Raw genomic sequence first — 55,359 nt, forward strand, 5'->3', positions numbered from 1 at the left:
GAAACCAAGTCTTCGGCTATACTGACCACAGCAGCATAGCTAGCCCCCGATGTGTCCACTTTCCGGGGGTCAGGCCCCTCAGTTAGAAAATTGTGAATTGGAACCTTAAGTTGATCTTCCGCACTGGTGCGCTTGTCGAGGTTAAGTTCTGATTCGATCTTGTGCAGGTTGGAAACAAGTTCTGTAGAGGCCTGAGAAAAGTTCTGCATGACTAGGCTCATTTCAAGGTCAGTGGAGGGATACGGCAGGTGTATGGGTAGTTCGTCCAAGAACACAATCCATGGACTGTTTACGTAGCTAGAGTCATCGCCCTTCATGCTAAGCGGCTATTGCCGCTAGGACTTGGTTCTCGCATGAGAGACTTGATTTGCGCATAAAGGCTGGGTCGAAGACCTTGATGCGGGCGATGCGGTTGAGAAGCTTATCTAACTTGTTGGTGCTGTCGTAGGCTTTGTCGAACTCCTCTTTGAGATCATCCATAAATAGCGGCTCGATGGTCTTGAGGATGTTGGGCACTGAAGTGTAGTGCTGGCCCAAGTTGGAGCGCTTGCCTGGTGCAACGACTGCCTGGAACATGGAGCCGAAGATGTCTGGGTTGATGTTGAGCCAAATCTGGCGGCCGAGCTCGATGAGCATCTCACGGGCTTTGGGGGAAAGCGCGGCACCGTCAGGTGGGCGTCGGCGCGGAAGAGACGGCCGTTGACATAAGGGAAGTCCGCCAAGTGGCTGGGCTTTTTCGTCGGGTCTGGTTCATCCAAGGCGGCAAACATGTCGCGGATGAAATCGGCGGTGTCGGAGCCATCTTCCAGCGTGTGCGAGCCTACCGCGTTGGTGAACTGATTCTCACCAAAGATTCCGGTGTCTTCGGCGAAGTAACAAAACAGCAGACGGGTGAAAAATACGTTCAGACCGTGCCGCTGTTCGGGGTCTTTCATGATGCTGGGGTTGGCGGAAGCGAGCTCATCGAATAGCGTGCCCATCTTCTCCGCAGCTTTGACATCCGCGTGGGATTCGGCGGTGTACTGGGCCTTTTCCATGCCGGCCCAAGGTAAGAAGAAGGTGAAATGCTGGTCAATTTCGCGCAGAGGGAACGTACGGTTCTCCCTAGTCTTCAGGTCGTACGCGATCATCTCCGTGTAATCGGTGACGATGACAAAGCGGGTGGCAAACTTCACCACCGTGGGGGACACACGCAGGCATTCAAGTTCTTCAAGAAGATCGCCGGTGGTCTCACGGAAGTAGACGATGTTTTTCTGGGCTACCTCGTGCTCGGGATCCTCAGCAATGTTGAGCGAGCCATTGCGCAGACGCGTGATATTTCCCTTGGAGCGGCCGTATGCGAGCATGAGATCAAAGATGAACTCGCGGTCATAGTCATCTTGCCCGGCAAGGGGCTTGATGCGTTCTTCGATTGCTTTGAGGTTGAGTCGTGCCACCTGAATCGTCCTTCGTCGATCTACGCCACTGGGAAGTGCATTTCAGTGGTTTGAAAAGCTAAAGATCGATTTTAGCCAAGCCAGCTACCTTGCGTCCCCGCAATGCCCACTAGTGTTATAGACCGAAGCTCGAATGCACCTTCACAATCCCCAAGGAGAACACATGACGCACCGCTCGGACGCAGGGCTCGATACGGCGAGGGAGCCGGCATCGTCAGGCACCGGTGTGCCGCAGGCCGGCAACCAGGAGGCGCGCCGGGCGGACCTGCGGCGGTGGAAGGCAATTGCGCTGTCGCTGCTTTTGCTGGCGGCGGTGATCTTTTTGGGGTGCTCGTGGTGGCAGGCATCGGAAAGCGGGGCCCCGGTGTGGGTCGGCTACGTGCGTGCGGCGGCGGAGGCAGGCATGGTCGGTGGTCTGGCGGACTGGTTCGCGGTGACTGCGCTATTCCGCCGGCCGATGGGCCTGCCCATCCCGCACACGGCGTTGATTCCGAATAATAAGGACCGCGTGGGCGATGCGCTGAAGGACTTCGTAGAGGAGAATTTCCTGACCGCGGATGCACTGAGCGCCAAGGTGCGGGATGCGGAGCTGCCGCTGTGGCTGGCGCGCCAGGGGGCAGAACCCGGCAAGGCAGAGGAAGTCTCCGAATGGATTGGCCAGCGCGCCGCCAGCGTGGTGGAGGACCTCGACCCTGCTGAGGCAGAGCAGTTCATCCGCACCCAGGTCATGGACCGCCTGGCGGAGCCGGAGTGGGGCCCGCCGTTGGGCCGGTTGCTGGAGGGCTATATCGCGGACGGCAAGGCGCGCCCGCTGGAGGATGACCTCATTGACTGGGCGCACAAGAAGATTCTCGGCATGGAATCGACGGTGGTCACGGCCATCGATGAGCGCATGCCCGGGTGGGCGCCGCGTTTTGCCCGCGAGATGGTGGGGGACAAGGTCTATAGCGAGCTCGTTAATTTCGCCGAGGAAGTCCGCCGCGATGGCAACCACGAGGCCCGCCTGGCCATTCGCCGCAACCTGTCCAAGCTGGCTGCGGACTTGCAATGGGATGCCGATATGCGCGAGCGCATCGAGAACATCAAGCAAGAGATGCTCGCCTCTGATCAGGTGCAGCAGGCGCCGGCGGCGATGTGGCGCACGATTTCCACCACGCTGATTGATCAGTTCAATGACCCGGAGTCTTTCCTGCGGCAGAAGATGACGGCCAAGGTGAAGGAATTGGCGCACCGTTTGCTCGAGGATTCCGAGTTCTTGGCCCAAGCCAATGACCTTGTGGACAAGGCCGCGCGCTACGCGGTGGAGAAATTCGCCCCGGAGATCATCGCGATCATCCCGGAGACCATCAAGCGCTGGGATGCGCAGGAGGCCTCGCAGAATATCGAGCTGATGGTGGGTAAGGATCTGCAATTTATTCGCCTTAACGGCACGATCGTCGGCTCTCTGGCAGGCTTGGCCATATATGCTGTTAATCATCTCATTTTCGGCGCCTAATGCGCCGGAATAATTCATCACACGGAGGTTTTCATGACTGAGAAGAAGAAGCTTTTTGATTCCCTGAAGGAAGCTGGCGCGTCCGCGCTGAATACCGCCAAGGATTTCGGTGGCCGCCTGCAGGAAGAGCGCGAGAATCAGGGTGCGCAGGGCGCAGGTGCGCAGGGCCCACAGGGCGAGAACGACGGCATGCTGGATAAGGCCACCACTACCGCCAAGCAGTGGGGCGCGTCCATTAAGAAGGCTGCGGAAGAAACCCGCGACTCGGAGGCTTTCTCTGAGGCCAAGGACAAGTTCGCGGATGCGTACCAGGAAACCCGCGAGGGCGTGAAGGACGCGTATGACTATGCCCAGGAGCGCGTGAACGAGAAGAAGAACGTGCCCAAGAACGGCAATTCCGCTGCTGCGGACAAGGACGATAATATTATCGATGGCGAAGTTATCGATACCGACGAACCCACGAATTAATTTGCATGTACCTCTTACTTGACATTGCCTATAATTTTCCCATCTACTTCTTCCAGGTCCTGACCATTACCGCCATCATCGGGGCAGTACTCGCGGCATCGACGCGCGAGGATGCGTTTCGGGCCGGCGACCGCAAAGGTAAATGGGTATGGGTAGGCCTGCTTGCGGGCTCGGCGGTAGCGATGGCTACCGGCCTGCAAATTTTGGCGTGGATTGGCACGGTCATCACCGGCATCTACTGGTTTGACGTGCGCCCGCAGCTCAAGGCCATCATCAACGGCGACTACAGTTACTAAGCATGAAAAATCTCCTGCACGCTTCCGCCGCCGAGGTCAGGGAGCAGGCCGCTGGGCAGCATGTGCTGGTCTCGCCGCACCACGTGACGGTGGCGGCGGCGGCAGAGCCGGCGGGCATTACCGCCGTGGCGGGCTATCCCACTGGCCGGCACCACACGCTCATCAAGGCCTCTGAGGCCCGCCTAGCCATCCAGTCCGGCGCGGACGAGGTGTGGGTCAGCGTTGATGCCACGCTTGCCGATGCCACCCCTATCCTCGCCGAGCTCGTCGCCATCCGCGAGGCCTGCCCAGACCCGGCCCGCGTGGGCCTCATCCTGCCGGAGACAGAACCGGCGCGGTCCCTCGCGGAAACCGCTGCCGCCCAGGCCGGTTTTCACAAGATCGTCATAGAAAAAGGCAGCGAGCTGTCCAGCTCGCTGCCCGTCGTAGAATTTCCCGCTCCCTAGGTCGGGCGCTTCTGCGGCGACGGTGTTAGGCGGCCTTCTTCTGTTCGCCGCTTTCGCCGGAGAAGTGGTCCATATCGTTCATCGGGACATCGGTACCGGTGATGGTCAGCGTGAGCTTGCCATCCCCCACGTCCACGGATTCGACCTGCATGTCATTGGCAACGAGCTGCTCGGACATGCCGTCCTGCAGGGCATCAGAAATGGCGCTGGTGGCCTGCTCAGGCAGCGACAGCCCAAAGATTGCGGCCTCGGTGGCATTGATCTCCAGCTTGCCGTCGCGGGCGGTGGGCTTGAGCGAAAGGCTGGCCAAACCGCCGCCAAATTTCACCTCCAGCTCGTCGCTCTGGTCATTCGCGGTGATTTCAGTGACCACCATATTTCCAATGGTTTCGCTACCGGATTGGTCTGAGATTCCTTTTTGGAAGCTGGCCAGCAGATAGTCATCCGGAACGGTGGTGGTGGCGCGGAGGAAACCGGCTACTGGGTTATCGGTATCCGTCGACATGTCTTCCACGTGGATTTCAGAGGCGGGTTGCCCCTTGATCTGCGATCCTTCGATCTGCAGGGTCGACGGCGTGGTCATATCCATTTGGGAAATCGAGCCGCGCAGCAGGCCAAAGAGGAGGGGGCTGCCGCCAAAGCTTACAGAGGGATCTTCCGTGACCTCGATGCCTTCTTCCTTGGCGCTATTTTTAAACTCCTCGGTCATCTGATTACCAATGAACCAGCGTAGGCCAAACTCGGCGATGAGGATGATAACAAGGAGCGCTACGAGGACGCCTACGACAATTTTCCACGCGAGCGATCCGCCCGATTTCTTTGCAGCCATGACTACCAGTGTGGCGCATGAGGCGGCCGGTGGCAATGTGTGCTGGATATTAGCGGGGTGCGATGCTCTCCCAGCTCACAGTGAGCGTATTATCGCGCAGCCGGCGGCGGGGAGGCTGGAGGCTAAAGGGGGCATCGGCAAGCAGGGCGTGTGCCATGCGCCACCGCACCCGCGGGCCGTGCGGGGCCCACCCGGCGGCGCGATCCCAAGCCCTATCGGCGGCCTGCAGGAGCTCGTGGATGGGCTCGCCGGGCACGTTGCGGTGGATGAGCACCTTGGGCAGGCGCTCGGCCACATCGGAAGGCCGAGCAACGTCGAAGGGATCCCACGCGAGCGTCAACGTCTTTGGGCCATGCTGATCGAGCAGGATCCACGCCGCGCGCCGGCCCAGTTCATCGCAGGTACCCTCCACGAAGAACCCGCCGGGGGCCAAGCGTGAGCACACCGTCTGCCACGCCTCCGCAACCTGGTCTACGTCGTATTGGCGCAGCACATTAAAGGCGCGCACCACCTGCGGCCGGTAGTCAGCGAGCTCAAATCCGCCTAGCTCAAAGCGGACGCCATCGCGCGGCGGCAGTACCCTGTCCGGGTGGATTTCCAACCCGCGCACATCCACGCGGGGGTTGATGCGGCGCAGCCACCGCGCCCACTCCACGGTGGTGGTATGGGAGGCGCCGTAGCCCACGTCGAGCGCGAGCGGGGTGCGCACGTGGCGCAGCAGGGCCGAAATCTCCGGGTGGGCTACTATCCACCTATCGCAGCGCCGCAGCCGGTTGTAGTTGGTGGTGCCGCGGGTAATAACGCCAAAAGGCCGACCCGCTGCTGCGCTGGCGCGCAGGTTATGAGCGTGGTCGGCCATGGGCGTGAAGGAATTCTAAGGGGTGAGTGCCTTAGGAGTTGTCAGAAATCCACTGTTCGGTCAGCTTGCCCTCGTTATCAAAGAGCTCTGCCAGGGATTCGCCCACCTTTGGCTCGATGGCTGCGCCCATCATCGGGATCTTGACGGAGATCTCGTTGGTGTAGGTCAGCTTGGTCATCTCGCCCTCGCCGGCCAGGGAAATCTCGCCCTTGAAGTCCACCGGGGTGCCCTTGACGTCTGCGGTGTAGTTGACGTCAGCGGCCTGGCCGTTGAGCTCGCCCACGGTGACCACGCGCTTGACCTTGAGGTCCTGCGAGACCATGGCGCGCACTGCCTCTGGCAAGAGGTTGGTCGGCAGGACCTCGTAGAGAGTTGCTACGTTATCGGAGAAATCGTGAACCTGGCCTGCCTCAGGGGAAAGGTTTGCCACGATGTACTCCCAGTACCCCTGGGTGAGCAGCGCCTTGTGAACCATGTCGATAGGCTGATTGATGGTTACGGTGTTTTCACTACGAGTTGACATGCTTAACAGACTACCTTGGTATACGTGCTTGATAAATTTTTTACGCAACAACTCACAGCAATCGACGGCGTAGACGTGGATCCCACGGCGAGCTTTGCCGATCTCACCACCTTGCGCGTGGGGGGAAAGCCGCGGGTCACGTTGCGTTGTTCGCGGCCTGAAGCAGCGGTTGCAGCACTGCGGTACCTCGAGAAAGAAAAAGTTCCTTTCATCGTGGTCGGCGGCGGTTCCAACCTGTTGGTTTCTGATGGCGAGGTAGACGTGGTCGCCGTCGTCCTCGACTTTGCCGTGGTGGACATGGATACCGAGACTGGCCTCGTGCGCGCCCAAGCCGGTGCGGTATGGGACGAGGTCGTGGCGGAATCCGTGGCACAGTCCCTGGGCGGCATCGAGTGCCTTTCCGGCATTCCCGGCACGGTGGGCGCGGTGCCCGTGCAAAACGTGGGTGCCTATGGAGCCGAGATTTCTGAGGTCTTGACCCGCGTGCGCCTGTATAACCTGCGCACCGATGCCGATGAGTGGGTTCCCGTCTCCGATCTTGATCTGGCCTACCGCTACTCCAACCTGAAATTCACCGGCCGCGCGGTGGTGCTCGAGGTCGAATTGCAATTGACCACCGATGGGCTGTCGCGCCCACTGCGCTTTGGGCAGCTTACCGATGCCCCCGGCGAGCGCCGCCCCGTCGCCCAGGTCCGCGAAGAGGTCCTCGCGCTGCGCCGCGGCAAGGGCATGGTGCTTGATGCCGCCGACCACGACACCTGGTCTGCCGGCTCCTTTTTCACCAACCCCGTGGTCGAGTCCAGCGTCGCTGATGCCGTCCAGGACAAGGTGCGCGCCACGCTTGGCGATGCCCTCGCCGACCGCATGCCCCGCCATCCCGCCACCGCTTCAGCACAGGGCGAACCGTCCCCGCACGAAAAGCTTTCGGCAGCCTGGCTTATCGATAACGCAGGATTCACAAAGGGCTACCCCGGCTCCGGCCCAGCAACGCTGTCCACCAAGCACACCCTGGCGCTGACCAACCGCGGAAACGCGACCGCCGCAGACATCGTCGCGCTGGCCCGCACGATCCGCGACGGCGTGCGCGAAGCCTTCGGCGTCGAGCTCGTGCCCGAGCCGGTGTGGCTGGGCGTATCCATGGACGAAGACTAGGCCGCACGCATATAAAAACGTCCAAAACAACCGCGTTCTTCTAAAATTCGTCCTCATTTTTGACGAAACGCGGTTGTTTTGGACGTAATCGTTGCTTGTGGCCGGCACAGGCAGCACGGGCGGCGCAAAAGCCGCCCCGGCGCAGTCTTAGGCAGCCATGACCTCGAGCCACTCCGGCTTGGCGTCCAAGAACTTGCGGGCCGCATCCTGTGCGCCCTTCAAGCTGTGGTGTGCGCCCCAACCGCACTGCTCCTCGTTGGCGGCGGGAACCTCGGTGGCGGTAAGGATATCGTTCAGCGCACCCTCAACGGCGCGCAGCAATTCATCCTGCTCCATGCCATTGGTAATGGCGTAGAAGCCGGTGCGGCAGCCCATGGGAGCAAAGCCGATGAGCTTATCGGTGTAGTTGCGCATAAAGTTGGCCATCATGTGCTCCACGGAGTGCAGCGCCTCCGTGTCCAGGTGCTCCTTATTGGGCTGGCAAAAGCGCAGATCGTACTTGATAATTTCTACGCCGCCGCCCAAATCGGTGCGGTCAGCCACGCGGATATAAGGCGCGCTGACGAGGCGGTGGTCGAGCTCGAAGGACTTGACGTTAATCTTTTCTTGGTTCTGTTCAGTCATACTCCCCAGCCTAATCGCTGCGAGTGTCACTTCCCAGAATAGATTCTTAAGCCGCATACGCTTCGTAACTATGAGTGCCTTGGACGATGCCCCCGCAACCGGCAACAAGCTAGCCCGGAAGCAGACTGCCCAACAGCAAAAGATTGTGCCAAGCACCGTTACCAGCCTGGTCACCGTGGAAAGCCCGGCCGCCGATGTTGATCCGTGGGCGCGTGGCAATCGTCTGTGCAAGGACAGCTGGGGCTTGGTGATGCGGCGCGTGTGGGCAGATTTCTTCCACGATGCCCTCATGGACCGCGCCGCCGCGATGACCTACTTCACCCTCATGGCCTTTGCCCCCACCGTCCTGGCGGCATATTCCATTGCCACGCTGATCTTTTCTTCGCGCCGGGGCGAAGTGGAGGCACTGACTGCGCAGTTCATCGATACGTACGTGCCCCGTTCTATGGCGGAGGAAGCCGGCACCATTGTCAGCTCCATTATCGGATCCACAAGGGAGGGTACGTTTGCGCTGGTGGTCTCCGTAATGATTTCGCTATTCGCCGCCTCGGCGTATGTGCGGGCTTTTTCGCGTACCGCCAATACGGTCTACGGACGGGTGGAAGGCCGCGGAACCATCCGCACATGGGCATTGATGTGGGCCATTACCGTGATCCTAGTCATCGGCGCGGTGGTGGTACTGTGTGCCAATTTATTGCGCGATACCGTCGTGGACAGCGTCATCGAGCCCGTGGCACTCCGGCTGGGGTTGCACGGCACAGTGGACTTTATCGGCGGCATTTTTATGCCCGTGTGGAATTGGTTGCGCTTCCCTATAACGGTCGTGGTGGCGCTGGCACTCATTGCCGTGTGGTACCACTTTGCACCCAACGTTCGACCTAGCCGCTTCCGCTGGATTACCTTGGGCTCGGTGGTAGCGCTTCTGACTAACCTGGTGGTGTGGGGCGTATTCTCCCTCTACATCAAGTATCTGGCCGGGGTGAGCATTTACGGGGCATTCGGTACGGTCATGGCGGTATTTATGACTGTCTGGCTGTCCAATACGATGCTGATTTTGGGTATCAAGATCGATGCGGAGGTCCTGCGCGCCAAGGAGCTACAGCTGGGGCTGCACGCCGAGCGCTATATTCAGGCCCCACCGCGCTCCGAATTCGCGGCGCAGCAGCAGGTGCGCGCGAAGAGGAAACTGGAAGAGCGCTCGGGGCGCATCTTTGCTGGTGCTACCCGCAGCGAGCACCGCACCCGCGCCGGGGAGTAGTTTCTCCGGCGCGAATTAGCGGGAAGCAACCTCTGCCATCAAGATCTCCTGCACCTGGCGGCGGCGCAGCTTGCCTAGCTGATCGGTGGGCAATTCCTCGCGCACCACGAAATGGCGCGGGACCTTATAGCGGGCCAGGAGGCCGCGGCAGTGCTCGCGCAGCGCTTCCGCATCGAAGGTGGCGCCGGGGTGGAGCACCAGGCAGGCGGCAACGTCCTCGGAACCATCGGCGCGCGGGACGCCTGCCACCGCTGCTTGGCCCACCGCGGGGTGGCTCAACAGTGCATGTTCCACCTCGCTGGGAAAGACGTTAAACCCACCGGTGATGATGACCTCTTTAATCCGGCCCACCAGCCGGAAATGGCCATCGGCCTCGCGCACCCCCATATCGCCGGTGCGCAGCCACTCGCCGTGGAATGCCTCCCGCGTGGCGGTGGGATTATCGAGATAGCCCGCAAAAACTTGGGGCCCGCGGGCGAGGATCTCACCGGGCGTGCCATCGGGTTGGCTGCGGTCCAGGTCACCCGGATCCCCGATGCGCAGGTCGGTATCGGCAAGCGGCTTGCCGATGGTCCCCACGCGCCGCCCCTCACCAAGCGGGTTAATGGTCAGCACGGGTGAGGCCTCGGTGAGCCCGTAGCCTTCGACGAGCATGCCGCCGGTGCGGTCTTGCCAGGGCTCGATGATGCGCGCGGGCAGCGATGCAGCCCCGGAAATGGCGTAGCGTACTCCGCCCAGGTCCGCGGCTGGTTCAGCGGCCTGCTCGTTCATGGCGCGCTCATAAATGGTGGGAACACCCGGCATCCACGTCGGGCGGCGCTGTGCCAAGGCGCTGACCACGGCCGCGGGGCGCGGGGAAGGCAGCAGGACGATCTCGGCGGCGCAGCGCATCGCGAGCAAGACGCTCATGGTCAGTCCATAGGAGTGGAACATCGGCAGCGTGGCGAGGAAGCGCTCGTGGCCGGGGCGCAGATCGACCTGGGCCTCCAATTGGATGCAATTGGCGGCGAGGTTGTGGTGCGTGAGCACCACGCCCTTAGGCTGGCCGGTGGTGCCGGAGGTGTAGAGGATAAGTGCGGCATCGGCAAGCGCGGCCTGGCGGTGGGGAACTGGGGCGCCGGAGAGGGGAAGGTGCACCTCCAAAGACACGGGGATCACCGTGCTGGCCAGGCCATCGACCACGGCGGTGACCTGATCCCAGACCAGGGCGATGCTGGCGCCGTGGTGGGCAAAGAGCGGGGCCAGCTCGTGGGCGGTGTACTGAGGGTTATGTTCGACTACGACCGCGCCCAGGCGCAGCACCGCGAAAAAGGCAATGAGGTGCTGCGGGGAGTTGGGCAAGACCAGCGCTACCCGGTCGCCGGGGCGGATTCCCATCTCCCGCAGGGCGCCGGCGGCAGCGGCGATGCGGGTATCCAGCTCCGCGTAGCTCAAGGTCTCGCCGCCGAAAAATGTGGCGGGACGGTCGGGGAAGTTGGCTACTGCGGTGGCGAGGAAATCCGTCAGCGTGGCTTCGTACTCGAGGTCTGACATGGTGGTTAATACTAAGCCTTCTGTTTGAGGAGATCGAGGAGATCCTGCTGCACCATGCGGCGGCGGACCTTGCCCAGCTGGTCCGAAGCCAGCTCCTCAAAGTGGTAGAAGGTGCGCGGAACCTTGTAGCGGGTCAGGCGCTCGCGGCAGAAGGATTTGAGGCCTTCTGGGTCCAAAACGGCGCCATCGCGCAGGATGAGACAGGCGACGACGTCCTCGGAGCCATCCTTGCGCGGGCGGCCCACCACGGCGACCTCCTTGACATCTGGGTGCTTGCGCACCACCTCTTCGACTTCGGCCGGGTAGACGTTAAAGCCGCCGGTGATGATGATTTCCTTGATGCGGCTAACCAGCTTGACCCAGCCGTCCTCATCCATGGTGGCCATATCGCCGGTGCGGAACCAGCCGTTGTGGAAGGACTCCTCGGTGGCCTTTTCGTTATTGAAATAGCCCTGGAAAATCTGCGGCCCGCGAGCCAGCATCTCGCCCGGCTCGCCATCTGGCTGGGTTTCATCGAGGTTATCCGGGTTGCCAATGCGCACCTCGGTATCGGGAAAGGGCAGGCCCACATAGCCCGGGCGGCGGTTGCCGTTCATGGGGTTGCCAATAAGCACGGGGGAGGTCTCGGTCATGCCGAAGCCCTCCACGAGGCGGCCGCCGGTCATGGATTCCCAGCGCTCCATCACGTCAACCGGCAGGGTAGCGGCGCCAGAGAACGCGTTGCTGATGCCGGCGAGATCCACGCCCTTGTCCTCGGCGGCGTCCATGATCTTCTCGTACAACGTGGGCACGCCCGGCAGCCAAGTGGGAGTGTGCTTCTTAATGATGTCCATGATGAGCGGCATCTGCGGGGACGGAACCAAGATCAGCTCGGCGCCGAAGTAGATGCTGAGCACGCACAGCGTGGTCATGCCGTAGGCGTGGAAGAGCGGCAAGGCGGCGAGGAAGCGCTGCTCGGTGGCGTCCATATTCGTCAGCCAAGCCTCGCCCTGCACGCAGTTGGCGATGAGGTTGCCGTGCGAAAGTAACGCGCCCTTGGGCTTGCCGGTGGTGCCGGAGGTGTAGAGGATAAGCGCGATATCGTCCTGCGTGACCTTGGCAATCTCGAGGTCCTTGCCGTCGCCGCCGATGGCAGAACCGATAAGCGTGGACCAGGCCACGGTATTCGGGGCCGCGCCGGTCAGTTGCTCGCGCTTGGCGGCCAACGGCGGTAGGGGAATCCGGAGCGCGAGGCGCTTGAGTGGTGGCATCGCGTCGATCATGTTGACGGACACGATGGTCTCCAGCGGGGTGGTGGCGCGAATCTTTTCCAAGGTGGTGGCGGTTTTATCCCAGGCGATGACCACGCGCGCGCCGTGGTCCTGGAAAAGCCCCTCGAGTTCGTGAGCGGTGTAGAGGGGATTGTGCTCTACCGCGGTGGCTCCCAGCAGCTGGATGGCATAAAACGCCACCACGTGTTGGGGGCAGTTGGGCATGACGATGGCGACCCTATCGCCAGGCCGAATGCCAAAGGCCTTAAGGCCCGCGGCGGCTGCGCGCACCTGTGCGTCTAGCTCCGCGTAGTTCTGCGTATTGCCAAAGAAGTAGGTAGCGGACTTATTCCCATTGATGCGGAGGTTATTGACGTAGTAGTCAACGATGGTTTTATCGCCATAATCAAGCGTGGCGGGGGTCCAGTCGCTGTAGTGCTTAATCCAGGCCCGGGATTCGTATGCAGACACGCGCTACCCTTTCGTTTGGTAAAGAAAAATATTACAAAGGGCGAGTATACCCAGAACGTGAGGAAATCCTCTAGTTTTCTTCGAGTGTCAGCAAAAAACGCTTGATATCCAGGCCGCCGGCATAGCCACCGAGCGTTCCATCGCTGCGCAGCACGCGGTGGCAAGGCCGAATGATCGGCAGGGGATTGGCGCCGCAGGCGGTGCCGACCGCCCGGGTAGCAGCGGGACGCCCCACGGCGGCGGCGAGCTCGCCATAGCTTGAGACCTCGCCGTAGCCGATGGTGTCCAGTTGCGCGTGAATTTGGGCGCGAAATTCCGTCGTTGGCTCCGGGTTGAGCGGCAGGTCGAACTCGCGGCGGCGCCCGGCGAAATACTCCGCGAGCTGCTCCTGCGCCGCATCTAAGATGTCTGCACCGCGCTTGTCGATGCCCCCATTCACCACGCCGCTCACCTCGCCGCGAACCTGATTGGTTTCGCGGTGTCCCTTGCTTTCCTCGTCGCGACCCGACTGGATCGCGACGAAGTCGACGCGGGACAGTCCGTCTGCGTCTGCGGTGAGCAGCAGCGGGCCGATGGGAGTATCGATGGTGCGCAGCATGGTGGTGTGAACGCTAGTTCTTAGGCGTTCTTCTCTGCTTCGAGGCGGTTGATGAGGTCTTCTTGTACCTCGCGGCGGCGGATCTTGCCCATTTGGTCCTTGGCCAGTTCCTCGAAGTGGTAGAAGGTGCGTGGGACCTTGTAGCGGGTCAGGCGCTCGCGGCAGTACTCCTTGAGGCCTTCGGGGTCGAGCGCGGCGCCATCGGCAAGATCGAGGCAGGCCACGACATCTTCGGAGCCGTCCTCGCGCGGGCGGCCCACCACGGCGGCGTCGTCGACGCTGGGGTGCTCGCGCAGGATTTCTTCGACCTCGCCTGGGTAGACGTTGAAGCCGCCGGTGATGATGATTTCCTTGATGCGGCTGACCAGGCGGATGAAGCCGTCTTCTTCCATGATGCCCATGTCACCGGTGCGGAACCAGTCACCGTGGAAGGCGGTATCGGTGGCTTCCTGGTTATTGAGGTAGCCCTTGAAAATCTGCGGGCCGCGGGCCAGCACTTCGCCCTCAACGCCGTCCGGCTGGGTTTCATCCAGGTTATCGGGGTTGGCGATGCGCACCTCGGTATCCGGGAAGGGAATGCCCACGTAGCCGGGGCGTCGGTCAGTGCTCATGGGGTTACCTACGATGATTGGCGAGCACTCGGTTAGGCCATAGCCCTCTACGAGCAGGCCACCGGTGGCGTTTTCCCACTTATTGACGGTCTCAGAAGGCAGGGTGGATGCGCCGGAGAAGGCTGCTCGCACGCCCTTGATGGGAACTTCTTGCTCCTCGGCGGCCTTGACGATGCGCTCGTACAAGGTAGGAACGCCCGGGACCCAGGTCGGGGTGTGCTTCTTCATCAGCTGCATGATGAGCGGGATCTGCGGCACGGGGAGAATGACCAATTCGCCGCCGATGAGCTGGGCCAAGGTGACGTTCATGGTCAGGCCATACGCGTGGAAGAAGGGCAGGGCGGCGAGCATGCGCTCTGGCTTATCGCCTAAGCCTGGCACCCAAGCCTTGCCCTGGAGCAGGTTGGATACGAGGTTGCCGTGCGAGAGCATCGCGCCCTTGGGTGCGCCGGTCGTACCGGAGGTGTACATCACCAGCGCGATGGTGTCCTTATCAATATCCTCCGGCGTCTTTATATCGCTGCCATTGCCGCCGATGGCATCACCAATCAGCGTTTCCCACGGCACGGTATTTGGTGCCGGGGCAGAAAGCTGCTCGCGCTTGGCCTTGAGCGGGGGAAGCGGCAGGCGCAGCGCGGCGCGCTGCAGGGTGGGCATGGCGTTGATCATGTTGATGGACACGACCGTTTCCAGGTTGGTGGTAGCCCGCAGCTTCTCCAGGGTGGGGGCGGCCTTGTCCCAGGCGATGGCGATGCGCGCGCCGTGATCCTGGAAGAGGCCCTCAAGCTCGTGGGCGGTATAAAGCGGGTTGTGCAGCACAACCTGGGCGCCGAGCTTCAAGATGGCATAAAAGGCCGCGATGTACTGCGGGCTATTGGGGGCAACGATGGCTACGCGGTCACCGGGGCGCACGCCAAAGGCCTTCAGGCCGGCTGCGGCGGCGCGCACTTGGCGGTCCAGCTCGGAATAGTTTTGGCTGCGTCCAAAGAAATACGTGGCTGACTTATCGCCATTGACCTTGAGGTTATTGTCAAACAGGTCCAACAGGGTGGTGTTGCCATAGTCGAGGCTATGCGGCGTCCACTCCGGGTAATACTGGAGCCATGCCTTTGATTCATAAGCGGACAATGCGTGACCTTTCGGTAGCGTAGGTTGTTGGCAGGGGCCAGTATAGCGCCGCTAAGATGGGTCACCATGCGCATCGCCATGATTTCTATGCATACTTCCCCCATTGAGCAGCCTGGCTCCGGGGATGCCGGCGGAATGAACGTCTACGTTTTAAATATTGCCTGCCAATTAGCCCGGCTTGGCGTCGAGGTAGATGTCTATACCCGCGCTACTCGTCCCAGCCACAAAGAAATCGTGGAAGTGGTCCCCAACCTGCGGGTGATCAACATTGTGGCAGGCCCCTTTGAGGGGCTAGAAAAAGAAGATCTACCTACCCAGCTGGCAGCTTTTTCCGGCGGCGTAATGCAATTTGCCAAGTGGCAGGGCAAAAAATATGACCTTATTCACTCCCATTACTGGCTTTCCGGCCAAGTGGGATGGCTGCTTCGCGATCTATGGGGCATCCCCCTCGTCCACACCGCCCACACCTTGGCAGCGGTGAAAAACGCTTACCGCACCGCCGAGGACACCGTGGAATCAGAGGCGCGGCGCATCTGCGAGCAGCAATTGGTGGATAATGCCGATCTCCTCGTGGTCAATACCGATCAGGAAGCCCGCGATTTGGCGGAGCACTACGATGTCGAGCGCGATATCATCCGCGTGGTCTCCCCAGGTGCTGACGTGGGGCTATTCACCCCAGGTACCGACCGCAACACTGAGCGTTCCCGCCGCGAGCTGGGCATCCCGTTGCATACCAAGGTCGTGGCCTTTGTGGGGCGGCTACAGAAATTCAAGGGGCCCGAAGTTCTTATCCGCACCGCCGCCGAGCTGTGCCACCGCGAGCCCACTCGCGATTTTAGGGTGCTCATCTGCGGCGGGCCATCCGGGGCCAATGCCTCGCCGGAGGCGTATAGGGAATTGGCGCGGGAGTTGGGCGTGCAAAAGCGCGTGCGCTTTTTAGGACCCCGCCCACCCGAGGAGCTGGTAGGTGTGTACCGCGCCGCGGATATCGTGGCGGTGCCCAGCTACAACGAGTCTTTTGGTCTGGTGGCGCTCGAGGCTCAGGCCTCTGGCACGCCGGTCGTCGCCGCGGCAGTGGGTGGGCTGCCCATCGCCGTCGTCGATGGCGAGACCGGGCTGCTGGTGCCGTCCCACGATCCGAAGGACTGGGCGGATTCCTTGAGCCAGCTGCTTGATGATGACGCCCGGCGCATCGCCATGGGCGAGGCCGCCGTCGCGCATGCCGCGCGCTTTAGTTGGACCAACACGGCCCGAGAGCTGACGGAAATTTATGACGAAGCCCGGCAGATTCCCGTGCCGGACTGCCACCAACGTCGGGCGAAGGGAGACTAGCTTCACTGACGCGCCGGGCGGTTACGTGGCATGCTGGAGGCATGACTAACGGAAAACTGATTCTTCTTCGCCATGGCCAATCCACCTGGAATGAATCCAACCAATTTACTGGTTGGGTCGATGTTGATCTGACAGAAAAGGGTGAGGCAGAGGCCAAGCGCGGCGGCGAGCTGCTCGCGCAAGAAGGCATCCTGCCCAACGTGCTGTACACCTCCTTGCTGCGCCGCGCCATCCGCACCGCAAATATCGCGCTGGATGCGGCCGACCGCCACTGGATCCCGGTCATTCGTGACTGGCGCCTGAACGAGCGCCACTACGGTGCGCTGCAGGGCTTGAACAAAGCCGAGACCAAGGAAGAATACGGCGAGGACCAGTTCATGGCATGGCGCCGTTCCTATGACACGCGCCCACCCGAGCTTGCCGATGACGCCGAGTACTCCCAGGCAAACGACCCCCGCTACGCGGACCTGGACAAGGTCCCACAGACGGAGTGCCTGAAGGACGTAGTCGAGCGCTTCGTGCCTTATTTCGAGGAAGAGATTCTGCCGCGGGCCAAGAAGGGCGAGTCCGTCATGATTGCAGCGCACGGCAACTCCCTGCGCGCGTTGGTCAAGCACCTCGATGGCATTTCCGATGATGACATCGCCGGGCTGAATATCCCGACCGGTATCCCGCTGGTTTACGAGATCGCGGAGGATGGCTCCGTGGTCAACGAGGGCGGCACCTACCTGGACCCAGAGGCCGCCGAGGCCGGGGCCGCTGCCGTTGCCGCGCAGGGTGGCAAGTAACCCGCTACTGCATATAAGTCCCCGGGGAGGTGCTCCCTGGGGACTTTCTAATGATTAGGCTTAATCACGTGGAATTAATTTTTGTCTTTCTCGCGGGCGTGCTTGCCTGCGCGGTGGCGCTGCCATTAATTTCCCGGGTGCGCGAGCGTATGGCACGCCGCCAGCGCGCCAGCGACGCCCAGGCAAACCAGGTCACCAACGTGAGCCAGGGCCTGCACCTCGCGGTCCAGGGCTCTCCTACGGCGCTGACGGTGCTCGATAGGAATCAGGAAATCATCCTGTCCAATCCCGCGGCGCACGAGATGTCCGTGGTCCACGATCGCGCCGTCAATCCGGAAATCTGGAAGACCGCAGAGCAGGTATTCGAGGATAAGGAAACCCGCACCGTGGACCTGGCAATCCCCAAGCGCCGCACTGGGCACCGCGTCACTCAGGTCAAGGCCGTTATCAAGCCGCTGACGCTGAACGATGGCCGCTTTATCATCATCTACGGCACCGATGAGAGCGAAAACGTGCGCATGGAATCCGCGCGCCGCGATTTCGTAGCTAACGTCTCCCACGAGCTGAAAACCCCGGTGGGTGGCATCGCACTGCTGGCCGAGGCCCTGCTGCAAGACCCCGAGGATCCGGAGCACGTGAAGTACTTCGGCAACAAGGTGCAAAAAGAGGCCAACCGCATGGCGGATATGGTCAGCGAGCTTATTTCGCTGTCCAAGCTGCAGGGCGCCGAAGCGCTGCCGGAAATGCAACCGCTTTACGTGGACGATCTCATTGACGAGGCGATTTCGCGCAATCAGCTCGCCGCAGACGCGCGCTCCATCAGGCTGACCCAAGGTCCCTCCGAGGGCGTGCAGATCAGAGGCGACCGTTCTCTCTTGGTAACGGCGCTGTCTAACCTCATTTCCAACGCGATTAATTATTCGCCGGAGGAATTGCCGGTCTCCGTCTCACAGAAAGTGGTGGGAGAGGACGTCGTGTTGATCCGGGTGACGGACCGTGGCATCGGTATCCCACCGGAGCATCATAAGCGCGTCTTCGAGCGCTTTTTCCGCGTTGACCAAGCCCGGTCGCGGCAGACGGGAGGCACTGGCTTAGGATTAGCAATTGTCAAACACGTGGTGGCCAACCACGGGGGCAATATCAAGCTGTGGTCGCGCCCGGGCACGGGCTCTACTTTTACCATCGAGTTGCCCATATATAAGGAAGAGAAGCCAGCGCACGAGGCTGACTTGCAGGATAATGAAGACAAGGAATCCGTCGATGCGGCGGCTCCTGGGCTCCAGCGTGCGGTAGCACGCGTAGCAGCACGTCGAAAGGATAAAGCACAATGACCACCATTCTCATCGTGGAAGATGAAGAGTCGCTGGCCGATCCGCTGGCATTCTTACTCCGCAAGGAAGGCTTCGAGCCGATTATCGCCCTCGATGGCCCATCCGCGCTGGAGAAATTCGGCGAAAATGACATCGACATCGTGCTGCTTGACCTCATGCTTCCCGGCATGTCCGGCACCGACGTGTGCAAGCAGCTGCGCGCCACCTCCTCCGTGCCGGTCATTATGGTCACCGCGCGCGATGCGGAAATCGACAAGGTCGTGGGCCTGGAGCTGGGCGCGGACGATTACGTCACCAAACCGTATTCCTCCCGCGAGCTCATTGCCCGCATCCGGGCCGTGTTGCGTCGCGGCAACGATCGGTCCTCCCACGCGGATGCTGCGGAGAGCACCGAGGCAGAAGACGAGCAGATCCTGTCCGGCGGCCGCGTGAAGATGGATGTGGAGCGCCACATCGTCACTGTGGCAGACGAGCCGGTGGCTATGCCGCTCAAGGAGTTTGACCTGCTGGAATACCTCCTGCGCAACGCCGGGCGCGTGCTGACCCGCGGCCAGCTCATCGATCGCATTTGGGGTGCCGATTACGTGGGCGATACCAAGACGCTAGACGTGCACATCAAGCGCCTGCGCACCAAGATTGAGGAGCACCCCTCTCGCCCGAAGCACCTGGTGACGGTGCGCGGGTTGGGCTATAAATTCGAGCTCTAATACCAGCCGGCCTTGATACTGGCTGGGTGCTGGCTAAGCTTTACGCCGTGCTCGGCGGCTTCCGCGCGGGAACGGCATTGTTGAGCCAAAATATCGTAGCTTTCGCGCCCCATGAGCGCGACGAGCTCGTCCTCGTGCGATTGCCACATTGGCAGCGGATTGGCGTGGCAGGCGCCATCAGTAGAGCAGTACCAATCAAAGTCTTCGCCGCCATTGCCCCAACCGCGGCGGTCATATTCGCCGATGGTGGTGCGCAAAATCTCCTGCCCATCGGGGCGTTCTTCATAATCCTCGTAGCGCCGCAGCGGCAGCTGCCAGCACACCTCTGGCTTGACCACGGTCAGCTCCTCGCCGCTATCGACGGCCCATTGGTGCAGCGCGCAGCCGGTGCCTGTTTCCCAGCCGGCGCGGTTGGCAAAGATGCAGGCGCCATCCACGATGGGCGTTTTCAGCGCCGGTTCCGGTTCGCCGTCCTCGCCATCGAGCTCGTCCCATTCCAACCAGGGCTCTAGCTCATCGGTGTTTTCTTGCTCCAGTAATTCATCTACCCCCGCTGGGCGCAGTTGCCAGTAGCGCGCGGGCATGCGGGAGACGGCATCGTAAAGCTGGTCGCGGTCTTGTTCATCGGCCATATATGCACCGTGCACGCAGCAGCCCACATCGGGCTGGCTCTTATCGATGCCCCGGCACGCCGACGTGCCAAATTGGCAGCTGTAGTGCGATTCCACCCACGTCAGATCGATGGAAAAGACATGGTAAGGGTCGTTTGGGTTGGTAAATTCGAACCACTCCCGCGGAAAATCTGGGGCCTCTTCGTGCCCGGCTTTAATCGATGCCGCCGCAGGCGAGCTGGCGGGAAAACCTAGGTAAACGGTGTCAGATTTTGGGCGATTCACACCTAACCACGGTAGACCTACTACGCTATGGGTGTGCGATTAGGTGTATTAGACGTTGGAAGTAATACCGTCCACCTCGTTGCGGTCGATGCCGCAATGGGGGGACGGCCTACTCCGATGAGCGATTGGAAGACCCCACTCCGGCTGGTTGAACAGCTGGATAAGAAGGGAAACATCCACGAAAAGGGCCTGAAAAAGCTCGTTTCCGCCGTGGGTGAGGCAAGCGAGCTGGGTGAAAAACTCGGGTGCTCCGAATTTATTGCCTTCGCGACCTCCGCGGTCCGCTCTGCCCCTAACTCTGAAGCGGTACTCGATGAGGTGGAAAAGCAGACCGGCGTGCGCTTGCAGATCCTCTCGGGCGTGGAAGAAGCGCAGCTTACCTTCCTCGCTGCCCGCCGTTGGTACGGCTGGTCCGCTGGGCGCATTACCAACCTGGACATCGGCGGTGGCTCCCTAGAGTTATCTACCGGTACCGATGAACACCCTGACCTGGCTTTCTCTCTCGATCTGGGCGCAGGACGTCTTACCCACAACTGGTTCGATACCGATCCGCCGGAGAAAAAGAAGGTCAGTGCGCTGCGCGATTTCATCGATGCGGAGCTTGAAGATGCCGTCACGCAGATGAAGGCAATGGGCCCGGCTGGCTTGGCCGTGGGCACCTCGAAAACCTTCCGCACCCTCTCGCGGCTGACTGGTGCGGCGCCCTCGTCTGCGGGGCCATACGTCAAGCGCACCTTGACCGCACCGGGCCTGCGCCAGTTGATTTCATTCATTACGCGCATGACTGCAGCAGACAGAGCGGACCTCGAGGGTGTAAGTTCGAACCGATCGCACCAAATCGTCGCCGGCGCTTTGGTTGCCGAGGCAAGCATGCGAGCTCTGGGTATCGAGAAGTTGGAAATCTGCCCATGGGCGCTGCGCGAAGGTGTTATTTTGCGCCGGACCGACAAGGGATTGGAATAGGAAGAGATCATGGCTGACGAAAAACAGTTGACCGTGGCCGAGCTGCTGGCTCGCAACAACAAGGACCGCACGGACAAGGACGAGAAGACCTCTCGCCGCCGTCGGCGGAGCCTCGATGAGGGCGGCGTATCCGTTGCTGAGCTCACCGGCAGCCTGAAAAAGGTAAAGTCCACCCCGCCTGAGGCGAAGCACACCAACGTATCCATCGACGATGACGCCCCTGTCATCCGGGCGCCGAAGTCCAAGGACGAGCAGGCCGCTGAGAAAAACGCCACGGCGAAGCCGACCAGCTCCAAGCCAGCTGGTTCCACGCCTGCCGGTGCTAAGCCTGCTGGCGCCAAGTCCACTGCGGGCAAGTCTGCCGCAGGCAACCCGGCTGCGGGACAGGCGGGCATCGGCAAGCCTGCGCAAAGCAGGCCGTTCCAGCCTAAATCCGCTTCCCCTAAGCCGGCCGCAGAGAAGCCTTCCGCTGGTACTCCCACCGCGTCCCCAGCGCCGAAGAAGAACGGAAAGCCGAGTGGGCCGACCGCTTCTCCCAAGCCTGCGGCGGGGCCTGCCTCGCAGCCGACGGCTAAGCCTGCCCCAGCACAGAAGGCAAACGCGCAGGAGGGAAAGAAGCCTGCGCAGTCGGAGCCGGAGGACAAGGCGAGCGCAAAGGACGCCGAGAAGAAGTCCCATCAGCCATCCGCAGATGACACTGCGGTGATGCAGCGCATCGGCAAGTCGCAGTCCTTGCAGGACAAGCGGAAGGACGCCGCTGATGCCGCTGAATCCAGTGCTAAAGAAACAGCTGGCGCAGCTGGCGCTGCCGGGACAGGTGCCGCTGCAGCCACCGCAGCGGGCGCCAAGGACGCTGGAACCAAGGGCAAGGCTGCCGCGCCTGCGCAGAAGCCTGTGGCGGCCGCGAAGAAGCCTGACGATACCGGCGAGCTGTCTCAGGTGCGGGACGAGGAAGTTACCGAAGAGCACGAGAAGCTCAACCCCATGTCTATCCTCATCATGGTGGTCGTGGGCATTGTCTTGGCCATTGTTATCTTCAAGGGCTTTGAAGTTCTTTGGGATAACTTCCCGCGCATCGTTGTGGCCATCTTGGCACTCGGCGTGACCGCAATTATGGTCGGAGTTACGCATGCGCTACGCACCGCCCGCGATGGCTTCTCCATGTTCCTTGCGGGCCTTACCGGCCTTATATTGACCTTTGGCCCACTGCTTTTGGTCATGCTCTAAACCGGCGAATTGCTGAGAACCACCCGGCTGCTTCCTTCGTGGAGGTAGCCGGGTGGCGTTATTTTTGGCATTGTGGAGACCATGACAAAGATTGCAATTTTAGGTGGAGGACAAATCGGTGAGGCTTTGACCTCGGGTCTTGTGGAATCGGGCTTTAATGCTTCCGATATCACGGTGACTAACCGCACAGCCTCCCGCGGTGAAGAGCTCAAGAGCAACTATGGCGTTAATGTCACGACGGATAACGCCGAGGCGGTGGACGGCGCGGACTATATCTTCGCGTCCGTCAAGCCTTACGCCATCTTGGACCTGCTGGGCGAGATTAGCCCAGCCAAGGACGCCGTGGTGGTCTCTATGGCTGCTGGGCTAACGCTGGAGGCCCTGCAGGCCGCTGCGGGCGAGGGCGTGCCGGTTGTGCGCGTTATGCCCAATACGCCGATGCTGGTGCGCCGCGGCATGTGCACCTGCGCCGCCGGCGAGCACGTTACTGAGACCCAGATGCAGGGCGTGAGAGAGCTGCTCGAGGCCGTTGGTGAGGTCGCGGTCATCCCGGAGAAAAACATCGATGCTGCGACCGCCCTGGCTGGTTCCTCGCCGGCCTACTTCTTCCTTGTGGCAGAGGCGCTTGTCGATGCCGGCGTGCAGCTCGGCCTTCCCCGCGATATCGCCGAAAAGCTCGCAGCCCAGGCGGCTGCCGGCTCCGGCGATATGTTGGCCAACTCCGGTCGCTCGGCAACGCAGCTGCGCGCGGGTGTGACCTCGCCAGGCGGTACCACTGCCGCGGCCGTGCGCGAGCTGGAAGAGTCTGGCCTGCGCGGTGCGTTCTACCGCGCCGCCGAGGCGTGCTCCGATAAGGCTAAGGAGCTGGGCTAGAAGCCCGCCAAATGCGGCGAGTTCCCCGTGGTGGGGTGTAGTTACCTCGCACCACGCGGGGGCAGTCCGAGAGTCATGGGGCGGTTGTTAAGCAGCGCTTTTGGCGGTGAACTGAACAACTGCTGTGAAAAAATTTGGCACTTGGGTCGCATTAGTCACATGTTTCACGATAGGCTGGGACGAGCACGTGCGTGAAGTCCTGTGGGAGGGGAAGCCTACAGCGCGTAACGAGCTGAAGGGTTAGATAATTATGGCAAATGAAGAAAAAGGAACCTTTCTGACGATCGCGGAGGTCGCCGAAATCATGCGCGTCTCTAAGATGACTGTCTACCGTTTGGTTCACGCAGGCGAAATGCCGGCTGTGCGCGTCGGACGCTCTTTCCGCGTTCACGAGTCTGCCGTTAACGAGTACCTCGAGGCATCCGTTTACGGAGCGTAGGTTCTCGCGCCTTTAAGGCAGCGCCCACTTCTGTTGGCCACTCTTGGTCAGCGGTGGTGGGCGCTGTCTCGTTTTCCCGCGCGCTTCCTTTTGCCGGCGTCGCCATCGGGGTCACTTTTGGAGACGCGCTGGGGACTAGGTAAGATGGATCGCATTCGTGTCGGCACGCCGTGATGGCCCGCATATGTGCGGCCAAGGTGGCAAAGAGTGCACCTTTGTCGTTTCAGGCGCCGGCAGGTTCACAGTACGTACTAAAAGAAAGTGAGGACGCCTGTTATGGGTTCTGTCATCAAGAAGCGCCGCAAGCGCATGTCCAAGAAGAAGCACCGCAAGATGCTGCGCCGCACCCGCGTGCAGCGTCGTAAGTTGGGTAAGTAAACCCAATAGCCTAGGATTCCTCCGCACCGTGCCTTAGCGCGGCGGCGGAGGTTTTCTGGTTTTAACGCCGAGCTTGGATTTCCGGTCGTGCCTCCGCTGCACCTCTCCACATACGGTCGATTGTTTTGAGCTGTAGAATCAATTCAACCCAGAAAAGCTGGGTCATGCGATGCTTCATGTGTTTAGCATCTGTTTCAAGGGAGGTTCCTGAGTGGGGTCCTTATCTGTATTCGGTACGTATTTATTAGCCATCGTTTTGATCGGCGATGCCGTGCTTTCTGTGAAGCCGCCCAAGTTCATTAGTCGCTGCCTTAGCGGAGTCAATTTTCCGCAAGATTGGTGGTGGGTGCTTATCGGAATTAAGGCGCTCGCTGCGCTTGGCTTGATCGTCGGAGCCGTTTTGAATAACCCGTCGATTACAACCACTGTCTCCGTCGGCGTACTTGCTTACTTTATTTTCGCCATTATCGCTCATATCAAGGCGAATTTCGTGGGTAAGGAGTTTTGGGTAAATTGCCTCGGGATGACGATTCTTAGTGCGGTTGTGCTCGTGTTGAACTTCGCGGCGATGGGGGAGCAATAGCCACACCGACGGGCTTAAGAAAGTAATTTGCTGAGCGACCGTTTAGAGTCGGCAGTGCTGGCTGTATTTCTACTTCCGGAAATAGCGCCAGCCGCCATAGGAAAAGGCGGCCGTGACAAGCGCTGGAAGGCCATAGGTGCGAATAGCGCGGCGGATGGAGCGGTAGTCGCGGACGATCCAGCCGCGCTTCTCTGCAATGTTGCGCAGCTTGCGGTCCGGGTTGATGGCTACGGGGGTGCCCACCATGGTGAGCATGGGCATGTCATTGGCGGAGTCGGAGTAGGCGGTGCACCGGTCCAGATCGAGGCCCTCGATGGTAGCAAGGGCGGCAACGGCGTGCTTCTTGCCTGGGCCGTGGAGGATATCGCCCACCAAGCGGCCAGTGAACTTTCCGTCTTCTACCTCCGCGACGGTGCCGAGGGCGCCGGTAAAGCCAAAGCGGCGCGCCAAAACCTGGGCGAGCTGGACTGGGGTAGCGGTAACGAGCCACACCTGTTGGCCGGCGGCGAGGTGCATCTCCGCGAGCTGTGTGGTGCCGGGGTATGCGCGGCGGGCGAGAGAAGCTTCGACGATTTCCTCGCAGAGATCGATGAGATCGTCCACGCTGCGGCCTTTGACAAACTCTAGGGCCTGCGCGCGGCCGGCGGCGACGTCCTTTGCATTCTCCGCGCCAGAGAGGCGGAATTTTATTTGCTTCCAAGCAACCGGAAGTATCTCAGAGATGCGGATATAGCGCCGGCGGGCGAGCCCAAAGCCGAATTCCACCAAGGAGGAACCCTGAACGAGGGTATTGTCTACGTCGAAAAAGGCGGCGACGCCGACATCGACGGGGACGTCCGGATCCTGGTCCGTGATGCGCGGGGAGCCTGCGGCGTCATAAGAGCCGGAGACGGAGGCTACGCCGGAGGCGAAGTCCTCGAGCTCGAGTCCGAATTCCTCTAAAGCGGCGGCAGCGGCCGCCTCACCTGCGGCGCGCTGTTCTTCCTCGCCCAAGGGGGCCAGCGCCTGGTTTTCTAAGAAGTTGCGCAGATTGCCGCGCGAGGCCGTCCAATTGGCCAAAAAGTCGCGGGGAGATTCGGGGAATCCGGGGGGAGGTAAAGCGGACACGAGTGGAATAAACAGCTTTCGCAAACGCGGGGTGGACTAACATGTCCATAGTAAACGTTTCCCCCGTCTGCGTCCTTATGAGGAGAATCCCGCCCCTATGTCCCAGCATCTAGTCGAGCTCATGGTGCGCCCCACCTGCGGTTCCTGTAAACGGGTAAAAGAGCAGATTACCCCCGTTATCCAGGAGGCCGGTGCCCAGCTGGAAGTGCGCAACGTGGAAGATAGCCGCGAGCTCGAGATGGAATTCGGTGACCGCGTTCCCGTTGTAGTGATAGACGGAGAAGAATTCGCCTGCTGGGAAGTCGATAACGAAGAGTTGACTGCGGAGCTGCGCTGACGATTCGGGTTCCGCGCCCACGCGGGGTAGTCTTTGGAACCATTGCGGTCAATCAAAAGGTTGAGGAGTGTGGAGCATGAGCGTGCTCGTTGTGGGAATGTCCCACCAATCGGCACCCGTGGCGTTGCTGGAAAAATTGAGTATGGACGATGTGGTGCAGCATTCCGCTTGCGGGCGGTTGGTTGACACCGAGTCCCTTACTGAGGCGATGATCATTTCCACGTGTAACCGCCTCGAGGTCTATACGGTGACCAATTCCTTCCACACCGGCGTGCAGGACGTCATCCGGGTGCTGCAGGAAGTCTCCCACGTCGATGAGGAAGAGCTGCGCAATTACCTTTACGTGCGCTATGCCGATGCCGCCGCGGAACACCTCATGTCCGTTACCTCCGGCCTGGATTCGATGGTGGTGGGCGAGCAACAGATCATCGGTCAGGTGCGTTCTGCCTACCAGTCCGCCTCCGAGCAGGGTACGGTTGGCCCGCGTATCCACGCCTTGGCGCAGTCCGCGCTGCGGGCCGGCAAGCGCGTGCACTCGGAAACGGAGATCGACAAGGCCGGCGTCTCCATGGTGACTTTCGCCTTTGACCAGGCGCTGCAGCGCCTCGATGCGGAGGATCTGCAGGGCAAGTCCGCGCTCGTGTTGGGCGCCGGGGCGATGGCCTCGCTTGCGGCCACCCACGCAGGCCGGCTGGGCATCGGCGAGCTGGTGATTGCCAACCGCACCCGCGAGCGCGCCGAGCGCCTTGCCGGCCACGCTGAGGAGGCCGGGGTCCACACCCGCGTGGTGGATTTTGAGGATCGCGCCGCCGCGCTTGCCGATGTCGACCTCGCCATCTCCGCCACCGGCGCCGAAGGCTTTACCATTACCGCGTCCGACATTCCGCCCGCGCACCTGCTGATGCTCATTGACCTCTCCCTCCCGCGCGATATCGATGACGCGGCAACTGAAATCGATGACGTGGACCTGGTGAATATCGAGCGCCTCAGCAAGTCCCTGTCGGCGGTAGCGACTGATGTCGCGGCGGGCACGGACCCGCACGAGCAGGCCCGCACCATCGTGGACGAGGAGCTTGCCGCCTATACCTCTGCCCAACGCGTGCGCGATGTGGCACCTGCCGTTAGCGCCCTGCACCGCCGCGCGGCGGATCTCGTGGAGTGCGAGGCGGCTCGCCTGCAGCAAAAGCACCCGGAGCTAGAGGGCAAGCAGCTTGCCGATGTCCAAGGTGCCCTCAAACGCGTCGCCGACAAGCTGCTGCATGAACCGACGGTGCGGGCGAAGAAGCTGGCGGCATCGGATAGCAGTTTTAGCAGCGAAAATGCCCTGCAGGAACTCTTTGGCCTGCAGCTGGAAGGCTCCGGCGTTGCCGTGGCCGTCAATGAATTGCCCACGCTGAATAAGGAGGCGTAAATGTTCCAGATTGGTACCCGTGGCTCCAAGCTTGCCACCACCCAGGCAGGACACGTCCGCGATTGGCTTATCGATGCCGGATTCGATTCCGAACTTCACATCGTCACCACCGCCGGCGATACCAATATGGCCCCGGTCGAGCGCATCGGCGTGGGCGTATTCACCCAGGCGCTGCGCGAGGCGCTGTACAGCGGCGAATGCGATATCGCCGTGCACTCTTTCAAGGACCTGCCCACAGCCGAGGATGATCGCTTCCGTTTGGTCATCCCGCAGCGCCAGGACAGCCGCGAGGTGCTGGTCGCCCGTGACGGGATGAGCCTGATGCAGCTGCCGGAGGGCGCGCGGGTGGGAACCTCGGCGCCGCGCCGCATCTCCCAGCTGGCCGCCCTGCGCCCGGACCTGGAGATCCGCCCGCTGCGCGGCAATATCGATACCCGCATGTCCAAGGTGACCGATGGCGAGCTCGATGCCGTGGTGCTGGCCTATGCCGGGCTGCTGCGCGGTGGCTACGAAGATCGGGCGAGCGATATCTTCGACCCAGAATTATTCATGCCCGCTCCTGCCCAAGGAGCACTGGCCATCGAGGCCGTCGCTGGCACTGAGGCGGCCGCGGCATTAGACGCCGTTGTTGATGATCAAGCCACCTCCGCTGCCCTTGCCGAGCGCGCCGTTCTCGCCCGGCTCGAGGCCGGCTGCACCGCGCCCGTGGCCGCTACGTCCCGCTGGAACGGCGATCAATTAACGGTGCGCGGCGGCGTCTTTGCGCTGGATGGTTCCCGCCAATTGACCGCCACCGCCTCTGGCGCCGCGGCGGAAGCTGCGGAGTTGGGCGCGCGGGTCTCTGATGAGCTTTTCACCCAAGGCGCGGCCGACCTGCTGGGTTAGTAATTTCTACTTTAAGCGCTAATAATTTAAGGTGTAGATACCATAGATCATTTTTTGCAATGATACCCGGCCCCCTTTAAGGGCATCCCAGGACGTAGCGCCTGGGATTTTGGCCGTTATGACCTTGATACCCACCGACGGCGCGGGGAGAAACACTGCAGGCGATCATGTCCGTGTGCGGTGCCGCGGGCCCAGATCTAGAAAAGAACTTTATGAGCAATGCTGTGTCAGACACCCAGTTGGGCAAGATCGTCTTCGTGGGCGCTGGTCCGGGAAACCCAGACCTGCTGACCGTCCGCGCCCGCGAAGTTCTGGCCAATAACGCTATCGCCGTGACCGATCCGCAGGTCATGCAGGGCGTGCGCGATGCTGTCGCCACCGCGCTGCCCGTCCCGCAAGAGCTGCTGGATGCCGCGGAAGAGGAATACGCGCAGATGTGCGCCGATGCCAAGGCCAAGGGCGCGCGCCGCAAGCCGCCCCGCCCACCGGCACCGACCGCCGCGGTGCTCTACGCACCGGGCGAGGACATCGTAAGCCAGCTGCGCGAGTGCCTTGCCGAGGCCGATGGCGAGGACGTCATCCGCCTCGTAACCGGTAACCCGCTCAACCGCGAATCCATCAAGGCCGAAATCAACGCCGTGGCCTCCGCAGGCCTGGAATTCCAGGTCGTGCCGGGCATGTCCCTGCCCTCGACCGTGCCGTCCTTTGCCGGGCTGGCGCTCGGATCGACGTACACGGAGGCCGATGTCACCGATGGCGCCGACTGGGACGCGCTCGCCAATGCCACCCAGCCCATCGTCTTGCAGGCCACCAAGGAAGACTTGGCAGACATTTCCACCGAGCTGCAGCAGCGCGGCATGCCGGCGGAAACCGAGGCCTTTGTGACCGTCCACGGCACCACGCGCCTGCAGCGCACCTATGAGACGACGCTGGGGACCATCGCCAAGCTGGACGCGGATTTGTCCGGCCCGCTGGTGGTGACCCTTGGCCGCAGCATCGATGACCGCACCAAATACTCGTGGTGGGAAAACCGCCCGCTCTATGGCTGGCGCGTGCTGGTGCCGCGCACCAAGGAACAGGCTGGGCCCATGTCCGCGCGCCTAGCCGGCTACGGCGCCATCCCGCAGAACGTGCCGACGATTTCCATTGAGCCGCCCCGCAACCCAGCGCAGATGGACCGCGCCATCAAGGGCATCGTCGAAGGCCGCTACAAGTGGATCGTCTTTACCTCCGTCAACGCCGTGACCGCCGTGTGGGATAAGATTTCCCAGCTCGGCCTGGACGCCCGCGATTTCGCCGGCGTGCACCTTGCCGCCGTGGGCACCAAGACCGCCGATGCCATCCGCGCCAAGGGCATGGTGCCGGAGCTTTTGCCGCACAAGAAGAAGCAAAACGCCGAGGGCCTGCTCGAGGTCTTTCCCAATTACGTCGAAGACATCGACGCCGTTAGCCGCGTCCTCCTGCCGCGCACCGATATCGCCGCCGACACGCTTGTCGATGGCCTCCAGGCCCTCCAGTGGGACGTCGACGACGTCGTGGCTTACCGCACCGTGCGCGCCGCCCCGCCCTCGGCAGAAATCCGCGACATGATCAAGACTGGTGGCTTCGACGCCGTGGCCTTTACATCCGGTTCCACCGTGCGCAACCTGGTGGGCATCGCCGGCAAGCCGCACCAGCGGACGATCATCGCGTGCATCGGGCCATCGGCAAGCGCAGCAGCAGAAGAGCTGGGCCTGCGCGTCGATGTCGTGCCAGATGTTGCGGACGTGCCCGCGCTTGTCGATGCCCTCGCTAGCCACGTCGCCGCCCTCCGCGCCGCCGGTAACCTGCCCGCGCCCCGCAAGAAGCGTCGCGCGCGCAAGAAGACTACTAAGGTCGAGAAGGCGTAAGTTTTTAGTCTCGCTCTAAGGAGTACCCAATGAGCTCATTTCCTGCCCGCCGCCCCCGCCGCCTGCGCTCCACGCCGCAGATGCGCAACCTCGTGGCCGAAACCACGCTGCACCCATCGGATCTGATTCTGCCGATGTTTATCGCAGACGGCCTCGATGAGCCGAATGAGATTTCCTCCATGCCCGGCGTGTACCAGCACACCTTTGACTCGCTGCGCCGCGCGACCGAAGAAGCCCTCGAGGCCGGCGTTACCTGCGTGGACCTCTTCGGCGTTCCGCTGGAAAAGGACAAGGACGCCACCGGCTCCGTGGCCTGGAACCCCGACGGCATTTTGAACCGCGGCATTGCCGCCCTGCGGGAGGAATTTGGCGATGACCTCATCATCATGGCCGATACCTGCCTCGACGAGTTCACCTCGCACGGACACTGCGGCGTCCTCGATGACCAGGGCCGCGTGCTTAACGATGAATCCGTTCAGCTCTACCAAAAAATGGCCCGCTCCCAGGCTGAAGCCGGCGCGCAGATCATTTCGCCGTCGGGCATGATGGACGGCCAGGTTGCCGCCATCCGCGCTGATCTCGATGAAGCCGGGCGCGATGACGTATCCATCATGGCCTACTCCGCGAAGTACGCCTCCGCCTTCTTCGGCCCCTTCCGCGAAGCCGTCGGCTCCTCCCTCGAGGGCGACCGCCGCACCTACCAGCAGGACCCGCGCAACTTCCGCGAATCCCTTTTGGAGGCCGAGCTCGATATCGAGGAAGGTGCCGACTTCGTCATGGTCAAGCCGGGCCTGCCGTATTTGGATGTCTTGTCCGCAATCGCGGAGACCTCTTCGGTACCCGTCGCCGTGTACCAGGTCTCCGGCGAGTACGCGATGATCAAGGCCGGTGCCGCCAACGGCTGGGTCGATGGCGAGGCCATCATGCTCGAATCGCTCACCGCCTTCAAGCGCGCCGGTGCCGACCAGATCCTGACGTACTTCGCCACCGAAGCCGCACGCCTGCTCAAGTAAAGGATTCTTGTGACACAGCCTTCTCCTCGTCCGTCGCCGCGCCCTGAGTCGCCGCAGCCCGAGTCGCCACAGGCCGGCAATCCTGGGCCACAGCGCGATAAGCAGCGAGAGCCTCAACGAGAATCGCGGCCTAAGCTGCAGCCTCGGTCGCCGCAGCCCGGTGACCCGCGTGACCAGCGCGGCAAGGGCTCGCAGGGCGGTTCCAAGCGCCCCGAGACCGTGGTCTACATGCTGTGGCTTTGGCTGGGCGTCGTCGCCGGGGAGACCGTCCACCAGATCCTCAACGTGGTGCTGACCCTGCTCAACCACGATGTGCTCATGGCACAGGCCAAGCAGATGGTCGAAAGCACCTCGGGTGGCGAAGACGGCGAAGAAGTTTCGGACTCCTTAATTGAAATGGCCGCCTATGGGTCGGTGGCGCTATCGGCTGCCATTGCCATCGGCGTGCTGGTGCTGCTGCTCTTTTTGCTGAAGTCGCTGGCGGGGCCATCAAAACGCGCGGGCACTTCGCGCCGCATCTGGTTCGCCTTTTCCATTTACTTCGGTTTCCGCATCCTGCTGACTTTCATGGTCACGCCCACGGGTGCTGACGTCCCCGACTGGCTCTTTGCCGCTGACGGCATGGTACAAATCTTGGTCGGCGTCGCCGCCGTATTGGGGCTCATTTTTTCCATTAAGCCCGACACCCTCGACTACACTGGCGAACTCGCGCAAATGCGCGAGCTGGAAAAGGAACTCGAGCAGGCGCGCCGGGATAAAGAGCGTGAGAAGCGCGAAAAGCAGGAAGCCAAGGAGAAGGGTGCCAAGGATCGGGGTAAGGAAACTTCCTCCCAGCAATCGCTTGGCGATGACCACAAGGACAACCGATGACCAGTATGTTCCCCGGCCACGGCCGGCGCGATGACGGTCAAAGTGACGATGCTGCGGATAAGAATCAACGCCCAGGCCCCCGCGACTATAACCGCCCCGTACAAAACATCACCCAGGAACAAGACCTGTCCGTGTGGCCGCGCCCTCTCCAGTGGGCGTATTGGGTGCTCGTTGTTGCAGCCGTCATCATGCTGGTTAGCGGCATGGTCGGTATCTTCGGCGGGGGCGGCGAGCAGATGGAGCCCTCGGATTCGGGCATCGCCGAGTACGTGCGGTCGAACCGCTTATTCGTCTCGGTATTTAATATCATCGGCGCAATCATTCTGGCGCTCTTTTCCGCGCAACTCGCCAATGGATCGAAGTGGGCGCGCCGCATTATTTCAGTCGTCATTGCGATTGCCCTCTTTTTCAATATCGCAGCTTTGGCGCTTGGTATCGGTGGTCTCGGCCTGCTACTGATCGCCGTGACGCTGCTTATCGCGGTGGTCCTGCTCTTCCGGCCCCAGTCCAACCGGTTCATTGCCCACCGCAGCCTCCACGGGAGCGACTGACGCCTGGCTTGCGCACAGGGAACGCAAGACCCGCGGCGCGGCTAATTAGCCCCTGCTCCAACTTTTGATTCATAATGAGGAGTATGTCTCGACTTAACCGCGCCCCCATTATCGATGCCGCGCTCGGCCGCACCCCCTCCCGTCCGCCAGTATGGTTGATGCGTCAAGCTGGTCGCTCACTGCCGGAGTACCGCGCCGCCCGCGAGGGCATCGGCATGCTGGACTCTTGCTTCATGCCGGAACTCCTCGCAGAAATCACCCTCCAGCCGGTGCGCCGCCATGACGTGGACGCGGCCATCCTCTTTTCCGATATCGTGGTCCCGCTCAAGGCAGCCGGCGTCAACGTCGACATCGTGCCCGGCCGCGGGCCGGTGATGGAGAAGGCGGTGAGGGAGAAGGGGGACATCGGCAAGCTGCCTATTCTTGATACCGACGTGCCCGAAGTTGCCCAAGGCATTGCGGGAATCCTCGGCGAGTTGACCGAGACCCAAGCGCTCATCGGATTCGTCGGCGCGCCATTTACCCTGGCCAGCTACCTTATCGAGGGCGGGCCATCCAAGAACCACGAGCGCACCAAGGCGCTCATGCACGCCGAGCCCGAAACGTGGCACATGCTCATGCGCCGGCTCGTGCCCACCATCATTAACTTCCTGCGGGTGCAGGTCGATGCCGGCATTGACGCCATGCAGCTTTTCGATTCCTGGGCCGGCTACCTCAACGAGCGCGACTACCGCGAGTTCGTGCTGCCATATTCGCAGGAAATCCTGGCCAGCGTCGATATTCCGCGCATCCACTTCGGCGTGGGCACCGGCGAGCTGCTGCCGGCGATGTCCGAAGCCGGCTCCGAGGTCATGGGCGTGGACTACCGCGTGGCCATGGACGCCGCCGCCCAGCGCGTTAGCTCCCGCGTGCTGCAGGGCAACCTCGACCCAGCGCTGCTTTTCGCCGGCGACGATGCCGTGCGCCAAGCCGTGCGCACCATCCGCGGCGAGGTCGAGCGCGCCCAGCAGCGCGGCGATATCGACACCCACATTTGGAACCTTGGGCACGGGGTGCTGCCCACTACCGACGCGGAGGCCATCACCCGCGCCGTATCCATCATTCACGAGGAGGGCTAAATGCGTATTGCCATCATCGGTGCCGGCCTCGCCGGCCTTACCGCCGCCTACGAACTGCGCGATCACGACGTCGAGGTTTTCGAGGCCGCCGGGCGCATCGGTGGGAAGCTGTATTCCGTGCCGTTTAATGACGGCCCCACCGACATGGGTGCCGAGGCATTCCTCGCCCGTCGGCGCGATGCCGTGGACTTCTTCCACGCCCTCGGCTTGGGCGGCAGTTTAGTTGACCCGTCAGGTTTGCGCTCGCTGGTCTACAGCGGGGAGCTCAAGGCCCTGCCGCAGGGCGGGGTGATGGGCATTCCGTCGCATTCCGAGCCGGTCGCACACCTAGTTTCGGAGGACACGGTGCGGCGCATCGATAACGAGCAGCCCTTCGCGTGGACCGTGGGCGGCGACGTCTCGGTCGGTGAGTTGGTGCGTCAACAATACGGCGGCGACCTGGTGGACCGCGTTGTTTCCTCGCTGCTGGGCGGGGTGTACTCATGCACCGCCGATGACCTGGGCCTGCGCGCCACCATCCCCACGCTTGCCGATGCCCTCGATACCCTCGCCGCCTCCGGCCCCGTCACCCTCTCTGCGGCCGTGCGCTCCCTCAAGGAATCCCGTGCAGAGAACCCCAGCGCCGGCGGGCCTGTTTTCCAGACCTTCCGCGGCGGCTACGCCGAACTCTATGAGACCCTGGCCGAAAAATCCCGCGCCAAGATTTTCGTTGACACGTTCATTTCTGGCATCACGCGCGAGGGCGATAAGTTCCGCCTGGCCGGCGCGCCGGGCGATACTGCGCCCTTCGACCGCGTGCTGGTAGCTACCCCGGCACCGACCGCCGCGCGCCTGCTGCCCAAGGTGGCTCCGGATGCGGCAACGCGGTTGAAGGGGGTGAAGCTGGCGGCATCGGCAGTCGTGGGCCTCAAATTCGACTCCGACACCGATCCCTCCGGTACCGCGTTGCCACAAAACTCCGGCATCCTCGTCGCCACCGACCAAGATGACGTGCACGCAAAGGCATTCACGCTGTCATCGCGCAAATGGCCGCACCTGGCAGAGCGCGGCGGGGCGCTGGTGCGTGCCTCGTTCGGCCGGTTCGGCGACGACGCCATCGTCCGCGCCGAAGAAGACGACCTCGTGGACTACGCCCTCGATGACCTGCAGCACCTGACCGGCTTCGACGGCCGCGCTGCTGGCGTCGCCGAAATCTTCACCCAGCGTTGGTTCGGCGGCCTGCCGCGCTTTGATGCCACCCACCTCGACACTGTGGCGGCCGTGCGCGATGCCTTGTCTCAATCCCCAGGCGTCGACGTCACCGGTGCCTGGGCCGGCGGCGTGGGCGTGCCTGCGGTCATCGCGGATGCACGCGCTGCCGCCGCCCGCATCGCTAGCAGCTAGCTCGCGCGGCTGCAATTAACGTTTGCTTGCCATTGGCACCACTTGCAGTCCGTGGTGGTTGAAACTAACCCCGGCTGTAGTTGACTCCACTGGGAGCCAGCGCCGGTTGCAGCTAGCGAAGTTGGTGGTTGGTGCTGGCGGTAGTTAAGCATCACCGGCGATGGCGCGGCTGAACCGTGATGCGGTTCGGAATAAGCAGCGAGGCGGATTTGGGCATGCCTAAACAGGCAGCAGGGTTACTGCTGCCTGACCAGGCGCTTGTGGCCAATGCACGCGCGTGCGGAAACCTGACATGCGCGCAGATAATTGGCATGTGCGAGGGCCTGACCCCTCGGCCGGGAATGCCGGTTGGGGCCTGGGCGCTAGGATTCGGCGCTGGGGCCGGGCACGGCATCGGGCACGGTGTCGGCCCAGGGCGGTTGCCACACCACCCGCCCGCGTCTGCGGGCGAGGTGACCGCGGCGCGGTGGGGCATTCGGGTCATCGTCGTTGACGCCGTTGTGGTACGGGCAGCAGGCCGCAAGGTTGGCCATATTGGTATCGCCGCCGTGCTGCCAGGCTTCTAGGTGGTGGATTTGGCACTTATCCGCGGGATAATTGCACCGCGGCCACGGGCAGACAGGATTTTCGGCGGCGGCCATGAGCCGCTGCTTCTCGTTGGCCATGCGCTCGGTGCGGTAGAGGTTCACCGCCCCCTCGAAGGGATGCACGAGGGTGATAAGGCCACGCTCGGAAAGCGTGCGCGCGACCAATTCGGCGCCGGTAAGCCGCGCACCATTGGTGAGTTGGATGGTGATTTCTTCGCCGTCACCGTCGATGATGCGGTCGAGCTCGTCGAGCGTGATGATCGCATTGGTCGTCACCGTCGGCCGCGGGGCGGCGGCGCCGGAGAAAAGCCCCGCGACGGAATCTAAAGGCGCATCCTCGTCCAGGTTGGACTCTAAGTCCGCGATGAGGGAGGATGGCCCGGTAATCGCGAGCGTCCACGGCGCGTCCTTGCGGCGGCGAATGCGCACGCCGGGGCGCGGTGGGGTGGGTGGATTGATTTCACGCAGCTTCTTGCGCGCGAGCTTTTCCATCTCATCGGTATCCGCAGCGGTGCGGCAGAGCTCCACCCGCAGCTGCCACGCCTGGCGCTTGGTCTTGGCGCGCGTGGCGTAGCGCTCGATAACCTCCAGCGTTGGCAGCGCGTGGGCGCGTTCGCGGGCGGCGGCCACGGCGCGGCGTTGTTGCCGGGAAAAGGAGGTGGGGGAGAAGAAGGCATCGGCAAGCGTGAGCAGCGTGCGCGCCGTCCGATTCGGCGCACCGGCCGCGCGCAGCTCGCGGGCGGACATGCCTGTGCACCCGGCGACGATGTCGATGCCGGGCGCCAGGGCCGCGAGGTATGCCTGAAGTGCTGTCATGCCACGCAGCCTAAGGTGATAGCGCAACTAAAGCGCGGCGCGCGAGCGCAGCCTGTGGATAACTCGCCCGAAAAGCGCTAAAAGGCCGCGGTTCGTTGACGCGACATGTGAATAACTAGCCCTTATTGCGGAAAACGAAGATGGACGAGAAGTCCTGATTCCCGTGGCCCATGTCCTGCATCTCGGCGAAGCGCTCGATGGCAGCGGATACGGCGGGCAGGGGCTTATCGGAGGTGCTCTCCATGAGCTTGGCGTCCTTGGCCAGGGCGTCGACGGTGAAATCGCCGGGGTCGGTATTGCGTTCGCCGGTGATGAATGGGCCTTTCATATTCGACATGAACGACAGGCCGGTGATGTCGAGCATCTGCAGGATGACCTCGGAATCGAGCCCCTCGGATTCGCCGAGCTGCAGGGCTTCGAGCAGGCCTTCGGCGGTCACGGCTAGGGCAAGGTTGGCCAGCAGCTTGCCGATGGCCGCCGTCGCCGCCGTTTCCACCCCAATCAGCTTCTCTTCGCCGGCCCAGGCCTCGGCAAGGCCGAGGGCGACCTCGCGGCGGTCATCGTCGGGCGTGCCGACATAAACGCCCAGGTTGCCCTCGCGCGCCGGCCCCAGCGAGCCCACGACGGGGGAGTGGACGTAGGAGCCGACGGCGGCGGCGAACTCGCGGGCATCGTCAGGCGAGACGGTGGTGGTGTCGATCCAGGTAATGCCCTCGGGGATAAGCTGCGGCTCGATGATCACCTCGCGGATCTGGTCGGGGCCGAAGAGGGAGGTGATGATGACCTCGGCGCCCTCGATGGCCGCGGCAGGGGTATCGGCGCGCGCCGCGCCCTCGTCCACGAGCGGTTGCGCGCGCTCAGCGGTGCGGTTCCACACCGTCACCTCGTGCTCGGATAGTAGGTGGCGGGCAAGCTCGGTGCCCATGCGTCCGGTTCCTAAAAATGCAATCTTCATACCTCCCCAGTGTGCCATCTCAGTGGGAATGCTGTTTCTATGACGTGTCACGGAACCGCGGGGAAGCTTAGTGGGTTGCTGTGAATTACGCCGACATGCACAGTCAAACTTTTGTATGTCGCGCGAGTCGCTAGAATGACAGACATGCCTAATACTTCCCAGTCGCAACAGTGGTTCGAGCGTTCCTCCAAAGTGATCCCGGGCGGGGTGAACTCGCCGGTGCGCGCTTTCGGCTCCGTGGGCGGCCAGGCCCGCGTGATTGAGCGGGGCGAGGGATCACGCCTGTGGGATGTCGATGGCAATGAGTACGTCGACCTCGTGAGCTCGTATGGCCCGATGATCCACGGCAATGCGCACCCGGAAATCGTGGAGGTCGTGCAGCGGGCTGCCACCGGCGGGCTGAGCTTTGGCACGCCGACGGAGGGGGAGGCGCTGCTGGCGGAGGAAATCGTCAAGCGCACTGCGGCCGATAAGGTGCGCATGGTTAACTCCGGCACGGAGGCGACCATGTCGGCGGTGCGTTTGGCCCGCGGCTATACGGGCCGCGCGAAGGTGCTGAAGTTTGAGGGGTGCTACCACGGGCACGTGGATGCGCTGTTGGCATCGGCGGGCTCGGGCGTGGCGACGTTCGGCCTGCCGGATTCGCCGGGTGTTACGGGGGCGACGGCGAAGGATACCATCGTCGTTCCTTATAACGATCTGGATGCGGTGCGCGAGGCTTTTGCGGAGAACGAGGGCCAGATTGCCTGCATCATTGCGGAGGCCTCTGCCGGCAATATGGGCACCGTGGCCCCGAATGAGGGCTTCAACGCGGCGCTGAAGGAGATCGCGCATGCCGATGGCGCCCTGCTCATCCTCGACGAGGTCATGACCGGCTTCCGCACTTCGTATAAGGGTTGGTACGGCGTCGATGGCGTGGCGGCGGACTTAGTGACCTTTGGCAAGGTGGTCTCTGGTGGCTTGCCGGCTGCGGCCTTTGGTGGTCGCGCCGAGGTCATGGACTACCTGGCACCGGATGGTCCGGTTTACCAGGCGGGCACCTTGTCCGGTAACCCGGTGGCGATGGCTTCGGGATTGAAGTCGCTGCAGCTTGCCGATGAATCCCTTTACCCCCGCCTGCAAGAAAAGGCCGACCAGCTCGGCGCGATGATTTCTTCCGCGCTGGAGGCTGAGGGCGTGGCGCACCACATTCAGCGCGCGGCATCCATGTTCTCCATTCGCTTCGCAGAGGGCGAAGGCCGCAACTTCGCGGATATGCAGTCCGCGGAGAACTTCCGCTTTGCCCCGTTCTTCCACGCGCTGCTTGAAAACGGCATCTACGTGGCACCGAGCGCGTTCGAGACTTGGTTCGTCTCTGATGCTCTTGGCGATGCCGACTTTGAGCGCATCGATGCCGCCCTCAAGCCCGCCGCGAAGGCCGCGGCCGCAGCGCGTCCCGCACAATAAGGCCTGCGCAACTAGGCCTGCACAATTAGGCCTGCTCAACAAGGAGAGACATGACACGCACCATCGTTCACCTCGTGCGCCATGGCGAGGTACACAACCCAGGAAAGATCCTGTACGGGCGCATTCCGGGCTATCACCTATCCTCGCGCGGGCATTCCATGGCCGCGCGGACGGCGGAAAGCTTCCGCGATCATGATGTGACCTATTTGGCGGCCTCGCCGCTGCAGCGCGCGCAGGAAACGGCGCGGCCGATTGCGCAGGTGACGGGGTTAAATGTGGACGTCGATAAGACGCTCATTGAGTCCGGCAACCAATTCGAGGGCTTGCGCACCAAGGGCCTGCGATCGGCGCTGTGGAACCCGCGGCACTGGCCCAAGCTGACTAACCCGCTGGAGCCGTCGTGGGGTGAGGCGTATGAGGGCATCGCCGAGCGCATGCTCGGTGCGGTCGACCGCGCGCATACCGCGGCAGAAGGCCACGAGGCCGTGCTGGTGAGCCACCAGCTGCCCATCGTGATGGTGCAGCGCACGGTGCTGGGCCAGCGCCTGCCGCATGCGCCGTGGAATCGCGAGTGCGCGCTGGCCTCGGTAACCTCGCTGCTCTTTGAGGATAACCAGGTCACCGATATCTTCTACTCCGCGCCGGCGCAGGAGATTTAATGGCACGCACACGCACCCGTGCGGCAACGCGCGTTGTGGCAGCCGCGCTTTCTGCAACCGCCTTGACCCTTTCTGCCTGCACACAGGACGCCGAAAACGCCCAAAACGCGGTGGCCACCGGCGGCGAGTTCGAGTTCATCTCCCCGGGCGGGGAGCGGGAAATCCACTACGAGGAAGCCGATAGGAAACCGCTGCGCAGCTTCAGCGGCGCCGATGTCCGCGATACGGATAAGACCATTTCCTTGGATGACTACGAGGGCGAAGTCGTGGTCTTGAATTCCTGGGGTCAGTGGTGCGCGCCGTGCCGCGCTGAGGCCGATGATCTGCAGGCGGTGCACGCCGAGCTGCAAAAACGCGACTTGGGCACGGTCTTAGGCATCAACGTGCGCGACTATAACCCGCAGGTATCCAATGACTTCTTGGACGATAACGGCCTGGACTACCCCTCCATCTATGACCCGCCGTTTAAGACGGCCGCCGCGCTCGGCGGCGTACCTACGTCCGTGGTGCCGACCACGATCGTCTTGGATAAACAACACCGCCCGGCTACCGTTTTCTTGCGGTCCATCACCACCGATGACGTGATGGATGTTGTGGATGAATTAGAAAAGGAATAAATGGAATACGCAGCAAATATCGGCGGCCAGTTTGCCGAAGCTGCCACCTCCGGCCCGTTGATCCTCGGCATCCTCGCCGCGGCTCTGGCGGGTCTCGTCAGCTTTGCCAGCCCTTGCGTCATCCCGCTGGTGCCCGGCTATATCTCTTACCTCGCTAGCGTGGTTGGCGGTGAGGTGAGCTATGACGAGAAGCTGGGGGTGGGCGTCGGCAAGCGCAGGCAATGGGCCGTCGTGCTGGCGGCAGCGCTGTTCATCTTGGGCTTTACCGTGGTCTTTGTACTGGCGACGGTCTCGGTCTTTGGCGCGATTTCCGCGCTCACGCTCAACGCCGATACGCTGATGCGCGTGGGCGGTGGCGTCACCATCTTGATGGGCGTGGTCTTCCTGGGGGCTATTCCAGCGCTGCAGAAAGACACCCGCCTGGCGCCAAAGCGCTGGACTACGTGGCTGGGCGCGCCGCTTTTGGGCGGTGTTTTCGCGCTGGGGTGGACGCCGTGCCTGGGCCCCACGCTGGCAGCGATTGTGTCCATTTCCGCCGGCACCGAAGGCATGACCGCCGCCCGCGGCGCCCTGCTCATCGTGGGGTATTGCCTGGGCCTTGGACTGCCGTTCCTGCTGGTGGCGCTGGGGTCCGCGCGGGCGATGCGCACCATTTCGTGGGCCCGCAAGCATTCGCGCACCATTCAGATCATTGGCGGCGTGGCGATGATCCTCGTGGGCCTTGCTCTGGTTACCGGCCTGTGGGGCGAGTTTATTTCCTATATCCAGAAATGGACCGTGGACTACGGCGCAACCCTCATTTAGGAGAAACGTGAAATATATCCGCAAAGCCTGGCGCTGGCTTACCAGCATGCGCACCGCGCTGGCCCTGCTTTTCCTGCTGGCGCTCGCCGCCATCCCCGGCTCCCTCTTGCCGCAGCGCGACCTGAACGAGCAGAACGTGCAGGAGTTCATCGAATCCAATGGCACCGTAGTGGAAATCTACGATAAGCTGCAGCTTTTTGATGTCTTTTCCTCCATCTGGTTCCAAGCCATCTTCCTGCTTTTGGCGGTCTCGCTCATTGGCTGCATCATTCCGCGCTCCATCGATCACTACAAGGCGTGGCGCACGCAGCCCACGCGCGCGCCGAAGTACCTGCACCGCCTGCCGCTGAGCGCCGAGGGGCATTCGGAAAAGAGCGAGGAAGAACTCAGCGCGGAGATCCACAAGCGCCTGAAAAAATGGCGCGTGGCCGAATACAGCCCGGATAAGGATCGCGCCGGGGTGCACGCCTTTTCCGCCGAGCGCGGCTACGGCCGCGAGCTGGCCAACCTCATTTTCCACGTCGCGCTGGTAGCGATCCTGGTCACCGTGGCCGCCGGCCGCCTGGTCAACTACGAGGGCCAGGTCATCGTGGTGACGGAGTCCGGCTCGCAGGGCGGCAATACCTCGCTGGAGCAGTCCACGGAGTTTTGTAATACCTCCACCTCGAACTTTGACTCCTTCCGGGCAGGGCCGCTTTTCGATGGCACTGGGCTCCACCCCTTCTGCATGACCGCGCACGACTTCACCGCGAAGTACCTGCCCAATGGCCAGGCGGAGATGTTTACCTCCAACGTCTCCTACGCGGAGGGTGACGATATTTATAAGGACTCTTCCGAATGGAAGGACTATGAGCTCAAGGTCAACCACCCGCTGCGCTTGGCGCAAAACCGCGTCTACCTGCAGGGCCACGGCTATGCACCGACGGTGACGGTGGAGTGGCCGGATGGTGAAAAGCGCACGCAGACCATCCAATTCCAGCCCACTGACACGACCTTCTTCCTATCTTCGGGCGTGCTGCGCTTTGACCCGCCGGCAGGCATGTACCCGGACCTTTTCGAGCGCCGCCAAAACCAGCTGGCCATCCAGGGGCTTTTCGCCCCGACGGCCGAGTGGAGCGGTGAGAACGGCAAGCTTTTGCAGTCCTCCCACCCGGGCCTGAATGATCCGGCGTTGGCGGTCGATATCTACCGCGGTGATGCCGGCCTCGATACCGGTACGCCGCAGTCGCTCTTCTCGCTGGATTCAAACCTCGTGCACTCGGGGCAGCTGCAGAAGATCGACCGCGTGAACCTGAGCCAAGGCGATGACGTCACGCTTGATGATGGCACCAAGATCACCTTTGACGGTGCCAATGAATTTGCCAATTACCAGGTCTCCTATGACCCATTCCAGAATTGGGTGCTGGCATCCGCGCTGGTCATGTTGGTATCCCTCGTGGCCTCGCTGATGATTAAGCGCCGCCGCGTCTATATTCGCCTGCAGCCGGAGTCTGCCGGCGGCACCACCCTCGAGATGGGTGGTCTCGCCCGCACCGACCGCGCCGGCTGGTCTGAGGAATTCCACGAGCTGCACCGCGCGCTCTTGGAGCTTCCGGATCCAGATGAGGTGGAAGAAGACAAACTCTATACTGATGATTGATCCAACTATAGTTGGATCCCGCTGTGTGCATGAGTAAGGTAATCAGCATTATCCCGCACGTGTGAAGGCTAGGTGGACTCCCTTGCAGATTGATCAGAATCTGTCGAACTTCTCGGATCTCGCGGTGCAGACCGCATTCGTGGTGTACTGCGTCGCGCTATTGATGTCGCTGTTGTACTACGGCCGCATACGCAGCCTCATCGAGGCGCGCCGCGTGGGCCGCTCGGAGGCGTCCAAGGTATTGGTCGGCGCAGGGGCCGAGGCTGGCACCGCTACCGGCTCTGACGCTGCAACCGGCACGGGCGCAACGGATGCCAGCACCGATTACGAAGCTGAGGCAGCCTCCGCGGCAGCAACTATGAGCGAGGAAAAAGTCGCGGAAAAGGAACGCAAGCTGGATAAGCTCGGCGGCATGACCAGCTCGCTGATGTGGGTTGGCATTGCCCTGCATGCCGCTGCCATCGTGCTACGCGGTCTGGCGACGGGCCGTTTCCCATTTGGCAACCTCTACGAGTACGTGTTGATGGTGAGCTTTGGCGTGCTGCTGGTGGGCAATATCGCCATGCAGCGCAAGGAATGGCGCACGGTCTGGCCGTGGATCCTTACCCCGGTACTGGCGCTGATGTTTTACGGCTCCACCAAGCTCTATGCGGAGTCTGCACCGGTGGTGCCGGCCCTGCAATCGCACTGGCTGCCCATCCACGTCACGGTGGTGTCCTTGGGCGCGTCCATCGGCATCATTTCCGGCATCATCTCGCTATTGACCCTGTTGCGCCAGTGGCAGCCAAAGAACGCGGAGCGCGGCATCTTTGGTGCTCTGGCTTATCCGCTGCCATCTGCGGCCAAGATTGACCGTTTGGCGTACCGCTTGGCCGTTATCACCCTGCCCACCTTGGGCCTCGGCATCATCTTGGGCGCCATCTGGGCCGAATCCGCGTGGGGTCGCTTCTGGGGCTGGGACCCGAAGGAAACCATGTCCTTTGCCACCTGGATTCTCTATGCGGCCTACCTGCACGCGCGCGCGACCCCGGCCTTCCGCAAGGCGGCGCCGTGGATCAACGTTTTGGCCATGGCGGCGATGGTATTCAACCTCTTCTTCATCAATATGGTGGTCTCCGGCCTGCACTCCTATGCGGGGCTGAACTAAATGGCCACCAACCATAGCCCGCGCAATAAACAGGGAAAGCCGGCCGGCGATAACGAGCTCATCTTGGGCTTGGGCGCGCAGATTGCGCAGCGGAGGCGTGAGTTGGGCATCGTCCAGCAGCAGCTTGCCGATGCCGCCCAGGTCTCCCGCTCCACCCTCCACACCATCGAGCACGGTGGGGCAGGCGTGCGGTGGGAGAAGGTTACCGCCGTGGCAGAAGCGCTGGGACTTGAGATGCGGTTCGTGCCAAAGGATTAATCCTGGTTGTCGTTCGGGCCCTTTGAACCATTGTTGCCGTCGGCGTCGCGAGTGCGGCGCTGGCGGCGTTTTTCTTCCTCGGCCTCCTGCTTGCGGCGCTGCTTGAAGCGCTCCTTTTCCAGGTTCCACAGGAATTCCTCGTCATCATCGGGGCCCTTGATGGAACGCGGTTGTTCTTCAACCTGGCGGGACTTCCAGGACGATGGCCCAAAGGCCTTCCACACCAGGTAAGCGGCGAGGACAAAAAGCAGTAGGAGGATTAGTCGACCCATGCGGATTATTCTACCTGTACGGCGTACAATCGACCCCCATGACGCACAACCCTGAGCCACCGAAACCAGACCCCGAACTGCGCCGTCGTTCGCGCAAGGCGCTATGGAAATACGGGCTCGCGCGCGTGGTGCTTTTTCTCGCGCTCACCGCGGTCATCGAGCTGCTGGCGGTAGGGATTGGTTTCCCCATTCCCGTACTCGTGGCAGCGCTCCTAGCGCTCTTTGTGGCCCTGCCGCTATCGATGCTGATATTTAAAAACTGGCGCATCGAGGCCACGCAGACGCTGGCGGAGTACTCCGCGCAACGCAAGGCGCACAAGCGCTGGGTACAGGCCGAATTGGAAGGCCGCGCGGAGGCCTAGGCGCGCAAAGCCTAGCCCTGGACTAGATGAGGGCGACGGCGATGGCCTCGATCACTGCCCAGATGAGCATGGCGCGCCCGGTCAGCCCCAGCACGGGGATGAGCTGATGTCCGGTGGCGCCGCGATTGACCGTGCGCACCGCGCGGAGTGCAAACGGGAAGTAGACCAGGCCAGCCAGCGCGAGCCAGCTGCCGAAGGCAACCGCGATGGTAAGTACGAAGGGCAAGAGCAGTAGGCCCGTAAAAAGCAGGCGGGCGTTCTTATTGCCCAGCCGTACCGCGAGGGTGATCTTGCCGGCCTCGGCATCGGAGGGAATATCGCGGATATTATTGACCAGGTTCACCCCGGAGCTCATGGCGCCGATGCCGATGGCCAGGGCTAGGCCCGTCCAGGAAATGCGGCCGGCTTGGGTAAATTCGGTGCCGAGCACGGCGACGAGTCCGAAGAAGACAAAGACGGCGACCTCGCCCAAACCGCGGTAGCCGTAGGGGTTCTTACCGCCGGTATAAAACCACGCACCGGCGATGCACAGCGCGCCGATGAGGATGAGCCACCAGGCACCAGCGGCCAGGGATAGGATGATTCCGGCCAGGCCGGCGACGGCGAAGCAGCCAAAGGCGGCGTATTTCACGTGGCGCGGCTGCGCAAGCCCGCTGCCGGTCAGCCGCTGCGGGCCGGTGCGGTCATCATCGGTACCGCGGATGCCATCGGAATAGTCGTTGGCATAGTTCACGCCGATAATAAGCGCCCACGCCACGATGAACGCGAACACCGCGCGGCCGATATGCCCGCCGCTAATACCGAAGGCCGCGCCCGTACCTGCGATAACGGGTGCGAAGGCGTTGGCCCACGTATGTGGGCGAGCACCATTGATCCAATCCTTGGCGGTCGCGGAATAATTACCGGCTGATGAAGTCATAGCCACCATTGTGCCACTGCGTAGTGGGCGTAAAGCAATCAGGAAGCTGGGGCCTGCGGTGGGGGCTAGGCGTTAAAGACTGCGGCGACGGCCTGGCGGTCTACCTTGCCGGGGCCGGTGGTGGGAAATTCCGCAAGGTGCTTTAAATCTTTAGGCAGCTGCCAACGGGGAAGTTCGGCGTCTTCGAGGGCCTCGAAGATATCGCCAAGCTCGGCATTACCGGTATAGGCGGCCACGATGGCTTGGCCCAGCCGCGGGTGCGGGATACCGACGACGCACGCCTCGGCAACACCGGGCACCCGGAGGATTTCGCGTTCCAAGACCTCTGGGTGCAGCTTCAACCCGCCGGAGTCGATGACATTATCGAGGCGCCCGGTGACGGTGAGGATGCCATCTTCGATGACGCCGGCATCGGAAGTGGCGAACCACCCGTTTCCGGGAAACGCCTCGTGGCTTGGGGCATTGCGGTAGCCCTGCGCGATGGTGGGCCCGCCGAGTAAGATGCGGCCGTCCTGGACGCGGGCCGTCGTACCGGGCAGTGGGCGGCCATCGTAGACGCAGCCGCCGGCGGTCTCGGAGGAACCGTAGGTGGTGGTGATAGTGATGCCCTGATCCGCGGCCGCGGCGTGCAGGCGCGGGTGGATGGCGGCACCGCCCACCAAGATGGCATCGAAACTCTGGAGCGCATCGATGCCCTCCGGCACATCCATGGCTTTGGCCAGCTGCAGCGGGGTGAGCGCGGTGTAGGTGCGGTCGCCGGTGCGGGAGAGCTCCGCGGCGGCGCGGGCGAAGGCTGAGATATCAAAGCCTTCGCTGAGATCGAGGCAGAGCGGATCCACCCCGGCCACCAGGGAACGGACGAGGACCTGGATGCCGGCGATGTGGTGGGCGGGCATCGCCAAGAGCCATTGCCCAGGGCCACCGAGGACCTGGTGGGTGGCATCGGCGCTGGCCACCAGGTTGGCTGGCGTTAATTGCGCGCCCTTTGGGGTGCCGGTGGACCCTGAAGTGGAGACCACGAGCGCGATGTCCTCTGCGATGGGCTCGCCGGCGCGCTGGGAATTGCGCAGGAGGGTGGCGCGGGTGGCATCGGCAAGCGGCAGCGGCAAAAAGCAGGACCTGCCGACAATGGCGGATTCGAGGTCCGGCAGGATGGCCGCGGGGTCATGCGGATCGACGGGCAAGGGGGCGAGGATAGTCACGGCACTAGATCTTAAGGCCACGGCGGGACAAACCCCGGTTGCGGCCGGGGTGAGTCGATACAGGGATCAGCGGTAGGTGTCCTCCTGATCAAAGGGACGTTCGTTATTGGCCTCGGCCTCCTTAATGCGGCGCAGCATCCACACGCGGGAGCCGAGCACGCCCGCGACGGCGAGGACCGCGAGCAGGATACAAAATGCGATGAGCACGGTGCGGGGCACTCCTTAATAGTAGTACGGGAACTCGTCCCAGTTGGGCTCGCGCTTGTCCAGGAAGGACTGCTTGCCCTCGACGGCCTCATCGGTCATATAGGCCAAGCGGGTGGCCTCTCCGGCGAAGACCTGCTGGCCCATCAGGCCATCATCGGTGAGGTTGAACGCGAATTTCAGCATGCGCTGGGCGGTGGGGGACTTCATATTGATTTCCTGGCCCATGCGGATGGCGGCATCCTCGAGCTCGCCGTGGTCCGCGACCTCATTGACCGCGCCCATCTCATACATGCGCTGGGCATCGTAAGTGCGGCCCAAAAAGAAGATCTCGCGGGCGAATTTCTGGCCCACCATCTTGGCTAGGTAGGCCGAGCCATAGCCCGCATCGAAGGATCCAACGTCCGCGTCCGTCTGCTTAAAGCGCGCCTCCTGGCGGGAGGCCACGGTCATATCGCAGACCACGTGCAGCGAGTGCCCGCCGCCGGCGGCCCACCCATTGACCACGGCGATAACCACCTTGGGCATGGTGCGGATAAGGCGCTGGACCTCCAGGATGTGTAGGCGGCCGCCTTCGACCTTGGCGCGGGCCTCATCGACGCTGGATTCATCCGCCGTGGCATCGTCGTGGACGTGCTCGGTGGCATAGCGATACCCTGAGCGCCCACGAATGCGCTGGTCACCGCCGGAACAAAACGCCCAGCCGCCATCTTTTTGCGAGGGCCCATTGCCGGTAAGCAAGATCGTGCCCACATCCGGGGTGCGGCGGGCGTGATCCAAAGTGCGATACAGCTCATCCACGGTGTGCGGCCGGAAAGCATTGCGCACCTCCGGCCTGTCGATGGCGATGCGCACAATCCCATTCTTCCGACCGTCCGCCGCCAGACGGTGGTAGGTGACGTCCGTGAGATCCCCAAAGCCCTCAACTGGGCGCCACAATTCCTCGCGGAATGGATTTTCGGTGCTGTATTTCTTCTGCTCGCTCATAGCGCCCAGCATAGTGGGCGCGAAAAAGTTTAGTCCCCATTCCCAACCCTCACCTCTACGCACTGCCCAGCATGCTGGTAATAATCGATACTCAATAACTGCGAGGGTTTCCCGCAATGTACCCGTGTACCCTATGCCGGCGCGGTCATCAATACGGTGGGAAGACTCGAACTTCCTCAACCCTTTAACGCCAAAGGGTGCCTAGATGTCCTCGAATTTCCCCTCGAAGGCGGGGGCATACTCGCTGCAAGTGCGCAAAGGCTACCGCCACGCGCGCGGCGTGGCATGACTAAAGCTTCGCTATGGAGTTATCAGTTCCGTATTCCAGTTCAACTGCTGGATGCGGGTATCAAGCTCCCGGTACTGCTTGGACAGGTCATCGACCCGCTTGCGCAGCTCTGCTACCGGAAGCGTGGCCACGAACTTAATCTCCGCGCGGGAGTAGCGGTCCTGGCGCGCGCCCGCGGCCTGGGCGAGGTCGTGGTAGATGCGGCGGGTGCGCACGAGGCCATCGCGAAGCGCAAGTGCCTGCATCAAGTTCCTCTCGCCATCAAAATCGGTGGCCACGTTCGTGGCATTGATGGCCTGCACGAGCTTATCGATGCGCCCGGTAATGCTCTCCAACTCGCGCAAAAGCTCGGCCGGATCCTCGTCCGGGGTATCGCCCTCCTGCACGCGCACGACGGAGAGCAGGCGCTCGCGCAGCTCAGTGAGCCGTTCCTGCGCCTGCGCGCGCTCTGCTAATGCCTCTGCCAGTAACATGGTTCCTCCTTCAGGGTAGGTAGGAACCAAAGTAGCCGGGGTTGCGGGCTGGGTCAATGGGGCTGAGACACGAAAGTGAAGCTGTGAACGCATCGCTTGTGGATCTCCCAGTCAGAGCTTAGCTCTCATTACCCCTGATAGACTTCCCGAAGACTGGGGAGCATGGCTACTCACGCTGGGGTTCAGTTCTTATTACCCCTGATAGACTTCGGAGCTCTATACAGTCACCGTCTATGTGGCTGGGGTTCAGTTCTCATTACCCCTGATAGACTTCGATGACGGCCGCACCCCGGATTACATCGGCTGGGGTTCAGTTCTCATTACCCCTGATAGACTTCGCTCATCATCACTAAGGCAAGAAGTCGTGCTGGGGTTCAGTTCTCATTACCCCTGATAGACTTCTCATCATCACTAAGGCAAGAAGTCGTGCTGGGGTTCAGTTCTCATTACCCCTGATAGACTTCTCATCAGTCAGGCAGACAGCCTCACGTAGCTGGGGTTCAGTTCTCATTACCCCTGATAGACTTCAGACTCACATGGCTGATTTGCGTAATCGGCTGGGGTTCAGTTCTCATTACCCCTGATAGACTTCCGAGGGATAATCGAAACCATCCCGCGCGGCTGGGGTTCAGTTCTCATTACCCCTGATAGACTTCCCACCACCGGGGTAGACCAATCGTTGATGCTGGGGTTCAGTTCTCATTACCCCTGATAGACTTCTTCCAAGCGGGACACATTTCCCCGCTCAGCTGGGGTTCAGTTCTCATTACCCCTGATAGACTTCGGCGTAGCGGCATTGCCATCAAGGTCAGGCTGGGGTTCAGTTCTCATTACCCCTGATAGACTTCGGAAGATACATCTCAGAATGAGATCCTCGCTGGGGTTCAGTTCTCATTACCCCTGATAGACTTCTCGGCAATTCCGTCACGTGGGGCGATATGCTGGGGTTCAGTTCTCATTACCCCTGATAGACTTCTCACTGCATTATTGTCGCATAGATTGAAGCTGGGGTTCAGTTCTCATTACCCCTGATAGACTTCAGTGCGGCCCGAAAACGGCCGTTTAACTGGAGTTTATCGGTGATCCTTCTTCAAAAAATTACGAGTTGGGATGGTTTTTCCTCTACGTCAGCGGGCTCTGCCTTAGAAAATCTGATGGCTTTTGCCCACTGATTATCAGTGACGGAAATTATCCTGATGTCGCCACCTTCTGGGAGAGCAGTCTTTATTTGTTTGACGGTCGAAGCGATCCTGGAAGACAATGGGAAGTACTGGACATAAACGCTTAGTTGAGACCTGCAGAATCCGAGGTCCAAGAGATGGTTTCGGAATTTGTTCGCTTCACTAGTTTGTTTCTTAGATTTAACAGGCAGATCGAACATCACCACACACCACATTGGTTCACTATCCTTTGCTGGCATCGAGGATTCCTTCCCAACGGGGTACCCTTAGGTCACGAACTGCGCCCTCGACATACAGACCATAGTGCTGGCCAAATTCATTAAAAACGGTGCTTAATGACTTTCCACCAGCTTCGAAGGCCCAAGTTAGAGCAGTGGAAATTGCCGTCTTTTGGGCAGCATCTAGTTCATCTCCATAGCTGATGGTTGTGAATACGATCTGGTCCACCATGGGTCGGAAGGGCTCCATGAGATCGTCCACAAGAGCCCAGTTATTTCCACGGCCATGATGAAAAACACCGAGTGTTCCAGATAAGCCGGCGCCGGCGATGGCACGAATCCCGTAACCGCGCAGAAGTGTGTATCCATAATCTAAAGCGGAATTCCAACCAGGATCGCCGGCGCCAGGTAAGCGCGAGAATGCTTGATCATGTGAAAGACAAGACCAATATTTTCGGGCTGCTTGGGCTTCTCGATTCTCAGAATCTCCGGACTTTACAGTGCGAGATAGTTTAATCAGTTCATTAGCGCCAGTCTTTTCCAAGGCTTTCAAGACGGATGCCTGACCGTGTATTTTGGCAGCGACTATTCGAGTCCACGCCTGCTTCTTTTTAGGAACAGAAAGCTGCGCTTGTGCTTGCTGTCGTGCGCCCATCCTTGAGTGCGGGTTCCACGGATATGCCCCAGATACTGGAACTCCCTTCCAATCGCAGACAATCAATGCGATATCATAGTCACCAAATTTCTGAAGTACGGCGCCGCTAATTGAACTCTTGGAACCGATAAGAACTACTGCAATTTGGGCTAGGGGAATGGCGACATCCGCAGCGTCTTCCTTGCTGATGACGAGTTGACCTCGAGAATATCGAAGTGAACCGTGGAGATTCAGACAGTCTAATACTCGCCATCCAGCATTCATTTTTACTCCGCCTTCCACGAGATTGGAAGGTGCGCATGGCTGGTAAGCCTTGCTCTGCCCAATGCATCACGTCTTACCACAGTAACGTGTCCTTCACCAAAGAGCTTATTGATAGCAGGAAGCCAACCTGGTCGGTCAATAACCTTTTTAGCTCCTATCGAAGTATCTTCACGCAGACCTTCTGCGCTCATTTGGAGTGGGCGGAGCCTCAACTTGGACGGGGAGAAAAATCCATCCAATCTCCAACGCCGGACTTGACCGAATTCGCTTTGCATCTCTGCGATTTGGCCCGTATTGAACTTAGACGTATCAATGACCAGCTCGTCATCGGTGACGAGCCAACCTAGGTACTCTGCTGTATTTTCTGCCAGTGCCTTTCGCAACTTTGGTTCTGCTTGTCGGGCAGACATGGTTTGCGGCTTGATTTCAACAGAAAACAGGTCTTCGTGACGGTATTGAGCGAGATCGGCGTTATAGACGCGAAGCATGCAGTAAACCGGTGCTTTCTTGCCGGGAATCTTGTAAATGCGTGCATGGTGGAAGCGGCTCAGCTCGGCATAGCCGCCACGAACCTTGATGGCTCCCGCACCTACAGGGAAGACTTCAATGTCATCTTCTGCGGTATACCAAGTACCGTGAATGCGGATCCGGCGATCTGGATTTTCTGGGAGTCCGGTTTCCTCATCGAAGTCCGGTTCGCGAGTAAGAGCGCACCACAAAGCTTCACTAGAGGCGCGGTCGATATCTGTGGCGGAGATGGCGTCGCCTACTCGAACGGTCTTCAATTCGCCAATGGTGTCTTCGTGTGCACGCCCATTTCCTAGGCGTAAACGCAAGTTGGAGGTGACGGCGATGCGATCTTCATCCAGTGCCTTTTGCAGCAGGACAGCCAGTTTTTGCATTTTGGGAAGCCAAGCATTCCACGCAGCGCGGTGCTCTGCATCGGATCCGGTGAATTCTTTCCATTGTGAGGTAGCCTGTAAAAGCTGAGCTTCACGCTGTTTATTGGAACGAATGGCTAGGGTTTCCGCGACATAGTTTTGGGTAAACGCAACGACTGCCGCATCGACTGCATGATGCCGTCGGTCGAGTCGGGACTTTCCAGTTCCGTCAATAAACCGTAGCTTGTCGGAGATGCCTGCAGCTCGGCGCGCTTCCGCAGTAAGTTCACCACGGTAGACGTTGACCACAGTATTTTCTTCCTGAAACCGTTGCGCTACTCGGCCGCGCAGCTCATTTGCCATCCACGCTACTGATTCCATGGAACGAGCATCTAAAGGTTCATCGACAACGGTGCGTTTTAACCGGTCGCAGACGTTCTTGCGGAATTTCTTGAAGTCTTTTGAAGTCATTCCGGAGTCTTCCGACCAGTGTCGTGTTCTATCAAGTGCCTCTTTGACGCTGACCCCTGGAATATTGGTTTGCGCAGCCCACACAGCAAAAGGAATGTTCTTCTTTGCAAGGTTGCAGCGGTGGCAGGTGGCAACCAAGTTGTCCCTGGTATTTGTAGAGCCTTCCCCCGCACGCGGAACAATATGGTCCATTTCGCAGGTTGTGTAGGTAATGGGAGAGCCGCAGTACGCACATTGGCAGTTCTGCCTTTGCACGGATTGGTAGCGCCACAAGTCTGAACTACGCAGTTTTCCGTCGATGCCTAGGTTTTCCTGCATTTGCTTGAAGAGCTCTCGGTTCCGCTTGTGGCGGGTGTTATTAGCTCGGTCAATTTCATTGGCTTTAGATTTACTGATGAAGCCATCGCGAACATGCTCAATGACCACAGATTTGGGAGCCCCCCATTCATCTGCTGCAGCTTCTAACCACCGTGCCACTCCTTTAAGGACACGATCTACGGCTGGATTTCCAACGGGTTCGCCAATGCGAGGCGCGGGAGGTGCCCAGTCTTTGGGGATATCAAACTCAGCCAGGCGGGCTTGATAAAGATCCAAATTCTCGTCGAGCATTCGGCTAGTCAGACGCATCAAGGTGTCTTCACTGTATGCAGCACGCCCAATTGGGAGGTGAAGAGAATCTAGTTTCTCTTGTTCAGATTCATCCAAATTCGCGAAGAATGCTTGAACTTGTGCTCCGGCTGGGGAGTCGAAGTCTTCCACCTCGGAGTTAGATAGGGACTTTAACATTGCAGCACGCTCATCGTCGTTGGCACCTTCCCACCAGTGCACGAGAGGTTTTACCTTGCATCCCAGGATAGTTCTGTTGGTGTCGTGCACCGGGGGCGTAGCTCCGGCGCGTTCACCATCATCGGTCATCGTGGCAGTACCACGGAGCTGGCCTCTGTCGATGTTTAAGACCTCGGCAACCTTGAGCCATGTTGGTTCCTCTTTATGAGAGAGGTTGATTAGGTAGTTAAAGACGATGAGTTTTTCGTCTCGGTCGAGAGGGATAGAAACACCGTCGCGGTAGATACGCAGGTTTCCAGTCAAAGCGGCGATTCGGTATTGCTGAAAAGCATCGGAAGCCTTTAGAGCACGGGGTAGCTTTGGTTGCAGCGGGTCTTTCCCTACGCGCCCAATTTGTGCGCCCTTGGGAGATTCTGCGGCGAAAACAAGATCTAAAATCTGCTTTCGCAGGGTGTCATCAATTTTCTGCACTCGGCAGATTTCGTTGATTTCACGAGCGTGATCAATCTGATGAAGCCGGGCCGAGATCACGGCCTGATTAACCTGCTCCTGTGGTTTCTTTTCATCCTTTTTCTTCCCACCACCGCGTAGCCTGTCCTTGCCAAACTGGGCAAATGAAATTAATTGGCCAACGGTAATGGTCTCCGGGATCTTGCGGCCAGAAGACTCCTCGAGTTCTTTGCGGATATGTTCAAAGGCATCGCTCGGCTTGTCGGGGGAGTACAAGCTCGATACTTTCCAGTACGGATTCCGCCAGCCACGGTGGTTGGCAATGTGGCGGAAAGCGATAGAGAGGTACATTCCGCGTTGGGCATCATCGGCGATATATCCATTGACTAAAGCAACGCGTGCGTTCCAAGGTAGATAGGGATCGGAGTAATGCTCAAAGGGGCGAGTTTCCCATCCTTGGGCGGTGAGAAATTTTTCCAGATTTATCATGCGGCGACGCCGGCGGCGATATAAGCGACGAGTTCGTCGAGCTACGCCAGAAGAAGCAAGCCTTGTTACCGCCCGCTTTTGCTGGTCTGGATCTAATCCAGAATCGTGAATAAGCGATACCGAGCTCAGGATATTGATTGGCTGGTCACTATCATCTACTTCAATGGCGGTGCATCCCAGAGAATAGGTGCCAACATCGATACCAACGCGGTAGGAGAGGGACAAGGGAAAGGCCTTTCAGATATGAGAAAAGCCGAACCCGAAGGTTCGGCTGGAGCATTCAACGCCGGAAACGAGCCGACGCTTACTGAGGTTCAGTTCTCATACGAGAATATATCTCATTATTCGTAGCATTTGTTGGCTAAGTAGAATATATCCACCCATTGGGGGTAAAAATTAACCCTGCTGAGTAGTTCCGATGAGCCAGTGTGGACATCCCTTCTTAGTTGGGGGTAAGGAATGCCAGCTACCATGACCTTATGAACATCGATGACGTTCTCGACCGCGCCCACGTAGTCTCCCTCCCACTGGCCGTGAAGTTTCGCGGCATCACCACGCGGGAGGCGTTGCTGATTGAAGGGCCTGCCGGTTGGGGTGAATTTGCGCCGTTCCTGGAATACGGGCCTGCGGAATCGGCCGCGTGGCTGCGCGCCGGGTTGGAGGCCGCCTACGAGGGTTTTCCTAAGCCCGTCCGCGAGTGGGTAGAGGTCAACGCCACCATTCCCGCTGTTCCCGCCAGCGAGGTACCGGCGATTGTGGATCGCTATCCCGGCTGCCGGACGTTCAAGATCAAGGTGGCGGAAAAAGGCCAGACGCTTGCCGATGACATCGCGCGCGTCCACGCCGTCCGCGAACACGTCAGCGCTCGCGGCGTTATCCCGGTGCTGCGCGTGGATGCCAATGGCGGTTGGAGCGTGGCCGAGGCGGTAGAGGCCGCCCAGGCGCTCATGCCGCTGGACTATATGGAACAACCTTGCGCGAGCGCGGAAGAACTGGTGGAGGTGCGCAGGCAGCTCATGCGCAACGGGCTTTTTGTGCGCGTGGCCGCGGATGAATCCATTCGCAAGGTTGAGGATCCGTACCGCGTGGCGGATCTGCAGGCAGCCGATGTAGCGGTGGTCAAACCCGCGCCGCTGGGCGGGGTGCGCCGCGTCCTCGACGTGGCACAGCACCTGCGCGAACGGCACATGGATATTACAGTGGCCTCGGCGCTGGATACTTCCATTGGCATCAATATGGGCTTGGCTGCGGTGGCGGCGTTGCCACAAAT

55 protein-coding genes, 2 pseudogenes and 1 CRISPR repeat array (1 of these 58 only partly in view) are annotated in these 55,359 nt (G+C 61.1%); of the genes and pseudogenes, 34 read left to right on the forward strand and 23 right to left on the reverse strand.

The window, feature by feature from the left end:
- Both ABRP66_RS08295 and ABRP66_RS08300 read right to left on the reverse strand, forming a co-directional pair.
- Positions 1-209: pseudogene (locus tag ABRP66_RS08295) on the reverse strand (hypothetical protein); the annotation flags it as partial.
- Positions 210-378: 169 nt separating this feature from the next.
- Positions 379-1,436: pseudogene (locus ABRP66_RS08300) on the reverse strand (type IIL restriction-modification enzyme MmeI); the annotation flags it as partial.
- Between the two features lie 163 nt (positions 1,437-1,599).
- On the opposite strand from ABRP66_RS08300, the gene ABRP66_RS08305 reads away from it, so the two are divergent.
- Genes ABRP66_RS08305 through ABRP66_RS08320 form a run of 4 tightly spaced genes read left to right on the forward strand, consistent with a single transcriptional unit; the run spans position 1,600 to position 4,141 of the window.
- Complete coding sequence (locus ABRP66_RS08305; protein WP_284783246.1) at positions 1,600-2,931, forward strand: DUF445 domain-containing protein; 1,332 nt, start codon at positions 1,600-1,602, stop codon at positions 2,929-2,931.
- Between the two features lie 33 nt (positions 2,932-2,964).
- On the forward strand, positions 2,965-3,399 hold the full coding sequence (locus tag ABRP66_RS08310; protein ID WP_349838561.1) for a CGLAU_01105 family protein: 435 nt from the start codon (positions 2,965-2,967) through the stop codon (positions 3,397-3,399).
- Between the two features lie 5 nt (positions 3,400-3,404).
- Positions 3,405-3,695, forward strand: a complete 291-nt coding sequence (locus ABRP66_RS08315) for a DUF2516 family protein (protein ID WP_284770986.1) — start codon at positions 3,405-3,407, stop codon at positions 3,693-3,695.
- A gap of 2 nt (positions 3,696-3,697) precedes the next feature.
- Positions 3,698-4,141, forward strand: coding sequence for a deoxyribose-phosphate aldolase (locus tag ABRP66_RS08320; protein WP_284770987.1), 444 nt, complete (start codon positions 3,698-3,700; stop codon positions 4,139-4,141).
- A 25-nt stretch (positions 4,142-4,166) separates the two neighbouring features.
- Here the strand turns inward: ABRP66_RS08320 and ABRP66_RS08325 are convergent, their stop codons facing one another.
- From ABRP66_RS08325 to ABRP66_RS08335, 3 genes are read right to left on the reverse strand one after another with little or no spacing between them, the layout of a single operon-like run.
- Positions 4,167-4,970, reverse strand: coding sequence for an LmeA family phospholipid-binding protein (locus ABRP66_RS08325; protein WP_284770988.1), 804 nt, complete (start codon positions 4,968-4,970; stop codon positions 4,167-4,169).
- Positions 4,971-5,019: 49 nt separating this feature from the next.
- Positions 5,020-5,829: a class I SAM-dependent methyltransferase gene (locus tag ABRP66_RS08330; protein WP_284770989.1), complete on the reverse strand. Its 810-nt coding sequence runs from the start codon at positions 5,827-5,829 to the stop codon at positions 5,020-5,022.
- Positions 5,830-5,860: 31 nt separating this feature from the next.
- Positions 5,861-6,352 carry a DUF2505 domain-containing protein gene (locus tag ABRP66_RS08335; protein WP_284770990.1) on the reverse strand — a complete coding sequence of 164 codons (492 nt, stop codon included), beginning with the start codon at positions 6,350-6,352 and terminating at the stop codon, positions 5,861-5,863.
- A gap of 24 nt (positions 6,353-6,376) precedes the next feature.
- Here ABRP66_RS08335 and ABRP66_RS08340 point away from each other — a divergent pair, with 24 nt between their 5' ends.
- The gene (locus tag ABRP66_RS08340; RefSeq protein ID WP_284770991.1) at positions 6,377-7,504 is read left to right on the forward strand and encodes a UDP-N-acetylmuramate dehydrogenase; all 1,128 of its coding nucleotides are present in this window, start codon (positions 6,377-6,379) and stop codon (positions 7,502-7,504) included.
- Between the two features lie 147 nt (positions 7,505-7,651).
- On the opposite strand, the gene ABRP66_RS08345 is transcribed toward ABRP66_RS08340, so the two are convergent.
- Positions 7,652-8,128 (reverse strand): S-ribosylhomocysteine lyase, encoded by a 477-nt coding sequence (locus tag ABRP66_RS08345; RefSeq protein WP_023025084.1) that lies wholly within the window; start codon positions 8,126-8,128, stop codon positions 7,652-7,654.
- 70 nt (positions 8,129-8,198) lie between these two features.
- Here ABRP66_RS08345 and ABRP66_RS08350 point away from each other — a divergent pair, with 70 nt between their 5' ends.
- Positions 8,199-9,386, forward strand: a complete 1,188-nt coding sequence (locus ABRP66_RS08350) for a YihY/virulence factor BrkB family protein (RefSeq protein ID WP_284770992.1) — start codon at positions 8,199-8,201, stop codon at positions 9,384-9,386.
- A gap of 15 nt (positions 9,387-9,401) precedes the next feature.
- On the opposite strand, the gene ABRP66_RS08355 is transcribed toward ABRP66_RS08350, so the two are convergent.
- The 4 genes from ABRP66_RS08355 to ABRP66_RS08370 all read right to left on the reverse strand — a co-directional run bounded on the left by ABRP66_RS08355 (position 9,402) and on the right by ABRP66_RS08370 (position 14,977).
- A complete protein-coding gene (locus tag ABRP66_RS08355) occupies positions 9,402-10,919 on the reverse strand; it encodes an AMP-binding protein (protein ID WP_284770993.1) in 1,518 nt (505 codons plus the stop codon).
- An 11-nt stretch (positions 10,920-10,930) separates the two neighbouring features.
- Positions 10,931-12,640 carry a long-chain-fatty-acid--CoA ligase gene (locus ABRP66_RS08360; protein ID WP_284783247.1) on the reverse strand — a complete coding sequence of 570 codons (1,710 nt, stop codon included), beginning with the start codon at positions 12,638-12,640 and terminating at the stop codon, positions 10,931-10,933.
- A 70-nt stretch (positions 12,641-12,710) separates the two neighbouring features.
- Positions 12,711-13,238 carry a methylated-DNA--[protein]-cysteine S-methyltransferase gene (locus ABRP66_RS08365; protein WP_284770995.1) on the reverse strand — a complete coding sequence of 176 codons (528 nt, stop codon included), beginning with the start codon at positions 13,236-13,238 and terminating at the stop codon, positions 12,711-12,713.
- Positions 13,239-13,258: 20 nt separating this feature from the next.
- Entirely contained in the window at positions 13,259-14,977 is a 1,719-nt protein-coding gene (locus ABRP66_RS08370) for a long-chain-fatty-acid--CoA ligase (RefSeq protein ID WP_284783250.1), read from the reverse strand.
- Positions 14,978-15,043: 66 nt separating this feature from the next.
- Between ABRP66_RS08370 and mshA the strand changes: the two genes are divergently transcribed.
- The 4 genes from mshA to ABRP66_RS08390 all read left to right on the forward strand — a co-directional run bounded on the left by mshA (position 15,044) and on the right by ABRP66_RS08390 (position 19,135).
- Positions 15,044-16,309, forward strand: a complete 1,266-nt coding sequence (gene mshA, locus ABRP66_RS08375; RefSeq protein ID WP_284783251.1) for a D-inositol-3-phosphate glycosyltransferase — start codon at positions 15,044-15,046, stop codon at positions 16,307-16,309.
- A gap of 41 nt (positions 16,310-16,350) precedes the next feature.
- Complete coding sequence (locus ABRP66_RS08380) at positions 16,351-17,097, forward strand: phosphoglyceromutase (RefSeq protein WP_005276632.1); 747 nt, start codon at positions 16,351-16,353, stop codon at positions 17,095-17,097.
- Positions 17,098-17,165: 68 nt separating this feature from the next.
- Positions 17,166-18,428, forward strand: coding sequence for a sensor histidine kinase (locus ABRP66_RS08385; RefSeq protein WP_410755951.1), 1,263 nt, complete (start codon positions 17,166-17,168; stop codon positions 18,426-18,428).
- On the forward strand, positions 18,425-19,135 hold the full coding sequence (locus tag ABRP66_RS08390; protein ID WP_284783253.1) for a response regulator transcription factor: 711 nt from the start codon (positions 18,425-18,427) through the stop codon (positions 19,133-19,135). The genes ABRP66_RS08385 and ABRP66_RS08390 overlap by 4 nt, the downstream gene beginning before the upstream one ends.
- Here the strand turns inward: ABRP66_RS08390 and ABRP66_RS08395 are convergent.
- Positions 19,132-20,031 (reverse strand): DUF3109 family protein, encoded by a 900-nt coding sequence (locus ABRP66_RS08395; RefSeq protein WP_284852460.1) that lies wholly within the window; start codon positions 20,029-20,031, stop codon positions 19,132-19,134. The genes ABRP66_RS08390 and ABRP66_RS08395 overlap by 4 nt on opposite strands.
- 33 nt (positions 20,032-20,064) lie before the next feature.
- Between ABRP66_RS08395 and ABRP66_RS08400 the strand changes: the two genes are divergently transcribed.
- From ABRP66_RS08400 to ABRP66_RS08425, 6 genes are all read left to right on the forward strand, one after another.
- Positions 20,065-20,994, forward strand: a complete 930-nt coding sequence (locus ABRP66_RS08400) for a Ppx/GppA family phosphatase (RefSeq protein ID WP_284771001.1) — start codon at positions 20,065-20,067, stop codon at positions 20,992-20,994.
- A gap of 9 nt (positions 20,995-21,003) precedes the next feature.
- Positions 21,004-22,221: an Rv0497 family membrane protein gene (locus ABRP66_RS08405; RefSeq protein WP_349838563.1), complete on the forward strand. Its 1,218-nt coding sequence runs from the start codon at positions 21,004-21,006 to the stop codon at positions 22,219-22,221.
- Between the two features lie 81 nt (positions 22,222-22,302).
- On the forward strand, positions 22,303-23,094 hold the full coding sequence (proC, locus tag ABRP66_RS08410) for a pyrroline-5-carboxylate reductase (RefSeq protein ID WP_284771003.1): 792 nt from the start codon (positions 22,303-22,305) through the stop codon (positions 23,092-23,094).
- A 250-nt stretch (positions 23,095-23,344) separates the two neighbouring features.
- The gene (locus ABRP66_RS08415; protein WP_005276651.1) at positions 23,345-23,533 is read left to right on the forward strand and encodes a helix-turn-helix domain-containing protein; all 189 of its coding nucleotides are present in this window, start codon (positions 23,345-23,347) and stop codon (positions 23,531-23,533) included.
- 276 nt (positions 23,534-23,809) lie between these two features.
- Positions 23,810-23,911, forward strand: coding sequence for a 30S ribosomal protein bS22 (locus tag ABRP66_RS08420; RefSeq protein ID WP_003855542.1), 102 nt, complete (start codon positions 23,810-23,812; stop codon positions 23,909-23,911).
- Positions 23,912-24,122: 211 nt separating this feature from the next.
- Complete coding sequence (locus ABRP66_RS08425) at positions 24,123-24,494, forward strand: DoxX family protein (protein WP_284783256.1); 372 nt, start codon at positions 24,123-24,125, stop codon at positions 24,492-24,494.
- Between the two features lie 69 nt (positions 24,495-24,563).
- Here ABRP66_RS08425 and ABRP66_RS08430 read toward each other — a convergent pair whose 3' ends face one another.
- The gene (locus ABRP66_RS08430; protein WP_284783257.1) at positions 24,564-25,601 is read right to left on the reverse strand and encodes an HAD family hydrolase; all 1,038 of its coding nucleotides are present in this window, start codon (positions 25,599-25,601) and stop codon (positions 24,564-24,566) included.
- 97 nt (positions 25,602-25,698) lie between these two features.
- Between ABRP66_RS08430 and ABRP66_RS08435 the strand changes: the two genes are divergently transcribed.
- From ABRP66_RS08435 to ABRP66_RS08475, 9 genes are all read left to right on the forward strand, one after another.
- A complete protein-coding gene (locus ABRP66_RS08435) occupies positions 25,699-25,938 on the forward strand; it encodes a glutaredoxin family protein (protein WP_349838564.1) in 240 nt (79 codons plus the stop codon).
- Between the two features lie 76 nt (positions 25,939-26,014).
- On the forward strand, positions 26,015-27,349 hold the full coding sequence (locus ABRP66_RS08440; protein ID WP_284783259.1) for a glutamyl-tRNA reductase: 1,335 nt from the start codon (positions 26,015-26,017) through the stop codon (positions 27,347-27,349).
- Positions 27,350-28,234: a hydroxymethylbilane synthase gene (hemC, locus tag ABRP66_RS08445; protein ID WP_349838565.1), complete on the forward strand. Its 885-nt coding sequence runs from the start codon at positions 27,350-27,352 to the stop codon at positions 28,232-28,234. It abuts the gene before it with no gap.
- A 212-nt stretch (positions 28,235-28,446) separates the two neighbouring features.
- On the forward strand, positions 28,447-30,123 hold the full coding sequence (locus ABRP66_RS08450) for a bifunctional uroporphyrinogen-III C-methyltransferase/uroporphyrinogen-III synthase (protein WP_284771008.1): 1,677 nt from the start codon (positions 28,447-28,449) through the stop codon (positions 30,121-30,123).
- Between the two features lie 29 nt (positions 30,124-30,152).
- Positions 30,153-31,136 (forward strand): porphobilinogen synthase, encoded by a 984-nt coding sequence (gene hemB, locus ABRP66_RS08455; RefSeq protein WP_284771009.1) that lies wholly within the window; start codon positions 30,153-30,155, stop codon positions 31,134-31,136.
- Between the two features lie 9 nt (positions 31,137-31,145).
- Entirely contained in the window at positions 31,146-32,006 is an 861-nt protein-coding gene (locus tag ABRP66_RS08460) for a hypothetical protein (RefSeq protein WP_284771010.1), read from the forward strand.
- Positions 32,003-32,557: a tellurium resistance protein TerC gene (locus ABRP66_RS08465; RefSeq protein ID WP_284783265.1), complete on the forward strand. Its 555-nt coding sequence runs from the start codon at positions 32,003-32,005 to the stop codon at positions 32,555-32,557. The genes ABRP66_RS08460 and ABRP66_RS08465 overlap by 4 nt, the downstream gene beginning before the upstream one ends.
- 83 nt (positions 32,558-32,640) lie before the next feature.
- Positions 32,641-33,675, forward strand: a complete 1,035-nt coding sequence (hemE, locus tag ABRP66_RS08470; RefSeq protein WP_284771012.1) for a uroporphyrinogen decarboxylase — start codon at positions 32,641-32,643, stop codon at positions 33,673-33,675.
- A complete protein-coding gene (locus ABRP66_RS08475) occupies positions 33,676-35,058 on the forward strand; it encodes a protoporphyrinogen oxidase (RefSeq protein WP_349838567.1) in 1,383 nt (460 codons plus the stop codon). It begins immediately after the preceding gene.
- A 362-nt stretch (positions 35,059-35,420) separates the two neighbouring features.
- Here ABRP66_RS08475 and ABRP66_RS08480 read toward each other — a convergent pair whose 3' ends face one another.
- Both ABRP66_RS08480 and ABRP66_RS08485 read right to left on the reverse strand, forming a co-directional pair.
- Positions 35,421-36,461, reverse strand: coding sequence for an HNH endonuclease signature motif containing protein (locus ABRP66_RS08480; protein ID WP_284783271.1), 1,041 nt, complete (start codon positions 36,459-36,461; stop codon positions 35,421-35,423).
- Positions 36,462-36,576: 115 nt separating this feature from the next.
- Entirely contained in the window at positions 36,577-37,416 is an 840-nt protein-coding gene (locus ABRP66_RS08485; protein WP_284771014.1) for an NAD(P)-dependent oxidoreductase, read from the reverse strand.
- 135 nt (positions 37,417-37,551) lie between these two features.
- Here ABRP66_RS08485 and hemL point away from each other — a divergent pair, with 135 nt between their 5' ends.
- From hemL to ABRP66_RS08520, 7 genes are all read left to right on the forward strand, one after another.
- Positions 37,552-38,862 (forward strand): glutamate-1-semialdehyde 2,1-aminomutase, encoded by a 1,311-nt coding sequence (gene hemL / locus ABRP66_RS08490; RefSeq protein ID WP_284771015.1) that lies wholly within the window; start codon positions 37,552-37,554, stop codon positions 38,860-38,862.
- 50 nt (positions 38,863-38,912) lie between these two features.
- Positions 38,913-39,521 carry a histidine phosphatase family protein gene (locus ABRP66_RS08495; protein ID WP_284771016.1) on the forward strand — a complete coding sequence of 203 codons (609 nt, stop codon included), beginning with the start codon at positions 38,913-38,915 and terminating at the stop codon, positions 39,519-39,521.
- Positions 39,521-40,138: a TlpA disulfide reductase family protein gene (locus ABRP66_RS08500; RefSeq protein ID WP_284783272.1), complete on the forward strand. Its 618-nt coding sequence runs from the start codon at positions 39,521-39,523 to the stop codon at positions 40,136-40,138. The genes ABRP66_RS08495 and ABRP66_RS08500 overlap by 1 nt, the downstream gene beginning before the upstream one ends.
- Positions 40,139-40,942, forward strand: a complete 804-nt coding sequence (locus ABRP66_RS08505; RefSeq protein ID WP_284771018.1) for a cytochrome c biogenesis CcdA family protein — start codon at positions 40,139-40,141, stop codon at positions 40,940-40,942.
- Positions 40,943-40,949: 7 nt separating this feature from the next.
- A complete protein-coding gene (locus ABRP66_RS08510; protein ID WP_349838568.1) occupies positions 40,950-42,581 on the forward strand; it encodes a cytochrome c biogenesis protein ResB in 1,632 nt (543 codons plus the stop codon).
- An 82-nt stretch (positions 42,582-42,663) separates the two neighbouring features.
- Positions 42,664-43,728 carry a c-type cytochrome biogenesis protein CcsB gene (gene ccsB / locus ABRP66_RS08515; protein WP_284771020.1) on the forward strand — a complete coding sequence of 355 codons (1,065 nt, stop codon included), beginning with the start codon at positions 42,664-42,666 and terminating at the stop codon, positions 43,726-43,728.
- Positions 43,729-43,986 carry a helix-turn-helix domain-containing protein gene (locus ABRP66_RS08520; RefSeq protein ID WP_023016668.1) on the forward strand — a complete coding sequence of 86 codons (258 nt, stop codon included), beginning with the start codon at positions 43,729-43,731 and terminating at the stop codon, positions 43,984-43,986. It begins immediately after the preceding gene.
- On the opposite strand, the gene ABRP66_RS08525 is transcribed toward ABRP66_RS08520, so the two are convergent.
- Positions 43,983-44,258: a hypothetical protein gene (locus ABRP66_RS08525; protein ID WP_284771021.1), complete on the reverse strand. Its 276-nt coding sequence runs from the start codon at positions 44,256-44,258 to the stop codon at positions 43,983-43,985. The genes ABRP66_RS08520 and ABRP66_RS08525 overlap by 4 nt on opposite strands.
- 38 nt (positions 44,259-44,296) lie before the next feature.
- On the opposite strand from ABRP66_RS08525, the gene ABRP66_RS08530 reads away from it, so the two are divergent.
- A complete protein-coding gene (locus ABRP66_RS08530) occupies positions 44,297-44,620 on the forward strand; it encodes a DUF4229 domain-containing protein (RefSeq protein WP_284771022.1) in 324 nt (107 codons plus the stop codon).
- A gap of 22 nt (positions 44,621-44,642) precedes the next feature.
- Here ABRP66_RS08530 and ABRP66_RS08535 read toward each other — a convergent pair whose 3' ends face one another.
- The 8 genes from ABRP66_RS08535 to cas9 all read right to left on the reverse strand — a co-directional run bounded on the left by ABRP66_RS08535 (position 44,643) and on the right by cas9 (position 54,314).
- Positions 44,643-45,548: a 1,4-dihydroxy-2-naphthoate polyprenyltransferase gene (locus ABRP66_RS08535; protein ID WP_284771023.1), complete on the reverse strand. Its 906-nt coding sequence runs from the start codon at positions 45,546-45,548 to the stop codon at positions 44,643-44,645.
- Between the two features lie 56 nt (positions 45,549-45,604).
- Positions 45,605-46,741, reverse strand: coding sequence for an o-succinylbenzoate--CoA ligase (gene menE, locus ABRP66_RS08540; RefSeq protein WP_284785382.1), 1,137 nt, complete (start codon positions 46,739-46,741; stop codon positions 45,605-45,607).
- Between the two features lie 66 nt (positions 46,742-46,807).
- Entirely contained in the window at positions 46,808-46,948 is a 141-nt protein-coding gene (locus tag ABRP66_RS08545) for a hypothetical protein (protein ID WP_023028231.1), read from the reverse strand.
- Positions 46,949-46,963: 15 nt separating this feature from the next.
- Positions 46,964-47,932 carry a 1,4-dihydroxy-2-naphthoyl-CoA synthase gene (locus ABRP66_RS08550; RefSeq protein ID WP_284783278.1) on the reverse strand — a complete coding sequence of 323 codons (969 nt, stop codon included), beginning with the start codon at positions 47,930-47,932 and terminating at the stop codon, positions 46,964-46,966.
- 300 nt (positions 47,933-48,232) lie between these two features.
- Positions 48,233-48,694: a DIP1984 family protein gene (locus ABRP66_RS08555; RefSeq protein WP_284783280.1), complete on the reverse strand. Its 462-nt coding sequence runs from the start codon at positions 48,692-48,694 to the stop codon at positions 48,233-48,235.
- Between the two features lie 110 nt (positions 48,695-48,804).
- A CRISPR array of direct repeats spans positions 48,805-49,734; the repeat unit is 36 nt; unit sequence GCTGGGGTTCAGTTCTCATTACCCCTGATAGACTTC.
- 50 nt (positions 49,735-49,784) lie between these two features.
- Entirely contained in the window at positions 49,785-50,114 is a 330-nt protein-coding gene (cas2, locus tag ABRP66_RS08560; protein ID WP_349838569.1) for a CRISPR-associated endonuclease Cas2, read from the reverse strand.
- Positions 50,098-51,012: a type II CRISPR-associated endonuclease Cas1 gene (gene cas1 / locus ABRP66_RS08565; RefSeq protein WP_284869316.1), complete on the reverse strand. Its 915-nt coding sequence runs from the start codon at positions 51,010-51,012 to the stop codon at positions 50,098-50,100. The genes cas2 and cas1 overlap by 17 nt, the downstream gene beginning before the upstream one ends.
- 2 nt (positions 51,013-51,014) lie before the next feature.
- Positions 51,015-54,314, reverse strand: coding sequence for a type II CRISPR RNA-guided endonuclease Cas9 (gene cas9 / locus ABRP66_RS08570; RefSeq protein WP_284864871.1), 3,300 nt, complete (start codon positions 54,312-54,314; stop codon positions 51,015-51,017).
- A gap of 254 nt (positions 54,315-54,568) precedes the next feature.
- Here cas9 and ABRP66_RS08575 point away from each other — a divergent pair, with 254 nt between their 5' ends.
- Positions 54,569-55,359: the 5' portion of an o-succinylbenzoate synthase gene (locus tag ABRP66_RS08575; protein ID WP_284851921.1), read on the forward strand. The gene runs 220 nt beyond the window's last position; the window shows 791 of its 1,011 coding nt (coding positions 1-791); it begins with the start codon at positions 54,569-54,571; its stop codon lies beyond the right edge, outside the window.

Source organism: Corynebacterium sp. KPL2680, assembly GCF_040225675.1.
Classification (GTDB): Bacteria; Actinomycetota; Actinomycetes; order Mycobacteriales; family Mycobacteriaceae; genus Corynebacterium; species Corynebacterium rhinophilum.

Excerpts from the sequence above, each read along its gene's own strand:
- ABRP66_RS08350 (WP_284770992.1), top strand. The coding sequence starts at position 8,199 with ATGAGTGCCTTGGACGATGCCCCCGCAACCGGCAACAAGCTAGCCCGG.
- ABRP66_RS08475 (WP_349838567.1), top strand. The coding sequence starts at position 33,676 with ATGCGTATTGCCATCATCGGTGCCGGCCTCGCCGGCCTTACCGCCGCC.
- cas2 (WP_349838569.1), bottom strand. The coding sequence starts at position 50,114 with ATGCCAGCAAAGGATAGTGAACCAATGTGGTGTGTGGTGATGTTCGAT.
- ABRP66_RS08335 (WP_284770990.1), bottom strand. The coding sequence starts at position 6,352 with ATGTCAACTCGTAGTGAAAACACCGTAACCATCAATCAGCCTATCGAC.
- hemL (WP_284771015.1), top strand. The coding sequence starts at position 37,552 with ATGACAGACATGCCTAATACTTCCCAGTCGCAACAGTGGTTCGAGCGT.
- ABRP66_RS08500 (WP_284783272.1), top strand. The coding sequence starts at position 39,521 with ATGGCACGCACACGCACCCGTGCGGCAACGCGCGTTGTGGCAGCCGCG.
- ABRP66_RS08320 (WP_284770987.1), top strand. The coding sequence starts at position 3,698 with ATGAAAAATCTCCTGCACGCTTCCGCCGCCGAGGTCAGGGAGCAGGCC.
- ABRP66_RS08525 (WP_284771021.1), bottom strand. The coding sequence starts at position 44,258 with ATGGGTCGACTAATCCTCCTACTGCTTTTTGTCCTCGCCGCTTACCTG.
- ABRP66_RS08390 (WP_284783253.1), top strand. The coding sequence starts at position 18,425 with ATGACCACCATTCTCATCGTGGAAGATGAAGAGTCGCTGGCCGATCCG.
- ABRP66_RS08380 (WP_005276632.1), top strand. The coding sequence starts at position 16,351 with ATGACTAACGGAAAACTGATTCTTCTTCGCCATGGCCAATCCACCTGG.
- ABRP66_RS08440 (WP_284783259.1), top strand. The coding sequence starts at position 26,015 with ATGAGCGTGCTCGTTGTGGGAATGTCCCACCAATCGGCACCCGTGGCG.
- ABRP66_RS08420 (WP_003855542.1), top strand. The coding sequence starts at position 23,810 with ATGGGTTCTGTCATCAAGAAGCGCCGCAAGCGCATGTCCAAGAAGAAG.
- proC (WP_284771003.1), top strand. The coding sequence starts at position 22,303 with ATGACAAAGATTGCAATTTTAGGTGGAGGACAAATCGGTGAGGCTTTG.
- ABRP66_RS08550 (WP_284783278.1), bottom strand. The coding sequence starts at position 47,932 with ATGAGCGAGCAGAAGAAATACAGCACCGAAAATCCATTCCGCGAGGAA.
- ABRP66_RS08495 (WP_284771016.1), top strand. The coding sequence starts at position 38,913 with ATGACACGCACCATCGTTCACCTCGTGCGCCATGGCGAGGTACACAAC.
- ABRP66_RS08465 (WP_284783265.1), top strand. The coding sequence starts at position 32,003 with ATGACCAGTATGTTCCCCGGCCACGGCCGGCGCGATGACGGTCAAAGT.
- ABRP66_RS08405 (WP_349838563.1), top strand. The coding sequence starts at position 21,004 with ATGGCTGACGAAAAACAGTTGACCGTGGCCGAGCTGCTGGCTCGCAAC.
- ABRP66_RS08535 (WP_284771023.1), bottom strand. The coding sequence starts at position 45,548 with ATGGTGGCTATGACTTCATCAGCCGGTAATTATTCCGCGACCGCCAAG.
- ABRP66_RS08305 (WP_284783246.1), top strand. The coding sequence starts at position 1,600 with ATGACGCACCGCTCGGACGCAGGGCTCGATACGGCGAGGGAGCCGGCA.
- ABRP66_RS08345 (WP_023025084.1), bottom strand. The coding sequence starts at position 8,128 with ATGACTGAACAGAACCAAGAAAAGATTAACGTCAAGTCCTTCGAGCTC.
- mshA (WP_284783251.1), top strand. The coding sequence starts at position 15,044 with ATGCGCATCGCCATGATTTCTATGCATACTTCCCCCATTGAGCAGCCT.
- ABRP66_RS08505 (WP_284771018.1), top strand. The coding sequence starts at position 40,139 with ATGGAATACGCAGCAAATATCGGCGGCCAGTTTGCCGAAGCTGCCACC.
- hemE (WP_284771012.1), top strand. The coding sequence starts at position 32,641 with ATGTCTCGACTTAACCGCGCCCCCATTATCGATGCCGCGCTCGGCCGC.
- hemC (WP_349838565.1), top strand. The coding sequence starts at position 27,350 with ATGTTCCAGATTGGTACCCGTGGCTCCAAGCTTGCCACCACCCAGGCA.
- ABRP66_RS08310 (WP_349838561.1), top strand. The coding sequence starts at position 2,965 with ATGACTGAGAAGAAGAAGCTTTTTGATTCCCTGAAGGAAGCTGGCGCG.
- ABRP66_RS08485 (WP_284771014.1), bottom strand. The coding sequence starts at position 37,416 with ATGAAGATTGCATTTTTAGGAACCGGACGCATGGGCACCGAGCTTGCC.
- ABRP66_RS08355 (WP_284770993.1), bottom strand. The coding sequence starts at position 10,919 with ATGTCAGACCTCGAGTACGAAGCCACGCTGACGGATTTCCTCGCCACC.
- ABRP66_RS08530 (WP_284771022.1), top strand. The coding sequence starts at position 44,297 with ATGACGCACAACCCTGAGCCACCGAAACCAGACCCCGAACTGCGCCGT.
- ABRP66_RS08480 (WP_284783271.1), bottom strand. The coding sequence starts at position 36,461 with ATGACAGCACTTCAGGCATACCTCGCGGCCCTGGCGCCCGGCATCGAC.
- ABRP66_RS08325 (WP_284770988.1), bottom strand. The coding sequence starts at position 4,970 with ATGGCTGCAAAGAAATCGGGCGGATCGCTCGCGTGGAAAATTGTCGTA.
- ABRP66_RS08555 (WP_284783280.1), bottom strand. The coding sequence starts at position 48,694 with ATGTTACTGGCAGAGGCATTAGCAGAGCGCGCGCAGGCGCAGGAACGG.
- ABRP66_RS08315 (WP_284770986.1), top strand. The coding sequence starts at position 3,405 with ATGTACCTCTTACTTGACATTGCCTATAATTTTCCCATCTACTTCTTC.
- ABRP66_RS08330 (WP_284770989.1), bottom strand. The coding sequence starts at position 5,829 with ATGGCCGACCACGCTCATAACCTGCGCGCCAGCGCAGCAGCGGGTCGG.
- ABRP66_RS08435 (WP_349838564.1), top strand. The coding sequence starts at position 25,699 with ATGTCCCAGCATCTAGTCGAGCTCATGGTGCGCCCCACCTGCGGTTCC.
- ABRP66_RS08450 (WP_284771008.1), top strand. The coding sequence starts at position 28,447 with ATGAGCAATGCTGTGTCAGACACCCAGTTGGGCAAGATCGTCTTCGTG.
- cas1 (WP_284869316.1), bottom strand. The coding sequence starts at position 51,012 with ATGAATGCTGGATGGCGAGTATTAGACTGTCTGAATCTCCACGGTTCA.
- ABRP66_RS08520 (WP_023016668.1), top strand. The coding sequence starts at position 43,729 with ATGGCCACCAACCATAGCCCGCGCAATAAACAGGGAAAGCCGGCCGGC.
- hemB (WP_284771009.1), top strand. The coding sequence starts at position 30,153 with ATGAGCTCATTTCCTGCCCGCCGCCCCCGCCGCCTGCGCTCCACGCCG.
- ABRP66_RS08415 (WP_005276651.1), top strand. The coding sequence starts at position 23,345 with ATGGCAAATGAAGAAAAAGGAACCTTTCTGACGATCGCGGAGGTCGCC.
- ABRP66_RS08365 (WP_284770995.1), bottom strand. The coding sequence starts at position 13,238 with ATGCTGCGCACCATCGATACTCCCATCGGCCCGCTGCTGCTCACCGCA.